The organism is Micromonospora sp. DT62, assembly GCF_049847285.1.
Lineage (GTDB): Bacteria > Actinomycetota > Actinomycetes > Mycobacteriales > Micromonosporaceae > Micromonospora > Micromonospora reichwaldensis.
The window spans coordinates 62635-119673 of the sequence record NZ_JBNCOB010000003.1; the positions used below are offsets into that span (position 1 = coordinate 62635).

General features: G+C 74.8%; 49 protein-coding genes (1 of these 49 only partly in view). 18 read left to right on the forward strand and 31 right to left on the reverse strand.

Annotated elements, in window-relative coordinates; all coding sequences use genetic code 11:
• Positions 1–146 precede the first annotated feature (146 nt).
• Both ACPXCB_RS06230 and ACPXCB_RS06235 read right to left on the reverse strand, forming a co-directional pair.
• Positions 147–1748 (reverse strand): MFS transporter, encoded by a 1602-nt coding sequence (locus tag ACPXCB_RS06230; protein WP_425873000.1) that lies wholly within the window; start codon positions 1746–1748, stop codon positions 147–149.
• A 30-nt stretch (positions 1749–1778) separates the two neighbouring features.
• Positions 1779–2447 (reverse strand): DUF899 domain-containing protein, encoded by a 669-nt coding sequence (locus ACPXCB_RS06235; protein ID WP_425873002.1) that lies wholly within the window; start codon positions 2445–2447, stop codon positions 1779–1781.
• Between the two features lie 389 nt (positions 2448–2836).
• On the opposite strand from ACPXCB_RS06235, the gene ACPXCB_RS06240 reads away from it, so the two are divergent.
• Positions 2837–6253: an AfsR/SARP family transcriptional regulator gene (locus tag ACPXCB_RS06240; RefSeq protein ID WP_425873004.1), complete on the forward strand. Its 3417-nt coding sequence runs from the start codon at positions 2837–2839 to the stop codon at positions 6251–6253.
• A 116-nt stretch (positions 6254–6369) separates the two neighbouring features.
• Here ACPXCB_RS06240 and ACPXCB_RS06245 read toward each other — a convergent pair whose 3' ends face one another.
• The 3 genes from ACPXCB_RS06245 to ACPXCB_RS06255 all read right to left on the reverse strand — a co-directional run bounded on the left by ACPXCB_RS06245 (position 6370) and on the right by ACPXCB_RS06255 (position 10307).
• Entirely contained in the window at positions 6370–6783 is a 414-nt protein-coding gene (locus ACPXCB_RS06245) for an SgcJ/EcaC family oxidoreductase (RefSeq protein WP_132238240.1), read from the reverse strand.
• A gap of 66 nt (positions 6784–6849) precedes the next feature.
• Positions 6850–7242 (reverse strand): hypothetical protein, encoded by a 393-nt coding sequence (locus ACPXCB_RS06250; protein WP_425873006.1) that lies wholly within the window; start codon positions 7240–7242, stop codon positions 6850–6852.
• Positions 7243–7322: 80 nt separating this feature from the next.
• Entirely contained in the window at positions 7323–10307 is a 2985-nt protein-coding gene (locus ACPXCB_RS06255; protein WP_425873008.1) for a hypothetical protein, read from the reverse strand.
• Positions 10308–10677: 370 nt separating this feature from the next.
• Between ACPXCB_RS06255 and ACPXCB_RS06260 the strand changes: the two genes are divergently transcribed.
• Together ACPXCB_RS06260 and ACPXCB_RS06265 are read left to right on the forward strand one after the other, a co-directional pair.
• A complete protein-coding gene (locus ACPXCB_RS06260; protein WP_425873010.1) occupies positions 10678–12027 on the forward strand; it encodes an acyltransferase family protein in 1350 nt (449 codons plus the stop codon).
• Between the two features lie 73 nt (positions 12028–12100).
• Positions 12101–13489 (forward strand): FAD-dependent oxidoreductase, encoded by a 1389-nt coding sequence (locus ACPXCB_RS06265; protein WP_425873012.1) that lies wholly within the window; start codon positions 12101–12103, stop codon positions 13487–13489.
• A 247-nt stretch (positions 13490–13736) separates the two neighbouring features.
• On the opposite strand, the gene tpx is transcribed toward ACPXCB_RS06265, so the two are convergent.
• The 15 genes from tpx to ACPXCB_RS06340 form a co-directional block, all read right to left on the reverse strand.
• On the reverse strand, positions 13737–14264 hold the full coding sequence (gene tpx, locus ACPXCB_RS06270) for a thiol peroxidase (protein ID WP_132238250.1): 528 nt from the start codon (positions 14262–14264) through the stop codon (positions 13737–13739).
• 177 nt (positions 14265–14441) lie between these two features.
• A complete protein-coding gene (locus ACPXCB_RS06275) occupies positions 14442–15677 on the reverse strand; it encodes an MFS transporter (protein WP_425873014.1) in 1236 nt (411 codons plus the stop codon).
• Positions 15674–17995: a malto-oligosyltrehalose synthase gene (treY, locus tag ACPXCB_RS06280; protein ID WP_425873016.1), complete on the reverse strand. Its 2322-nt coding sequence runs from the start codon at positions 17993–17995 to the stop codon at positions 15674–15676. Before treY ends, ACPXCB_RS06275 begins: the two co-directional genes overlap by 4 nt.
• Positions 17995–19497 (reverse strand): 4-alpha-glucanotransferase, encoded by a 1503-nt coding sequence (malQ, locus tag ACPXCB_RS06285; RefSeq protein ID WP_425873018.1) that lies wholly within the window; start codon positions 19495–19497, stop codon positions 17995–17997. The genes treY and malQ overlap by 1 nt, the downstream gene beginning before the upstream one ends.
• A complete protein-coding gene (locus ACPXCB_RS06290; protein WP_425873020.1) occupies positions 19478–20905 on the reverse strand; it encodes a glycogen synthase in 1428 nt (475 codons plus the stop codon). Before ACPXCB_RS06290 ends, malQ begins: the two co-directional genes overlap by 20 nt.
• The gene (locus ACPXCB_RS06295; protein WP_425873022.1) at positions 20902–21636 is read right to left on the reverse strand and encodes an HAD family hydrolase; all 735 of its coding nucleotides are present in this window, start codon (positions 21634–21636) and stop codon (positions 20902–20904) included. The genes ACPXCB_RS06290 and ACPXCB_RS06295 overlap by 4 nt, the downstream gene beginning before the upstream one ends.
• Positions 21636–21911 (reverse strand): MoaD/ThiS family protein, encoded by a 276-nt coding sequence (locus ACPXCB_RS06300; RefSeq protein WP_425873024.1) that lies wholly within the window; start codon positions 21909–21911, stop codon positions 21636–21638. The genes ACPXCB_RS06295 and ACPXCB_RS06300 overlap by 1 nt, the downstream gene beginning before the upstream one ends.
• A 14-nt stretch (positions 21912–21925) precedes the next feature.
• Positions 21926–22699, reverse strand: a complete 774-nt coding sequence (locus ACPXCB_RS06305) for a thiamine biosynthesis protein ThiG (protein WP_425873026.1) — start codon at positions 22697–22699, stop codon at positions 21926–21928.
• Positions 22700–22979: 280 nt separating this feature from the next.
• Positions 22980–23579 (reverse strand): nitroreductase family protein, encoded by a 600-nt coding sequence (locus ACPXCB_RS06310; RefSeq protein WP_425873417.1) that lies wholly within the window; start codon positions 23577–23579, stop codon positions 22980–22982.
• Positions 23580–23760: 181 nt separating this feature from the next.
• Positions 23761–24957: a M20/M25/M40 family metallo-hydrolase gene (locus ACPXCB_RS06315; RefSeq protein ID WP_425873028.1), complete on the reverse strand. Its 1197-nt coding sequence runs from the start codon at positions 24955–24957 to the stop codon at positions 23761–23763.
• Between the two features lie 234 nt (positions 24958–25191).
• Entirely contained in the window at positions 25192–26004 is an 813-nt protein-coding gene (locus tag ACPXCB_RS06320) for a SigB/SigF/SigG family RNA polymerase sigma factor (protein ID WP_425873030.1), read from the reverse strand.
• 180 nt (positions 26005–26184) lie between these two features.
• Positions 26185–26652 (reverse strand): MaoC family dehydratase, encoded by a 468-nt coding sequence (locus ACPXCB_RS06325; protein WP_425873032.1) that lies wholly within the window; start codon positions 26650–26652, stop codon positions 26185–26187.
• On the reverse strand, positions 26649–27821 hold the full coding sequence (locus tag ACPXCB_RS06330) for an acyl-CoA dehydrogenase family protein (protein ID WP_425873034.1): 1173 nt from the start codon (positions 27819–27821) through the stop codon (positions 26649–26651). The genes ACPXCB_RS06325 and ACPXCB_RS06330 overlap by 4 nt, the downstream gene beginning before the upstream one ends.
• 34 nt (positions 27822–27855) lie before the next feature.
• Positions 27856–28614, reverse strand: a complete 759-nt coding sequence (gene fabG / locus ACPXCB_RS06335; RefSeq protein WP_425873036.1) for a 3-oxoacyl-ACP reductase FabG — start codon at positions 28612–28614, stop codon at positions 27856–27858.
• Between the two features lie 14 nt (positions 28615–28628).
• The gene (locus ACPXCB_RS06340; RefSeq protein WP_425873038.1) at positions 28629–29777 is read right to left on the reverse strand and encodes an acyl-CoA dehydrogenase family protein; all 1149 of its coding nucleotides are present in this window, start codon (positions 29775–29777) and stop codon (positions 28629–28631) included.
• 89 nt (positions 29778–29866) lie between these two features.
• Here ACPXCB_RS06340 and ACPXCB_RS06345 point away from each other — a divergent pair, with 89 nt between their 5' ends.
• The 3 genes from ACPXCB_RS06345 to ACPXCB_RS06355 are packed head-to-tail and all read left to right on the forward strand — an operon-like array spanning position 29867 to position 33076.
• Complete coding sequence (locus tag ACPXCB_RS06345; protein WP_425873040.1) at positions 29867–30532, forward strand: TetR/AcrR family transcriptional regulator; 666 nt, start codon at positions 29867–29869, stop codon at positions 30530–30532.
• Between the two features lie 49 nt (positions 30533–30581).
• Positions 30582–32000 (forward strand): aldehyde dehydrogenase family protein, encoded by a 1419-nt coding sequence (locus ACPXCB_RS06350; protein WP_425873042.1) that lies wholly within the window; start codon positions 30582–30584, stop codon positions 31998–32000.
• The gene (locus ACPXCB_RS06355; RefSeq protein ID WP_425873044.1) at positions 31997–33076 is read left to right on the forward strand and encodes a Zn-dependent alcohol dehydrogenase; all 1080 of its coding nucleotides are present in this window, start codon (positions 31997–31999) and stop codon (positions 33074–33076) included. Before ACPXCB_RS06350 ends, ACPXCB_RS06355 begins: the two co-directional genes overlap by 4 nt.
• Positions 33077–33242: 166 nt before the next feature.
• Here the strand turns inward: ACPXCB_RS06355 and ACPXCB_RS06360 are convergent, their stop codons facing one another.
• From ACPXCB_RS06360 to ACPXCB_RS06400, 9 genes are all read right to left on the reverse strand, one after another.
• Positions 33243–36044, reverse strand: a complete 2802-nt coding sequence (locus tag ACPXCB_RS06360) for an AAA family ATPase (RefSeq protein ID WP_425873046.1) — start codon at positions 36042–36044, stop codon at positions 33243–33245.
• An 85-nt stretch (positions 36045–36129) separates the two neighbouring features.
• Positions 36130–36741, reverse strand: a complete 612-nt coding sequence (locus tag ACPXCB_RS06365; RefSeq protein ID WP_425873048.1) for a TetR/AcrR family transcriptional regulator — start codon at positions 36739–36741, stop codon at positions 36130–36132.
• 103 nt (positions 36742–36844) lie between these two features.
• Complete coding sequence (locus ACPXCB_RS06370; protein WP_425873050.1) at positions 36845–37048, reverse strand: hypothetical protein; 204 nt, start codon at positions 37046–37048, stop codon at positions 36845–36847.
• 254 nt (positions 37049–37302) lie between these two features.
• The gene (locus tag ACPXCB_RS06375; RefSeq protein WP_425873051.1) at positions 37303–38583 is read right to left on the reverse strand and encodes an ABC transporter substrate-binding protein; all 1281 of its coding nucleotides are present in this window, start codon (positions 38581–38583) and stop codon (positions 37303–37305) included.
• A 111-nt stretch (positions 38584–38694) separates the two neighbouring features.
• Positions 38695–39858 carry a branched-chain amino acid ABC transporter permease gene (locus ACPXCB_RS06380; protein ID WP_425873053.1) on the reverse strand — a complete coding sequence of 388 codons (1164 nt, stop codon included), beginning with the start codon at positions 39856–39858 and terminating at the stop codon, positions 38695–38697.
• Positions 39855–40733: a branched-chain amino acid ABC transporter permease gene (locus ACPXCB_RS06385; protein ID WP_311410436.1), complete on the reverse strand. Its 879-nt coding sequence runs from the start codon at positions 40731–40733 to the stop codon at positions 39855–39857. The genes ACPXCB_RS06380 and ACPXCB_RS06385 overlap by 4 nt, the downstream gene beginning before the upstream one ends.
• A gap of 27 nt (positions 40734–40760) precedes the next feature.
• Entirely contained in the window at positions 40761–41483 is a 723-nt protein-coding gene (locus tag ACPXCB_RS06390; protein ID WP_425873056.1) for an ABC transporter ATP-binding protein, read from the reverse strand.
• On the reverse strand, positions 41480–42265 hold the full coding sequence (locus ACPXCB_RS06395; RefSeq protein WP_425873058.1) for an ABC transporter ATP-binding protein: 786 nt from the start codon (positions 42263–42265) through the stop codon (positions 41480–41482). The genes ACPXCB_RS06390 and ACPXCB_RS06395 overlap by 4 nt, the downstream gene beginning before the upstream one ends.
• A gap of 194 nt (positions 42266–42459) precedes the next feature.
• Positions 42460–43362, reverse strand: coding sequence for an alpha/beta hydrolase family protein (locus ACPXCB_RS06400; RefSeq protein WP_425873060.1), 903 nt, complete (start codon positions 43360–43362; stop codon positions 42460–42462).
• A 174-nt stretch (positions 43363–43536) separates the two neighbouring features.
• Between ACPXCB_RS06400 and ACPXCB_RS06405 the strand changes: the two genes are divergently transcribed.
• The 10 genes from ACPXCB_RS06405 to ACPXCB_RS06450 all read left to right on the forward strand — a co-directional run bounded on the left by ACPXCB_RS06405 (position 43537) and on the right by ACPXCB_RS06450 (position 53120).
• Complete coding sequence (locus tag ACPXCB_RS06405; protein ID WP_357580772.1) at positions 43537–44751, forward strand: hypothetical protein; 1215 nt, start codon at positions 43537–43539, stop codon at positions 44749–44751.
• Positions 44744–45328: a hemerythrin domain-containing protein gene (locus tag ACPXCB_RS06410; RefSeq protein ID WP_425873062.1), complete on the forward strand. Its 585-nt coding sequence runs from the start codon at positions 44744–44746 to the stop codon at positions 45326–45328. Before ACPXCB_RS06405 ends, ACPXCB_RS06410 begins: the two co-directional genes overlap by 8 nt.
• A gap of 178 nt (positions 45329–45506) precedes the next feature.
• Positions 45507–45980: an aromatic ring-opening dioxygenase LigA gene (locus ACPXCB_RS06415; protein ID WP_425873063.1), complete on the forward strand. Its 474-nt coding sequence runs from the start codon at positions 45507–45509 to the stop codon at positions 45978–45980.
• 147 nt (positions 45981–46127) lie between these two features.
• A complete protein-coding gene (locus ACPXCB_RS06420; RefSeq protein ID WP_425873065.1) occupies positions 46128–46919 on the forward strand; it encodes a shikimate dehydrogenase family protein in 792 nt (263 codons plus the stop codon).
• Positions 46920–47119: 200 nt separating this feature from the next.
• Entirely contained in the window at positions 47120–47992 is an 873-nt protein-coding gene (locus ACPXCB_RS06425; RefSeq protein ID WP_425873067.1) for an STM4015 family protein, read from the forward strand.
• Between the two features lie 6 nt (positions 47993–47998).
• Positions 47999–48949, forward strand: coding sequence for an STM4015 family protein (locus tag ACPXCB_RS06430; RefSeq protein WP_425873069.1), 951 nt, complete (start codon positions 47999–48001; stop codon positions 48947–48949).
• Between the two features lies 1 nt (position 48950).
• Positions 48951–50090, forward strand: coding sequence for an STM4014 family protein (locus ACPXCB_RS06435; protein ID WP_425873070.1), 1140 nt, complete (start codon positions 48951–48953; stop codon positions 50088–50090).
• The gene (locus ACPXCB_RS06440) at positions 50078–50881 is read left to right on the forward strand and encodes an STM4013/SEN3800 family hydrolase (protein WP_425873072.1); all 804 of its coding nucleotides are present in this window, start codon (positions 50078–50080) and stop codon (positions 50879–50881) included. Before ACPXCB_RS06435 ends, ACPXCB_RS06440 begins: the two co-directional genes overlap by 13 nt.
• Positions 50878–52200 (forward strand): STM4012 family radical SAM protein, encoded by a 1323-nt coding sequence (locus ACPXCB_RS06445; RefSeq protein WP_425873074.1) that lies wholly within the window; start codon positions 50878–50880, stop codon positions 52198–52200. The genes ACPXCB_RS06440 and ACPXCB_RS06445 overlap by 4 nt, the downstream gene beginning before the upstream one ends.
• Positions 52197–53120 carry an STM4011 family radical SAM protein gene (locus ACPXCB_RS06450; RefSeq protein ID WP_425873076.1) on the forward strand — a complete coding sequence of 308 codons (924 nt, stop codon included), beginning with the start codon at positions 52197–52199 and terminating at the stop codon, positions 53118–53120. The genes ACPXCB_RS06445 and ACPXCB_RS06450 overlap by 4 nt, the downstream gene beginning before the upstream one ends.
• Positions 53121–53212: 92 nt before the next feature.
• Here the strand turns inward: ACPXCB_RS06450 and ACPXCB_RS06455 are convergent, their stop codons facing one another.
• Together ACPXCB_RS06455 and ACPXCB_RS06460 are read right to left on the reverse strand one after the other, a co-directional pair.
• A complete protein-coding gene (locus ACPXCB_RS06455) occupies positions 53213–54019 on the reverse strand; it encodes a hypothetical protein (RefSeq protein ID WP_425873078.1) in 807 nt (268 codons plus the stop codon).
• A gap of 108 nt (positions 54020–54127) precedes the next feature.
• Positions 54128–55369: an ROK family transcriptional regulator gene (locus ACPXCB_RS06460; RefSeq protein WP_425873079.1), complete on the reverse strand. Its 1242-nt coding sequence runs from the start codon at positions 55367–55369 to the stop codon at positions 54128–54130.
• A 219-nt stretch (positions 55370–55588) separates the two neighbouring features.
• Between ACPXCB_RS06460 and ACPXCB_RS06465 the strand changes: the two genes are divergently transcribed.
• Positions 55589–56887 carry an ABC transporter substrate-binding protein gene (locus tag ACPXCB_RS06465; protein ID WP_425873081.1) on the forward strand — a complete coding sequence of 433 codons (1299 nt, stop codon included), beginning with the start codon at positions 55589–55591 and terminating at the stop codon, positions 56885–56887.
• A 66-nt stretch (positions 56888–56953) separates the two neighbouring features.
• On the forward strand, positions 56954–57039 hold the beginning of the coding sequence (locus tag ACPXCB_RS06470) for a carbohydrate ABC transporter permease (protein ID WP_425873083.1). It continues 901 nt past the right edge of the window; the window shows 86 of its 987 coding nt (coding positions 1–86); the start codon lies at positions 56954–56956; its stop codon lies off the right edge, out of view.

Here is a 57039-nt window from a genome sequence, read left to right on the forward strand (position 1 = left end):
CGGGGCGGCCGGCCCGGCGGGCGGGGCCGGGGGCCCCCGCGGGGCCCCCCGCGCCTGGGGGGGGGGCGGGGGGGGGGGGGGGGGGGGGGGGGGGGGGGGGGGGGGGGCCCCCCCCCGGCCCCCACGGTCGCGCCGCGACCGACCCGTCAGCGCCGGGCCGACGCGGGCGTCTCGTCGGTGCCGCCGGCCGGGACCGCCGGGGCATCGACGACCGGTTCCTCGGCCGCCGGGCGTACTCGGCGCAGCAGCAGCGCCGAGGCCACGGCCAGGATCACCGCGATCACCGCGCTGACCAACCCGGCCATGTTGAACCCGCTGGTGAACGCCGCCCTGGCGGCCTCCAGCAGGGCGGTCCCGGTCTGCTCCGAGAGCTGCCCGGTCACCGCGCTCGCGCCGGCCAGCGAATCGCCGGCCGTCTCCCTGACCTGCGCGGGCAGATCGGCGGAGAGGGCCGGGGCGATCTCGCTGCGGTAGACGGCGGTGCCGACGCTGCCCAGTACGGCGACGCCGAGCGCCACCCCCAGCTCGGTGCTCGTCTCCGACATCGACGACGCCGAGCCGGCCCGTTCGGGCGGCGCCGCCCCGATGATCAGGTCCGTGCCCAGCACGGCACCGGGACCGAAGCCGAGATAGACGATCACCAGACCGGTCACCGCGAGGCCGAGCCCACCGACGGTGCCCACCTGGCTCAGCAGCGCGAAGCCGACCGCGGCGATCGCCATGCCGCCGGCGACCACGTAGCCCGGGGCGAACTTCTGCGCGATCATCGGCGCGAGCATCGAACCGACCAGCATGGACACCGCGTACGGCAGCATCCAGAGCCCGGCCCGCAGCGGGGAGAGGCCCTCGACCAGCTGGGCGTACTGGGCGAAGAGCAGCGCGATGCCACCGATGGTCGACCCACCGAGCAGCATGATGCCCAGGGCCGCGCTGAAGGTCCGGTTGGCGAACAGCTGCACCTCGAGCAGCGGGCTGGTGAGGCGGCGCTGCCGCGCCACGAAGATCACGCCCATCGCCACACCGGCGACCATCGCCAGGACTGGCCGGACGCCGAAGCCGTCCTTCGCCAGCTCCTTGAGGCCGTAGACGAAAGGCAGGATGGTGGCCAGCGACAGCACCACGCTGAACAGGTCGAGCCGCCCGGCCTCCGGGTTGCGGTACTCGGGCAGCAGCAGCGGCGCGGCCACCAGCAGCACGACCATCACCGGTACGCCCAGCAGGAAGACCCCGCCCCACCAGAACGACTCGAGCAGCAGGCCGCCGACCAGCGGTCCGATGATCGCGCCGATCATGAAGCAGCTCATCCAGAGGCCGATGGCCATGGTGCGCTGCTGCGCGTTGCGGAACATGTTGCTGATCAGCGACAGTGTGGAGGGCATCAGGGTCGCCCCGGCCACGCCCAGCAGCGCCCGGGTGGCGATCAACATCTCGGCGCTGGTCGAGTAGGCGGCGATCACCGACGCCACGCCGAAGGCCGCCGCGCCGATCATGAGCAGCCGGCGGCGGCCGATCCGGTCACCGAGGGTCCCCATGGTCACCAGGAATCCGGCGATCATGAAGCCGTAGATGTCCATGATCCAGAGCAGCTGGGCGGCGTCCGGCGCCAGGTCGGCGCTCAGCTGCGGTAGCGCCAGGTAGAGCACGTTGAGATCCAGCGACAGCAGCAGGGTGGGCAGCGTGAGCACGGCCAGGCCGATCCACTCGCGCCGGCCCGCTCTCGGTTCCGCCTCGCTCGCGTTCACATCCATCGTGGTCCTTCCTCCGTATCGGTGCGGCGCCTAGTTGTCGTACTCGTCGTGCAGCCGCCACCAGCCGTACGGCTCCTCCTGCGGGCGTCCGTCCGGGGTGTCCTCCCAGGTCTCCTGGCGGCCGAGCGGGGTGAGGTCGAGCAGCGTCCAGTTGCTGCCGAGCGCCTCGACGCCCCGCTCCGAGGTGAAGTAGGTGCGGTACACCTCGTCGCCGTCGCGCAGGAAGACGCTCAGCCCGAAGGCCTCCCCCGCCTTGGTGGTGAGCCCGAGGTCGGTGTTGAAGTCGGTGCCGTGGGACGAGTACCAGGGCAGCGTCCAGCCCATCCGCTCCTTGAGCGGGGTGATCTCCGTCAGCGGCGCCCGGGAGATGAGCGCCAGGGTGGTGTCCCGGGCGTTCAGGTGGGCGGGGTGGCCGAGGTTGTCGACGAACATCGAGCACCCCTCGCAGTAGTGCGACTCGCCCGGCCTGAGCATGAAGTGGTAGACGATCAGCTGACGCCGGCCGTCGAAGATGTCGGCCAGGTTGGCCTTGCCGCCCGGGCCCTCGAAGACGTATTCCTTGTGGATCCGTGTCATGGGCTGCCTGCGGCGCTCCGCGGCCAGCGCGTCCCGGGCCCGGGTCGCCTCCTTCTCCTTGGCGAGCAGCCGCTCCCGGGCGGTGTCCCATTCCGACTGCGACACGATCGTCGGCAGGTTCATGCTGTCTCTCCATTCGTGGTCACGGACGCCCCCTGCCGGGAGCGGTGGCGACGGGCGCCGGCGCTCCGGCGTACCGGAGGGGGCGCGGGCCGTCGCACGGCACGGACGCCGACCGACGCCCTGGGCACGCTCCCGCGCCGGTGTCGCCCGCCCTCCGGCCGGCTCGTTGGCGGTCGACCTGGATCGGCCGGCCCGGGACGCGCACGCGGTCGCACCATGACATCCGGTGCGCCTCCCTCGCCTCGCCGGGCCGGATCCGTCGCCGGTCCCACTCTGCCGCCCACGGCTCCCGGTCCACTCCCGGTCTTCTCCCGGTGCGCTCCCGGTCGCCGCGCCGCCGCGCCGTGCCGTGACCGCCCGTCGTCGGTGCGCTGCGCTACGGTGACGCCATGCGTTTCGGGCTCCTCGGTCCGTTGGCGGTCTGGACGACGGACGGCGCACCGGTCACCGTGCCCGATCTGAAGGTTCGTGTCCTGCTCGCCGACCTGCTGGCGCACCAGGGCCGCCCCGTGCCCGTCGACCGGCTGGTCGAGGACCTGTGGGGCGAGCGCCGGCCGGCCAATCCCAGCGGTGCGCTACAGACCAAGGTCTGGCAGCTGCGGCGGGCGTTGAACGACGCGGAGGCCGGCGGCAGGGACGCGGTGGTGTCCCGACCGCCCGGATATCTGCTGTGCACCGCACCCGGGCAGACCGACGCCGACCGGTTCGGCGCGCTGGTCGAGCGGGCCACCGGCACGGCCGCCCCACCCGCCCGGGTCGCGCTGCTGGACGAGGCCCTGGCCCTGTGGCGTGGCCCGGTGCTGGCCGACTTCGCCGACGAGCCGTTCACCCGCCCGCTGGCCGCCCGGCTGGAGGAGCAGCGCCTGGTGGCCGTCGAGGAGCGGGCCGAGGCCCGGCTGGTCCTGGGCGAGCACCAGCTGCTGGTCGGGGAGCTCGCCGACCTGGTGGCGCGGCACCCGTTCCGGGAACGGGCCCGCGCCCTCCAGTTGCGGGCCCTCTACCGGGCCGGGCGACAGGGCGAGGCGCTGGAGAGCTACGCCCGCTTCCGCCGGCAGCTCGCCGAGGAGCTGGGCCTGGATCCGGGCCCGGAGCTGGTGGCGCTGCACCGGGCGATCCTGGCGCACGACCCGGCGCTGCTCGCCGACCAGCTTGGCTCGGGCGACCGGAGCGGCGGGAGCGACCAGGGCGGCGGGAACGGCAGGAACGGCCAGGGCGGCGGGAGCGGCGGGAGCGGCCCGAGGGATCGGCGCGGCGCCGAGCCGAACGGCGCCGAGCCGAACGGCGTAGACGATCCGCTGGCCGTGCCGCGCCCCGCGGGTGCGGGACGGGTGATGCCGAGGTCCAACATGCCCGCCCCGCTGACCCCACTGGTCGGGCGCGCGGAGGCCGTGCGGCACGTCCACGAGCTGCTGCGCGTCGAACGGCTGCTCACCCTCGTCGGGCCGGGCGGAGTGGGCAAGACCCGGCTGGCCGTCGAGGCGGCGCACCAGCTCGTCGAGGCGTACCCGGACGGGGTGTGGCTGGTCGAGCTGGCCTCGCTGCGCCCGGACGACCCCGCCGCGCTGGCCGGGTCGCTGCTGGCGGTGCTCGGCATCCGCGAGGCCACCGGGGCCGACCGTGGGCCGACGGGCGCCCCGGCCACCCCCGCCGACCGCCTCGTCGACGTGCTGCGCGGCCGCTCCCTGCTGCTGGTCCTGGACAACTGCGAGCACGTCGTGGAGCCGGTCGCCGAGCTGGCCCAGCGGGTGCTGCCGCACGCCCCGGACGTACGCCTGCTGGCCACCAGCCAGGATCCGCTCGGCGTGGCGGGTGAGCGGGTCTGGCCGGTCCCCCCGTTGGAGCTGCCCGACCCGGAGGTCACCGAGCCCGAGGTGCTCGCCCGTTCCAGCGCGGTGCAGCTCTTCGTCGCCCGGGCCACCGCCGCCGCCCCCGGATTCGCCCTGGACGCGGCCAACGCCCGTGACGTCGCCGAGCTGTGCCGCCGCCTCGACGCGGTGCCGCTCGCGCTGGAACTGGCCGCCACCCGGGTGCGCGCGCTGGGCGTGCACGGGCTGGTCACCCGGCTGGACGACCGGTTCCGGCTGCTCTCCGGCGGCCACCGGGGCGCCCCGCCGCGCCAGCAGACCCTGCGCGCGATGATCGACTGGAGCTGGGAGCTGCTCTCCGACCTGGAGCGGGTGGTGCTGCGGCGGCTCGCCGCGCACGCCGACGGCTGCACCCTGGAGGCCGCGGAGGCGGTCTGCGCCGACCCGGACCTGCCCGCCGACGAGGTGCTCGGGCTGCTCGTCCGGCTGGTGGACCGCTCGCTGGTGGTGATGACCGAGGGCGCCGGGGAGCCGCGCTACCGGCTGCTCGAGTCGGTCGCCGAGTACTGCCTGGCGCGGCTGCGCGAGGCCGACGAGGTGGCGGTGGTGCGCCGCCGCCACCGGCGCCACTACCTCGAGCTGGCGCGGCGGGCCGACGAGGAGTTGCGTGGGTCGGCGCAGCGGCGCTGGCTGGCGCGGCTGGACCAGGAGACGGCCAACCTGCGCCGCGCGCTGGATGGCGCGCTGGCCGACGACGACGCGGCCGGCGCGCTGGAGCTGACGACCGCGCTGGCCTGGTACCGGTACCTGCGCGGCCGGCTGCGCGAGGCGCGCCGGTCGATCGAGGCGGCGCTCGCCGTGCCCGGTTCGGTGCCGGCCTCCGTACGGGCGGCGGCCATCTGTTGGCAGGCCGGGCTCGCCCTGCTGGAGGCCGGTGGCGACCACGCCCCGCTGGTGGCTCCGGCGTTGGCGGGCTGGCCGCCGGACGAGGACCCGGCGGGGCGGGCCCGGGCCACCTGCTTCCTCGGCCTCGCGCTGCTCAACACGGGGGACGTCACGACCAGCCAGGAGCTGGTCGACGACGCGCTGGCGCAGTTCGAGCTGCTCGGCGACCGGTGGGGGGTGGCGACGGCGCTGAGCCTGCGGGCCGGGCACGCGCAGTCCCGGGGCGACCTGGAGGCAGCCAGCCGGGACAGCGCGCGCAGCGTGGCGCTCTTCCGCGAGTTGGGCGACCGGTGGGGCCAGCTCCAGGCGTCCTTCGCGCTGACCACGCGGGCGGAGGCTACCGGCGACTACCCGGAGGCGGCCAGGCTGCACCGGGAGGGCCTGCGGATGGCCGAGGAACTCGGACTGTGGCTGGAGGCCTCCGACCGGCTCTCCGGCCTGGGCCGCATCGCGCTGCTCAGCGGCGACTACGACCGGGCCCGGGAGTTCCACGAGCGGGCGCTGCGGCTGGCCGCCGAACAGAACTTCAAACCCGGGGAGCTGTACGCGCAGATCGGCCTCGGGCTCGGGGCCCGCCGCGAGGGCCGGCTGGACGCCGCCGAGGAGCTGCTGCGCGGCGTCCTGGCGTGGACCCGCCAGCCGGGCCTGGACGCCGACGTGGTGCGGGCACTGCTCCTGGCCGAGCTGGGCTTCGTCGCGGAGCAGCGCGGCACCGCCCGCGACGCGCACGAGTTGCACGCCGAGGCGTTCGAGGTCGCCACCGCCATCGGCGATCCCCGGGCGCAGGCGCTCGCGCTGGAGGGGCTCGCCGGCACGGCGACGCTCGACGGCCGGCACGGCGACGCCGCCCGGCTGCTCGGCGCGGCGGCCATGGCGCGGGCCTCGGTGGGTGCGCCGCTGCCGGCCGGGGAACGGGGCGACGTCGACCGGATCACTCAGGCCGCGCGCGACGCGCTCGGCCCGACCGCGTTCACGGAGGAGTTCGACCGGGGCACCGCGCTGACCCCCGCCGAGGCCTACCGCTCGCTGGTGGCCGGCCTCCCCCGCCCCGCCTGAGCGGGCGGGGCTCAGCCCGGGCGGCGGTCACCCGGACGCACCGACGCACCCCGCACCGCCCGTGGGCGGGCGGGGTGCAGTCGGACGCCGGGCGACCCGCCGCCGCGTACGCGTCGTCAGCGGTTGGCCGTGCCCTTGGAGTTCTGGTAGGCGGCGATGCTCCACCCCCCGTCCACCCGGACCACCGTGGAGGTGGCGAGGAAGGCGCGCTCGGCGACGAACTCGGTCTCCCCTTCCAGGAGCACGCTGCCCTGGGTCACCAGCAGCGCGATGTCGTCGGTCAGGAAGCGGACATCGAGCGGCTCGACGAGGACGTGGGTCCCCCCGTACGGCCCGGCGAACCCGGCGGCCATGTAGGAGCGGATCTCCTCCCGGCCCTTCATGTAGGCGTCACCGATGAGCGTGCCGTCCTCGACGAAGATCGCCGCGAACGCGTCGGCGTCGTTGGCCGCCCAGGCCGTCACGATGCGCCGCGCGACGTCCCGTACGGCCGTCTCGTCGCTCACGACAGCGGCATTGCCTGCGGACATGTCGTTCCTCCTCCTCGTGTCACCGGTACGCCGCGGGCGTCCGGACGTGCGGGCCGCGTGGGCGGGTCAGCAGGTGATGCGGACCTCGGGAGAGGTCAGGTAGGCCATCATGTTCGGGTCCCAGACGACGGACCGGTAGATCCGGGTGCCGCTGGCCCGGCACGGGAAGTCGAGCCGGGTCGTCGACCCGGGGTCCATGTAGCGATCCAGCACCGTCCGCCAGCCGGTGTCGGTGGTTTCGTAGCGCATCAGCCAGATGACCGCGAGGACGACGCAGTCGTTGGTCGCGACGCTACGGACCATCAGGCCGGTGGGGCTCTTCTCCGGGGTGCTCGGCGCGCTTATGCAGCTCCGCGGTTCCGCAGCCGCCGCTGCGGCGGCGGTCGGGCCCGAGCCGACCGCCCCGACGGCGAGGACGACGGCCAGCGTCAGCGACAGCCATCTCGATACCGTTGCCATGTTTCCTCCTGTCCGGCCGGCCGGCCGGCTCCCGCACCTGGGCGCGGGAGCGGCGGCCGGCCTGCCCGTGTCGTACCGGATCACTTCGCGAACCGATACGCGTTGACGATGGTCTGGTCCAGCCGGTTGCCGTGCGAGTCGACCAGGGTGGCGCGCAGCGACACCGTCCGGGTGCCCTTCGGCGCGTGCACCACCGCGCGGTAGCCGCCGTCGCCCGCCGGCACCACCGGGGCCTTGCGCCAGGTGCGGCCCCCGTCGACGGAGACCCGCACGGCCAGCTGCCGGACCCGACCCACGCGGGCCTCCGGCTGGGACATCACCGACACCGGCAGCAGGGTCACCGGCGCCCAGCGGGCGACGTTGTGGTCGTCGACCGTCGGCGCGTACCGGACGACCCACAGCGGGAAGGACTCGCCGGCCTCGCCGGCGGTGTCCGACCGGAACGTCCACGTCGCGTCCACCCGCGTCGACAGGGGGGAGTACGACGGTCGGCTGGTCCGCTTCTCCACGCGGAACGTCGCGGGCCCCGGCGGCACCTCGGCCTCCAGGTTCCCGGCGCCGGAGGCGGCCACCAGCCGGCCGTCGCGGTACATCCGGGTCGTCGCCGCGTCGGTGAGGGAGCCGGCCCGATGCCCGTCCTGGTCGGAGTACATGGGGATGCCGAACCAGACGGTGTCGCCGCGCCGGCCGGCGTGACCGGCGAAGTCGAACATCGGCCCGAGCACCGCCGCGTTCCACCGGTCGCTGTACCGCTGTCCGGCCTGGTACGACTGGTTCGCCTGGCCGAAAGCCGTGATCTCGACCGGTAGCCCGTCCCCGCCCGGGACGTTCTCGCCGAAGGCGGCGCTCCACAGGGTGGCACCGCCCTCCAGCAGGTGCGTCGTGCGCGCCGGCAGTCTGTACGGCAGCAGCGGGGTCAGCGTGCCGATGACGCCGGGCGCGTTGGGGAACAAGGCCTTGGTCGCCGCGCGGCCGGTCACCTGGGCGACCAGCCGGCTGTCCACCGTCGCCAGGTCCCGATCGGCCACCTTCCGGTCGAAGCCGGTGAAGAAGCCGCCCGGGCGGGTGTCGAGCAGCCCGTAGGTGTAGGGGGTGTCGCGGAAGTCGCCAGCCGGGCCGGGCACCGCCCAGGTGGAGTGGAGGTAACCGGTCATCCGCTCGGCGGGCAGGTCGGGGCCGAGCTGCCCGGAGCGCAGACCCTCGAAGCCGTCGAGGGCCAGGGCGAGGCCGAACCCGGTGCCGTCCTCGGCGCGCCGGTTGAAGCCGAGGTCGACCAAGGCGGTCCGCGCGTCCGGGCGGGGCACGGTGGTGCGTACCGGGGCGGTCCGTCGGGCGTCCATGGTCACCGTGGCGTCGGCGTCGAGGGCCAGCTCCGGCTGGACCAGGCGGTGCCAGGTCGAATCGGTGTCGCCGAAGTCGACCACGTCGCCGACGAGGACGTAGCTGCCCTTGGGCAGCCGGGTGGTGGCGGTGCCGTCCTCGCCGTACAGCAACGCCCTCAGCTCGCCGGTGAGGTCCAGCACCATCGTCTCGGCCCGGCCGGTGGGCCGCCCGTCCGACCCGAGGTGCCGGACGGTGAGCGGGTGGCTCTCGACCTCCTTCTCCACCTCGACGCGCGAGCGCACGGCCAGGTCGGGCGCGCCCGCCGGGGTGGCGGTGACGGTGCCCGTGTAGCGGCCGTCGGGCCCGTCGTGGCGGGTGTCGGCGGTGACGGTGACGCCGGCCGACCCGCCCGCCGGCACGGTCACCGTGGTCGCGTCGAGCCGCAGCGCCCCGGCGGGGGCGGGCGTGCCGTCGGGGCCGGTCAGCGCGACGTCGAGCCGCAGCGCGACGGGCCGGTCGCCGTGGTTGTGCCAGGTGAGCGTCCGCTGTTGCGGGCGGTCGTCGGCGTGCGGCCACTGCTGCACCCCGAAGGCGAGCGAGGCCGTGGCCGGGAGCACGTTCCGCCGGGCCAGCGCCGCCGCGTCGAGCGCACCGTCCACCGCGGAGGCGGCGAGGGCGGCGCGGAGCTGGTCCACGGACCAGTCCGGGTGACGCTGGGCGAGCAGTGCCGCGCCCGTCACCATGCCGGCCGGCAGCCCGGTCGCACGCCCGTCGGGCCTGTCGTGGGTGGCGGTCGCTCCGGCAGCCCCGTCCGCTGCGGGGGTCAGCACGAGGGCCCCGGTGCGGTCGCCGATCCGTTCGACCGCCCGGCCGAGCGGACCGGTGCCGAACTGCTCCGCGTCACCGACGCCGAGGTCGACGACGTCGGCCCGGCCAGCGGCCCACTCCAGGCCGGCCAGGATCGCCGACTCCGGGCACCGGCCGTCGTCGTCACAGACCTTGCCGTCGAGCAGCGTCGCGCCGGGCACGGCGGCGGCGGTGCGGGTGCCGTGTCCGTGCCGGTCACCGGTGCTCGCGCCGGCGAAGACCTGCCGGCGCGCCACCCGGGCGGCCGGCCTGGCCCGCTCGGCGTCGACGCCGGTGCTCAGCACGGCCACGGTCGGCGCGGTGCCACCCGCCGACAGAGCCGGGGGCAGGTCGGTGGGCGGCGCCGGCACGGGCGCCGGGGTCAACGGCCTGTCCAGCCAGATCCGCTCGATGCCTGCCCGCTGCTCGCGAATCGCCGACCAGGCCGAGGCGGCGTCCGTCTTGGCCACGGTCACCGCGCTCATCCCGGCCACGGCGAACCGGCCGGTCGTGCGCAGCCCCGGCCCGGTCAGACCGGCCGCGGGATCGGCGCCGCGTCGCGACACGATCAGCGGCAGCCCGGGGCTGCGGGCGTCGTCGTAACCGGCCCGGACCAGCGCCGTGACGTCGAACAGGCGCCGGTCCAGCAGCCCGGCGGCGACCAGCGGGCGGGCGTCCTCCGGGAGGACCGTGCGGTGCCCGCCGGCGCGGTGGCTGGTGAAACGGGTGCCTGCGCGGCCCGGGGCGGCGGTCACGGTGACCCGCGCGCCGTCCGGGGAGACGGTGACCCGGTCACCGGTGATCAGGGTGACCCGATGGTCGGACTGGCCGGCGGGCGCCGACGCGGGGTCCGCGGCTCCGCCCGCGACCGCGGGGATCTGCTGCCCGGTGATCACCAGTACTGCCGCCAGGGCCGCGGCGCCCCCGACCGCGATGGCCCTTCGGCCGCGCCCTCCGCTACTGGTTGCCGCACGTTTCTCGCCCACCCTGTGTCCCCTCCGCCGCTTCGGTCCGCCGCACGTGCGGCGGTCATCGGTGGTGCCTGGTCATCAGGGATCGTCGTCCGGCCCCTCTGGGCCCCGCATCTCCCGTCGTGCGCTCATCCCGTCGCCGGGCGCGGGGTTGCGCACGGTGGAAGGTGCGCCGGGTCCGGCGGAGCAGCACGATCCGACAGTGGAGCGGACGGACGCGCCGGGGCGCCCGGTTCTGCCGAGGCAAGGCTCAACAGATCCTTTTCGGACAGTACGGGCGCGTGAGGAGCGGACCATGACATCAGTGCGAGGGCATGCCCCGGGGGCGACATCCGCCACCGGCGAGCGGGCCCGACAGAGGATCTTCTTCCCCGAGCTGGAGGGCATGCGCGGGGTCGCCGCCGTGATGGTCATGCTGACCCACATCGCGCTGACCACGGGCATGATCGCCTCCGACATGTACGGCGCGGCCGGCAACCCGGTCGCCGGACCGATTTTCAACACCATGGACGTCAGCCTGCCGATCTTCTTCGTCCTCTCCGGGCTGGTGCTCTACCGGCCCTTCGCGCTGGCCACCCTCACCGACCGGCCGCCGATGGCGCTGAAGCCGTACTTCTGGCGGCGGGCCCTGCGGATCCTGCCGGCGTACTGGGTGCTGGCCGTGACGGCGCTGCTCGTGCTCAACGCCGACGCCGTCACCGGGCTGTGGCACGTGCTGCGCCCGCTGCTCGTGCTGCACGTCTACCAGCCGAACGCGATGCCCACGGGCATGGAGCAGACGTGGAGCCTCGCGACCGAGGTCGCGTTCTACGTCACCCTGCCGCTGCTGGCCTGGGCGTTGCGCCGCTGGGCGGTACGCGTCGCCGACCCGGGGACCCGCGCGAGGCGGCTGCTGGTGCCGCTGGGGGCACTGGTGCTGACCGGCGCCGGCTTCGCCGCGTACCACCACCTGCCCTCGATGGGCGCCTTCCCGGTGCAGCACCTCTGGCCGACCGAGTACATGGGCTACCTGGCCGTCGGCATGATCCTGGCGACCCTCTCCGCCGTCGCCGAGGTGGCGCCCGAGCGGACACCGGCCGCGTACCGGTTCCTCATCCGGCACCCGGGCGCCGCGTGGATCGGCGCGGCGCTGGCGTACGCGGCGGCCTGCTCCCCCCTGGGCGGCCCGAACGACATGAACTACCCGCCGCTGGGCTCGGCGATGGTCGACCACACCCTCTACCTGGCCATCTCCCTGCTGCTGGTGGCGCCGCTGACCCTGCCGGCGGGCCGTCCCGGCTACATGCGGGCGGCCCTGTCCAACCCCGTGCTGCGCTTCCTCGGCCGGGTCTCCTACGGGGTCTTCCTCTGGCACGTCTTCTACCTGTGGGTCTACTACGGAACGACCGGCACGCCGCTGGGCACCGGCAACTTCTGGCTCGTCACCGCGGCGGTGGCCGGTGCCAGCGTGGTGACGGCGACGCTGAGCTTCTACCTGGTGGAGCGCCCGGCGATGGGGCTACGGCCGTGGTTGGGCCGGGCACCCGTGGACCCGGGGGCCCAGGCGCCTAGCACGGTCCGCGAGCAGCCCCCGGCCGGCCGCGAGGCGGCGCAGTGGGAGCCGCGCAGCACCGAGCCCGCCGCTTCCGCCGTACCCGCCGAATGAGCGCGGCCCGCAGACCGGCACCCCTGTACCGGGCGGGAGGTCCGCCCGGCGGCGAACCGAGAGGAACCACACGATGAGCGACACCGCGAGAGGCCGGGCCGTCGTCCTCGGCGCGAGCATGGCCGGGCTGTTCGCCGCCAAGGTGCTCGCCGAGGCGTACCGGGAGGTGGTCCTGGTGGACCGGGACCGGCTCGCCGACGCGACCGAGGTGCGCCGCGGCGCACCGCAGGGGCGGCACCTGCACGGCCTGCTCGCCCGGGGTCAGCAGGCCATCGAGGAGCTGCTGCCCGGCTTCACCGACGAGGCGACCGCGGCCGGCCTGCGCTCGGGCGACCTCGGCACCCGGATCCGCTGGTACTTCAACGGCCACCGGCTGAAGCCGGCGGAGACCGGCCTGCTGGTGGTCGGGGGCTACCGGCCGGGCATCGAGGCGCTGGTGCGGCGCAGGGTGCTGGCCCTGTCGGGGGTGCGGCTCGTCGAGGACGCCGACGTCGTCGCCCCGGTCGCCACCGCCGACGGCAACCGGATCACCGGCGTACGGATCTACCACCGCGGCGCCGAACTCGCCGAGGTGATCGACGCCGACCTGGTGGTGGACGCCACCGGCCGCGGCTCCCGGACGCCCACCTGGCTGGCCGAGCTCGGATACGGCCCGGTGCCGGAGGAGCGGATCAAGATCGGGCTCACCTACACCAGCGCGCGCTTCCGCTTCTCCCACGACCCGTTCCACGGCGACGTCTCGATCAACCCGGTGGCCACCCCCGCCCATCCCCGCGGCGCGTTCCTCGCCACGCTGGGCGGCGACACCGGGCTGCTCTCGCTCACCGGCATCCTCGGTGACGAGCCCCCGACCGACCGGGAGGGCTTCCTGGCGTACGCGGCCTCGCTGCCCGTGCCCGACATCATCGACGCCATCCGGGACGCCGAGTTCCTCGACGAGCCGGGCTCGTTCCGGTTCCCGGCCAGCGTCCGGCGCCGCTACGAGCGGGTGTCCCGGCTGCCGGAGGGGCTGCTCGTGGTCGGCGACGCGGTCTGCACGTTCAACCCGGTGTACGGCCAGGGCATGACCGTCGCCGCCCTGGAGGCGCTGATCCTGCGCCGGCACCTCGCCGGCGGTGGGGCGCCCCGGCCGCGGGCCTTCTTCGCCGACATCTCCCGGCAGCTCGACGCGCCGTGGGAGGTCGCCGCCGGCGGCGACCTGGCGCACCCGCGGGTGGAGGGACCGCGCCCGTTCAAGGTGCGGATGGCCAACGCCTACATCGCCCGGGTGCACGCCGCCGCCACCCGGGACAGCCGGGTCACGGACGCCTTCCTGCGGGTGGCCGGGCTGATCGATCCGCCGCAGGCGATCATGCGTCCCTCGGTGATGCTGCGCGTGCTGCGGGCGGGCAGGCAGCCGGCCGGCTCCGTCGCCACGCCGTCCGGCCCGGTGGCCCGTCCCCCGGCCCGCGACCGCGGCTGAGGCGGTTCCGCGCCCGCGGAGGCCGCGCCCCCACACGAGCTACGGCCCGTCGTGCCGCGCACGACGGGCCGCACTCCATGGGCCGTACTCCATGGGCCGTACTCCACGGGCCGCACTCCACGGATCGCACGCCACCGGCGGTACTCGACACGCAGGCCCGGTGGCGGACAGGGTCACGCGGTGACCACGACGCATCGACGTCGTGGTCACCGCGTGCGCGCACGGGCGGGTGGCGACCCGGGGCGGGTCAGCGGGACGACGCCGACCTCGCGGCGGCGATCGCCTCCTCGTAGCGCGGGTGCTCGCCGACCTCGCGCACGTACTCGACGTGCACGACGCGGTCCTCGGCGTCGACCACGAAGACCGCCCGGGCGAGCAGCCGGAACTCCGCGATCACCACGCCGTAGGCGAGCCCGAAGGACAGGTCGCGGTGGTCCGAGGCCGTCCGGACCCCCTCGATGCCGGCGTCGCCGCACCACCTGGCCTGCGCGAAGGGCAGGTCCACGGAGATGGTCAGCACGCTCACCCCCGGCAGGGCGGCGGCCTCCTCGTTGAACCGCCGCGTCTGCTGGTCGCAGACGCCGGTGTCGAGCGACGGCACCACGGACAGGATCCGCACCGTACCGGCCGACGAGGCCAGGTCGACCGGCGAGAAGTCGTTGGCCAGCGCGGTGAAGGCCGGCGCGGGATCGCCCACGCGCACCTCCGGCCCGAGCAGCGTGACCGGGCGGCCCCGGAACGTCGTGACGCCGGCACGTTCCAACGCGACTGTCATCAGGTTCTCCTAGCGTCCAGCGGGAGGTGGCGGGTCGGCCGGCGCCGGCGGGACCCAGCGGGCACCGGCGGCCCCAGGGGCGCGGCCGGTACCGGGCGGTACGCCGGCCCGCGCCGCACCCAGCATCGTCCGCCGCGCCCGACGGCCGCACCTTCGCACGTGCCGCCTCGCGCCGGGTCAGCGCACCGCGTCGGCGTGCTCGGGGGCGCTCGCCGACTCTTCGGCCGGCGGCCGGCGGCGCAGCAGCGGCACCGGGATCAGCGAGACGACCCCGGCGGCGACCGACAGCACCACGTAGTTGGTGGTCGCCAGCACCACCCCCGCCACCACGCTGGCCACGGCCGAGGCGGCCCACACGAGGGCGTCCACCCGGCCCTGCACCGCCCGCCGGGCGGCCGGGGTCAGCGCCTGGGTGAGCAGGGCGCTACCACCGACGAAGGTGAGGTTCCAGCCCCAGCCGAGCAGGAAGAGCGAGACCACCAGGCGGGTGAGGCCGCTGCTGTGGGCCGCCGGCCACGACGCCACCACGACGGAGGTGACCAGCAGACCGATGCCCATCAGGATCGCGGCCCGACCGCCGAAACGGTCCGAGAGGTAGCCGGAGAGCGGCGCCAGGGCGAACATGCCGATCATGTGGCCGCTGAGCACCACGCCCACCGCCGTGAGGCCGTGGTGGTTGCTGCTCATGTGCAGCGGCGTCATGGTCATCAGGGCGACCATGGCCAACTGCCCGGCGATCATGGACACCAACGCGACGGACACCACCGGGTGCCGCCACACCTGCGCCGGGGTCGGATCGTTGGCGCCCCGTCGGGCCGCCGTTCGCGACCGGGGCATGGCGGCGGAGGCGAGCACGCAGATGCCGGCCGCCAGCAGGGCCACGAGGAACGGCCCGGCCAGGTCCGGCAGACCCAGCCGGCTGGCGACGTCGGCGCTCGGATCCATCAGGTTGGGCCCGAAGACCGCCCCGACGGTGCCCGCCCAGACGATGACCCCGACGGCCAGCCCCTGCCGGCGGGGCGGGTACAGGTCCGCCGCGCAGTAGCGCGACAGCTGCGCCCCGCCGTTGCCCACCCCGAGCAGCACCATGCCGAAGATCAGCAGCAACACCTGCCCGGAGGCCACGGCGGCGCCGGCCACCGCCGCGCCCACGATCGCGACCAGGTAGCCCAGCGACAGCGCGGAACGGGTGCCCCGACGCGCCATCAGCGCGGCCAGCCAGAGCGTGCCGGCGGCGGTGCCCAGCACGCCGGCCGCGTTCGGCACGCCGCTCCAGAGCTCGGTCAGTTCCTCCGCGCCGATCAGCGTGGATGCCGTGCTGGCTCCCACCATGGAGGTGTTGGTGGCGGCCACCCCACCGAGCAGGGCCGCCATCGACCGTCGCCGGCCGGTGGTTTCCACGTCGACGCTCATGATCCTCTTTTCTTGACGAGCAGTGCCACCGGCAGGCGGCCGAACAGGTCCTCGACGCGGGGCGCCGGCGAACGGACCGGCGCGCCGGTGAGCACGTCCACCCAGCCGTCGGCGTCACCGGGCAGGGGCACCACGGTGTCGGCCCAGCCGCCCCGTTCGGCGAGCCCCACCGGCAGCCGGGTGGCCAGCGCCACGACGCCGTCGTCACCGCCGCGCGAGAAGCCGATGAGGTGCTCCGCCGCGCCGCCCTCCGCCCGGACCGGGCGGTAGCCGCGGAACAGCCGCGGACTGTCGCGGCGCAGCCGCAGCACCCGGGAGGTGACCAGCAGCTTGGCCGCCCCCGTGGCGTCGACCGGCGGCGTCCGTCCCGCGTCGATCTCCGCCAGCAGCCGCCGGCGGGCCGCGAAGTCGACCGGACGGCGGTTGTCCGGGTCGACCAGCGAGTAGTCCCACAGCTCGGTGCCCTGGTAGACGTCGGGCACCCCGGGACCGGCGAGCTGGAGCAGCTTCTGGCCCAGCGAGTTCGACCAGCCGGGTGCGGCGATCCGGTCGACGAAGGCACGGACCTCCGCCGCGAGGACCGCGTCGGCGAGCACCCGGGCGGGCCAGCTCGTGACGCCGTCCTCGTAGTCGGCGTCGGGATCGTGCCAGTTCGTGCGCACCCGCGTCTCGCGGGCGACCTTGAGCAGGTAGGCGGAGAGCCGCTCGGGGCCGATCGGCCAGGCGCCGAGCAGGGTCTGCCACGCCAGCGGCTCGAGCAGGGGGTCGCCCAACGGCTGCCGGACGGACCAGCGGCGGAAGCGCTCGGCGTACGCCTCCGGCAGCTCGCTGAGCACCGCCAGGCGGGCCCGTACGTCCTCCGAGCGCTTGGTGTCGTGGGTGGACAGCGTGGTCATGGTGGTGGGCCAGCCGGCCTCCCGGGCCGCGTTCGCCGCGTGCAGCTCACCCGGCGACACCCCGAAGCGGCCCGGGTCGACGCCCACCTCGTTGACCGCGACCAGGCTGTTGTGCCGGTAGATCGCGGTGTCCTCGACGCCCTTGGCCATCACCGGGCCGGTCGCCTGCTGCACCCGCACCGCGAGCGGGCCGGTCGGCCGGGCGACCATCTCGTCCCGGACGGCGCTGAGGATCTCGCGCAGCGCCGGCCGGCGCCGGGTGGCCCGCTCGACCGCCTCGTCCAGCGCCCAGCGGTGCTGCGGGAGATAGGACCGGTAGACGGGAAACTCCACCAGCAGGGCCCGGACGGCGTCCGCCCGCTCGGCCGCCGGGCAGCGGGGCAGCAGCGCGGCGACGAGCGCCTCCACCCGTCGCGCCTCGGCGACCAGCATCGTCGCGACGACCTGCTCGCGCGCCTCGCGCACGACGTCGGCCAGCGCGGTGCCGGTCAGGCCGGCCGCCTCGGTCAGCCGCTGCCGGCCCGCCGGGGCCACGAATACGCCCGAGATCTCGGCCAGCGCGTCGTAGCCCGTGGTGCCGTCCACCGGCCAGCCCGCCGGCAGCTCCTCGCCGACGCCCAGCACTTTCTCCACGACGATCCACGCTCCGGGGGCCGCGGCCCGCAGCCGTCGCAGGTATCCCGAGGGGTCCGCCAGGCCGTCCGGATGGTCGACGCGCAGCCCGGTGACCTGCCCCTCCCGTACCCAGCGCAGCGTCTCGGCGTGCAGCGCCTCGAACACCTCCGGGTCCTCCGTGCGCAGGCAGGCCAGCGTGTCGATGTTGAAGAACCGGCGGTACGTCAGCTCGGCCGCCCCCCGGCGCCAGGACACCAGCCGGTAGTGCTGCCGGCCGTGCACCTGCGCCACCGTGCCGTGCCCGGTGCCGGGCGCCAGCGGGAACCGGTGCTCGTGGTAGACCAGCGAGTCGTCGGCGAGCTTCAGCTCCCCCTCGGCCGCCGCGCCGCCGTCGCCGTCGTCGCCCAGCACCGGCAGCAACAGCGGCCCCGCCGACCAGTCGACGTCGAAGAACCGGGCGTAGCGGGACTCCGGCCCGTGCCGCAGCACGTCCCACCACCACGGGTTGGCCGCCGCGTCGGCGACGCCCATGTGGTTGCAGACCACGTCGACCACGAAGCCGAGCCCGGCCTCGGCGAGCCGGCGGGCGAGCGCGAGGCGCGCCCGCTCGCCGCCCCGGCCCGGGTCGGCGCGCGTGGGGTCGACCAGGTCGTAGCCGTGCGTCGAGCCCGGCGCCGCGGCGAGCAGCGGGGAGGCGTAGAGCGCGCCGACACCGAGGTCGACCAGGTAGTCGGTCAGCGCGACGGCGTCGGCGAGACCGAGGTGGGGGCCGAACTGGAGCCGGTACGTGGAGGTCGGTGCCGCCATCAGCCGGTGAACCCCCTGGCCCGTCGCGTGGACGCCCGCCGGTCCCGGCCGTACGTCTCGGTCAGGCGACGCAGCCGGAACTCCAGTCCCGGGGTCAGCGCCTCCGCCCGGAACCGCCACCGCCAACTCCCCTCGGCCTGCCCCGGGACGTTCATCCGGGCCGCCGGGCCCAGCTCCAGCACGTCCTGCAACGGCAGGACGGCGAGCTCGGCCACTGACGCGAAGACCGCCCGCGCCATCGACCAGCAGATGCCGTCCGGCACGCCCCCGAGGTAGCGCTCCACCCGCAGCCGCTGGTCGGCGCTCGACTCCTCCCACCAGCCCAGTGTGGTGTCGTTGTCGTGGGTCCCCGTGTAGGCCACGCAGTCGGTCGGGTAGTGGTGCGGCAGATGCTGGTTCTCGTCGCCGGCGAAGGCGAACTGGAGCAGCCGCATGCCCGGGATGCCGGCGTCGATGCGCAGCTGCTGCACCTCCGCCGAGGCGGGTCCCAGGTCCTCGGCCAGCATCACCACCTCGCCGAGTTCCTTGCGGATGGCCTGGAACAGCGACGGGCCCGGCCCGTCGCGCCAGCGCCCCGCACTCGCCGGCCGGCCCACCGGCACGGCCCAGTAGCGCAGGAAGCCCCGGAAGTGGTCGAGCCGGATCATGTCGTACAGCTGGGTCATCCGGCGGATCCGGTCGACCCACCAGGCGTACTGGTCCTGCGCCATCAACTCCCAGCGGTACAGCGCGTTGCCCCAGACCTGGCCGTCGGCGCTGAACTCGTCGGGTGGGAACCCGGCCACGGCGGTCGGGCGACCCGCCCCGTCCAACTGGAACAGCTCCGGCGCCGCCCACGTCTCGCAGCTGTCCGTGCCGGCGAACATGGCCACGTCGCCGATCAGCTCGATGCCGAGCCGGTGGGCGTGGTCGCGGACGGCGGTGAAGTGCGAGGCGAACAGGTACTGCTCGAACCGGTAGTAGTCGAGGCGGTCCCGCTCGGTGTCGTCGAGCCGGGCCAGCGCGTCCGGGTCCCGCCGGGCCAGCGGCGCCGGCCAGCTCGTCCACGGCCCGCCGTGCCGCTCCCGCAGGGTCATGTAGCGGGCGTAGTCGTCCAGCCACCACGCCTGTTCCCGGGCGAACGCCTCGCTGTCGGCGGTCGGCGTGAAGGCGGCGTACGCCCGGGCCAGCAGGTCGGCCTTGACGGCGCCCGCCGCCGGGTAGTCCACGATGTCCGGCGGCAGCGCCGGCACGTCCGCCAGGTCGGCGGCGGTGAGCAGACCCGCGTCGCGCAGCCGGTCGACGCTGACGTAGAGCGGGCTGCCGGCCAGCGTGGAGCTGGCCTGGTACGGGCAGCCGTCCGCGCCGACGGGGTTGAGCGGCAGCATCTGCCACACGCTCTGCTCGGCGGCCGCGAGGAAGTCCAGCCACTCGATCGCGGCCGGCCCGAACTCACCCACCCCGAACCGGCCCGGTAGTGAGCTGGGATGCAGCAGGATCCCGCTACGTCGGTTGACCGGCACCCGAGTCGTCCTCCCGTCCTGTCCCGTGCGCGGGGGCGCCGGCGGCGGCCGGCGTGCGCACGTACAACTGCTCGTACCGCTCGGCGGCCTCGTCCCACGAGAACCGGGCCCGCATGCCGCGCTCCCGCAACCGCGCCCACGCCTGCCGGTCGGCCCAGCGCGCGACCACCTGCGCGATCAGGTCGACCAGGTCCGGCGCGCGGTAGCCGTCGAACGAGAAACCGAGCCCCGTCGCGGCGACCGTCTCCGCCATGCCGCCGACCCGCCGCACCACGGGCACCGACCCGTAGCGCAGCGCGATCAGCGGCGCCAGCCCGCACGGCTCGAACCGGGAGGGCGCCAGGAAGGCGTCCGAGCCGGCGTACGCCAGCCGGGCGATCGCCTCACCGCTGTCCGGGTGGTAGGCGACGTGCGGGTAGTAGCGGGCGGCGCGGCGGAACGACCGCTCGTACTCGGCCCCGACGCCGACGACGACGAGTTGCAGGCCGAGGGCGGCGATCTCGTCGATGCCCTCCAGCAGCAGGTCGACGCCCTTCTGGTCGACCAACCGGCCGACGAAGGCGAACAGCGGCACCTCCGGATCCGTCGCCAGGCCGCTGCGCTGCTGGAGCGCGCGCTTCGCCACCGCCTTGCCGGCGAGGTCGTGCACGTCGAAGCGGGCCGGCAGGTGCGGGTCCGTGGCGGGGTCGAAGTCGTCGTAGTCGACCCCGTTGCGGATCCCGTGGTAGTCCTCGCCCCGGGCCCGCAGCAGCCCTTGCAGCCCGACCCCGTGCGCGGGGGCGAGGGTCTCGTCCCGGTAGCGGGCGCTGACGGTGGTGACCGCGTCGGCGTACCGGATGCCCTGGGCCAGCAGGTTGCCGGTGCCGTAGCGGGTCAGGTCCAGCTCGTCGGCCTTGTCGTGCGGGAACAACCCCTGGTAGGCGAGGTTGTGGATGGTCATCACGGTCCGCGGCGCCGCGCCGAAGGCGCGCAGGTACGCCGGGACGTGCCCGACGTGCCAGTCGTTGCAGTGCACCACGTCGGGCGGGCTCACCGACCGGGCGGCCAGCTCGGCGACCGCCCGGGAGAACAGCACGAAGGACGACAGGTGCTTCTCCACGTACCCCTCGGGCCGCTGCCAGTCGGGATGCTGCGGCGTCCGCAGGGTGAGGTACCGGACGCCGTCGTGGTCGCCCAGGTCGTCGACGGTGAACTCGGCGCGCGCCGAGCCCGCCGCGACCGCCACCGTGCCGACCCGGCGGCCGTCCGGCAGCCCCGCGTAGCCGGGCAGGAACAGCCGGACGTCGTGCCCCCGTCCGGCCAGCGCCCGGGGCAGGGCCCGGGCGACGTCCCCGAGACCGCCCACCTTGACCAGGGGCGCCACCTCGGAGGTGGCGAAGAAGACCCGCAGCGGGCGGCCGGCGCTCACGTCCGCGTCCCCGACAGCGTGGCCGGCCCGGCGACCGTGGACAGGCCCGCGATCGGGGTACCGGCCAGGCGCAGCTCGACCGCGCCGGCGGCCCGGGCGACGCTCAGCGCGGCGAGGTCCGGCGCGGTCCAGGTCGCCCCGGCGGCCCGCAGGGTCGGCGCGTCGCCGACGCCGACGGTCACCGCCCCGGCGGACGAGGCGGCGCGGACGCCGCTGGGGGCGTCCTCGACGACCAGGCAGCCCGCCGGGGCCAGCCCGAGCCGGCGCGCCGCGAGCAGGTAGCAGTCCGGCGCCGGCTTGCCGCGCGCCGTCTCGCCCCAGGTGACCATGGCGTCGAAGGCCGCGGCGACGCCCAGGTGCGCCACCACCCGACGGGCCCGGCGCGCGGAGGCGCCGGTGACCAGCGCCAGCCGGACACCGCCGCCGCCGAGCGCCGTCAGGATCTCCCGGGCGCCCGGCACCTCGACGAACGCGAGGTCGGTCTCGGCGACCCGCACCCGGCGCAGGATCTCCGCCCGCGTGTCGGGGTCGAGGTCGCCGAAGAGCGCCGAGACCGAGTGTTCCGGGGAACAGCCGAGCACGTCGTCGCGGATCGCCGACGCGGACAGCGCCCGATCGTGCTCGGTGGCGAGGCCCCGCCAGAGCGACAGGATGGCCTCGGTCGAGTCGATCAGGACGCCGTCCAGGTCGAACAGCACACCGGCGAAGACAGGGACCGGTCCGGACGCCATCAGCCCCCCGCCACGGCGGGCAGGATGGTCAGCGAGTCGCCGTCGCGCAGGCGGGAGTCGAGCATCCCGCTGGTGCGCACGTCGATGTCGTTGATGTAGAGGTTGACGAAGCGGCGCAGCTGCCCGTCCTCCCCCATCACGCGGCTGCCCAGTCCCGGGTGCCGGGCCTCGAGGTCGGCCAGCACCTCGGCGACGGTCGAGCCGTCCGCGGTCACGTACTTGCTGCCACTGGTGTAGTTGCGGAACACGGTCGGGATGCACACCTCGACGGCCATGGTCGGCTCCTCGGTCAGTAGGGGATCTCGTCGCCGGGCATGGCGCCGGCCAGGTACGACAGCCGACCGGCCGCCACGGCGTGCTTCATCGCCTGCGCCATCAGCATCGGCTCCCGGGCCTTCACCAGGGCGGTGTTGACCAGTACCGCCGCCGCCCCGAGCTCCATCGCCAGGGTGGCGTGCCGGGCGCTGCCCAGGCCGCCCTCGACGACCACCGGAATGTCGACCGTGTCGATGATCTGGCGGATCGGGCCGGGGTTGGGGATGCCGTGGCCGGAGGCCACGGGGGCGCTCATCACGCGCAGCGCCGAGCAGCCGAGCGCGGCCAGCTCCTTGGCGGTCGCGAGGTCGGGCAGGATGAACGGCATGACCTCCCAGCCCTGCTCGCGCAGCTGGGCGGCGACCTCGACGGTGGCCCGGTTGTCCGGCTCGTTGGTCCGGCCGCGGACGTCCAGCTTGAACACGGTGATGCCGTAGGCGTCGTGCAGGATGTTGACGGTCTTCCAGGCGCTCTCGGCCGACCGGGCGAACGAGGTCGTGCCGATCCACAGGTACTGCTCGATGGGAATCTCGTCGGCCAGGTCGGACAACAGGAGACTCGAACGGTTGTTGTCGGGGTCCACGGTGGTGATGAAGACCTGCGAACCGGTCGCCTCGAGCACCTGGCGGATCACCGACGGCGACGTGTACTGCTCGATACCGACGAGCAGGCGCGAGGTCAGCTCCGTGTCGCCGAGCCTGACCCATGCGTCCCGGAGGCCAGCGGCCTCCATCGAATCCACGGACATGTACACCCTTTCTGGTCGAGCCGGGCACGACCGGCGGCGGGAGCGTCAGCCCGGGCCAGGGTGGGGCGGGGGCGGGGCCCCCGAAGCCCGCCAAGACCCGGACGCACCGCCGGCCGGCGAATCACCGATCGGTCCGTCACAGGAGTTGCGAAAAGAATCTTGGTTGCCACGGCGCAGCGCGGCATCTTCCAACGTGCGGCACTTCATTACGCGCGGATCATTGATTGTTTACGACAACGGTGATATTCGGCCGGCCCGCGTCGGCCCGGAGAAGGGGCCGTCACCGCCGGATCAGGACCTCCGGCAGCGGCTTGCGGACCAGGTCCGGCACCGTCGCGTCCGGCGCCGGATAGCCGACCGGCATGACCAGGTACGGGCGCTCCTCCGGCGGCCGTTCGCACACCTCGTTGAGGAAGCGCATCGGGCTCGGCGTGTGCGTCAGGGTGGCCAGGCCGGCGTGGTGCAGCGCCGTGATCAGCACGCCGACCGCGATGCCCACGGATTCCTTGACGTAGTAGGGCTTCGGGGACCGGGGACCCTGGTGCACCTCGAACACCACGATCACGACCGGCGCCACCTCCAGGAAGGGCTTGTGCCAGTCCGTACCGATCGGGGCGATCGCCTCCAGCCACTGCGCCGACGCGCGCCGGGCGTAGAACTCGCGCTCCTCGGCCTCGGCGGCCTCCCGCAGCCGGCGCTTGCGGGCCGCGTCGGTGATCACGACGAACCGCCACGGTTGCAAATTCGCGCCGCTCGGCGCGGTCGCCGCCGCGCGGATCGCCTCCTCGATCACCTCCATCGGCACCGGCTGCGGCGAGAAGTGCCGGATGGAGCGTCTGGCGGCCATCCGGTCGGCGAAGGTACGCGCGTTGTGCACCATGTCCCCCGCCGTCGCCAGCGGCGAATCGGGTCCGAGGTCACCGGTCATTCCAGCCATGAACGCCTCCCGCGTGATCGACGGATCCAGCATCGCCCAACGGCGCCGGGCGCGTTTACGCAACCGTGCGGAACTTCGGCCGCCGCCCGGGGCGGGTGGGCGCGACGCCGCGCGGGCGGGTGGCTCACCCGTCCGTCGACGAGCCCTGCCCGGCGGGTACCGCGCCGAGCGGTCGGTGCTCCTCGGCGGCTTCGGCCGGGCCGGTCGTGGCGAGGAGGCGGGCCGTCATGGCGGCCAGCAGCGCGGTGCGCTCCGGCATCCGCGCGACGTCGACGTACTCGCCACGCGCGTGCGGCAGGCCCCCCACCCCACCCAGGCCGTCCAGGGTCGGTACGCCGAGGGCGCCGGTGAAGTTGGCGTCGGAGGCGCCCGGGGCGGCGACGCCGCGTACGGCCGGCAGCCCGAGGTCCGCCGCCACCGACTGCGCGACCCGCAGCAGCGGCGTCGACACGGAGGCCGGCAGCGGGTACCGGTTGATCCCGCCGCTGATGGCCAACCGCGCGTCGGGCAGTCGGGGGGTCAGCTCGCGGACCAGCCGGTCCACCCGGTGCAGCTCCTCGCGGGTCCAGGCGCGTACGTCGACGCAGAGGACCGCGGACTCCGGCACCACGTTCGTCATCGTGCCGGCGGTGAGGGCCGTCGGGGTCACGCTCGTCTCCCCCGCGGCGAAGGCCTGCACCGCGAGGACGTGGTGCGCGAGTTCGACCCCGGCGTTGACGCCCCGGTGCGGTTCGACGCCGGCGTGCGCCGCCCGGCCCCGCACCGTGATCCGGTAGACGGAGCCGCCCTTGCGCGCGACCTTCAGGTCGCCGCCCTCGGTGCTCGGCTCGCCGACCAGCACCGCCCCGGTGCGGCGGGCCTGCTCCTCGATCAGCGGCCGGGAGGTGGCCGACCCGCTCTCCTCGTCGCAGGTGAGCAGCAGCCCCACCCGCGAGGTGTCCGGCAGCAGTTCCAGCGCGGTGAGCATCTGCACGATCCCGGCCTTCATGTCGCAGACGCCGGGCCCCGTCGCGGTGCTTCCGGTGATCGTGAACGGCCAGTCCCGGATGGTGCCCGCCGGCCAGACCGTGTCGTAGTGGCCCAGCAGCAGCACGCGTTGGTCGGGGGCCGCCCAGAGCAGGTGCGGCAGTCCGTCGAGGACGACACGACGCCCCCGCCGGCCCAGCGCGGCATCGCCCCACGCCTCGAGCAGGTCGGCGCAGGCGGCCAGTTCCCGGCCCCTCCCCGGCGGCGACTCGCAGGTCACCAACCGGCGCAACCGCGCCGTCATCACCGCTGCCCGGGCCTGCGCCCCACGCCGAAATACATCGACATCCACCATGGTCTGATGGTGGCACCGCCACCCGTGGCGGCCACAGGGCCCGACGCCGACACCGCACGGATGCGGTGCTGCGGCGCGCAACACGGCAACCTGGAAGACAAGGCCACGAGGCGGGCCGGCCGCCCGTGCCGGGAACGCACTCGTCCGCCCCGCCGGGCAATGGCGGGGCGGACGAGGACGGTACGTCGAGGCGGGTGTCGGACGGCTACGTGGCCGCCCGCCGCGGGGGTGTCGTCAGCGGCTGCCCTCGAGCTGGCCGCGCAGCTTGCCCAGCGCGCGGGCGAGCAGGCGGGAGACGTGCATCTGGGAGACGCCGACCTGCGTGGCGATCTCGCTCTGGGTGAGGTTGCCGTAGAAGCGGAGGGTGAGGATCTTCTGCTCCCGCTCGTCGAGGGTGGCGAGCGCCGGGCCGAGGGCGACCCGCAGCTCGGCCAGCTCGAACTCGCTGTCCTCGGCGCCCAGGGTGTCGCCCAACTCGGTGGCGCTGTCGCCGTCGCCGATGGGGGTGGAGAGGGAGACCGCGTTGTAGGCGCGGGCGCCTTCGAGCCCCTCCAGGACCTCTTCCTCGGTGACGCCGAGGTGGACGGCGATGTCGGCGACCGTCGGCGCGCGGTTGAGCGTCTGGGTGAGGGTGCCGTTGGCCTCGGAGATGCGCAGCCGCAGCTCCTGCAGGCGGCGCGGCACGCGGATGTTCCAGGTGCGGTCGCGGAAGTGACGCTTGATCTCACCGAGGATCGTCGGGATGGCGAAGCCGGCGAAGTCCACGCCCCGGGAGGCGTCGAAGCGGTCCACGGCCTTGATCAGCCCGAGGGCGGCGGTCTGGGCCAGGTCCCCGTTGGGCTCGCCGCGCCCGCTGTAGCGGAAGGCGAGGTGGTGGGCCAGCGGCAGCCACGCCTCGATCACCCGCGCCCGCAGCGCCGGCCGGTCGGGGTGCCCCTCCGGCAGGGCGGCGAGGGCGGCGGTCAGCTCACTCGCGCGGGTCTCGTCACCGGAGGCCGTGGTGGTGGCGTCGGTGGTGGTGGTCGGCGCGGTCGTCGTGGTGATCATGCTGCCCTTCCTGTCCTACCGATGCGGCGACGCCGGGTACCGGCGACCGCAGTGCCACCACCCTAGACCAACGGCCGTCGCCATATCAACCGAACGGCCGATGGATAAAAGCGACAGAAACTCCCGAACGAGGCGCCAAACGTGTGGTCCCCGCCACGCGCGGCTGGTGCCACCCGCGGTTCAGGAGGCCGCCGGCCCCACGTAAAGCCGGCTCACCGTCTCGGCGACGCAGACCGGCTTGCCGCCGGCGTCGCACTCCACCGTCGCGGCGGTTACCAGCTGCACCCCGCCGGCCACCGGCGACACCTCGGCGATGGTGGCGACGGCCCGGACCGCCGTGCCGACCCGCAGCGGGGCGGGGAACCGCACCCGGTTCAGCCCGTAGTTGACCCCCATCCGCACGCCCCGCACCCGGTAGAGCCGCCCCACCAACGCCGGCAGCAGCGACAGGGTGAGGAAGCCGTGCGCGATCGTGCCCCCGTACGGGCCGGCGGCGGCCCGCTCCGGGTCGAGGTGGATCCACTGGTGGTCGTCGGTGGCGTCGGCGAACAGGTCGACGCGGCCCTGGTCGATCCGCTGCCACGGCCCCGGGCCGAGGGTCTCCCCGACCGCGGCGGCCAGCTCGTCGACGGAGTCGAAGGTCCTCATGCCAGGTGCCCTCCCAGTCGGGTGTAGCCGCGCAGCAGGTCCCGGGCGATGATGAGCCGCTGCATCTCGTCGGTACCCTCGAAGATCCGGTAGAGCCGGACCTGCCGGTACCACCGCTCGACGGGCAGCTCCCGGGTGTAGCCCATGCCGCCGTGGATCTGCAGCACCCGGTCCACCACCCGGTTGACCATGCCGGCGCCGTAGAGCTTCGCCATCGAGGAGGCGTGCCGGGGATCCATGCCCTGGTCCACCGTCCAGGCCGCCCGCAGGATGAGCCAGCGGGCCGCCTCCAGCTCGGTCTCGGAGTCGGCGATCATCCACTGGATGGCCTGGTTGTCGCCGATCGGCCGGCCGAAGGTCTGGCGGGTCGTCGCGTGGTCGATCGCCATCCGCAGCGCCCGCTCGGCGATGCCGACGGCGTGCGAGGGGATGGTGTAGCGGCCCTTGCCGATCCACTCCATCGCGAGGGCGAAGCCCTGACCGGGCTCGCCGAGGATGTTGCGCTGCGGCACCCGTACGTCGTCGAAGACCAGCGCGGCCGGCCCGCCCTCGCCCATGGTCTGGATGAATTCCGAGCGCCAGCCCATCGCCCGGTCCACCAGGAAGGCCGTGGCGCCGCCGTTGCGGGCGCCCTTCTCCCGGTCGGTGACCGCGATGACGATGGCGTAGTCGGCCTCGTTGCCGCCGGTGATGAAGGTCTTCTCGCCGTTGAGCACCCAGTCGCCGCCGTCGCGGCGGGCGCTGAGCCGGATGTTGGCCGCGTCGCTCCCGGCGCCCGGCTCGGTGATCGCGAAGCAGCTGCGCCGCTCCCCCTCGATCGTCGGGATCAGGAACTCCCGCTGCTGCTCCTCGTTGGCCCGGAACAGGATGTTGTCGGCCTCGCCGCCGAAGCGGAACGGCACGTACGAGCGGCCGATCTCGGTCCAGATCAGCGACTGGGTGACGGCCGGCAGGTCCATGCCGCCGTACGCCTCGGGGGTGGCCAGCCCCCAGAAGCCGAACGCCCGCGCCTTGAGCTGCAACTCGCGCAGCTCGTCGGGCTCCAGCCCGGGCCGGTGGGCGCGTTCGCGCCGCAGCAGCTCCGGCTCCAGCGGCATGACCTCCCTGGTGATGAAGTCGCGGGCCGTGTCGCGGATGGCCCGTTCGGTGTCCGAGAGCGCGAAGTCCATGTCCCCTCCGGGTCGGTGCGGTGCTACGCGCGGCTCAGCGCGCGCCGCCGTTGACGTACAGGGTCTGGCCGCTGACGTACGAGGCGTCGTCGCTGGCCAGGAAGGCGATCACCGAGGCGATCTCGGCCGGCTGGGCGACCCGGCGCAGCGGGGTGTGCTCGGCGACCGCCCGCTGGTGCTCCTCGGGGCTGCTGCCCACCCGCTCGGCGGTGGCCGCGGTCATCGCGGTCGCCACGTAGCCGGGCGCGACAGCGTTCACGGTCACGTTGAACGGGCCCAGCTCGGCGGCCAGGGTGGCGGTCAGGCCCTGCACGCCGGCCTTGGCCGCCGCGTAGTTGACCTGACCCCGGTTGCCCAACGCGGAACGGCTGCTGAGGTTGACGATCCGGCCGTAGCGGGCGGCCACCATGTGCTGCTGCGCCGCCTGGCAGCAGAGGAACATACTCGTCAGGTTGGTGGTCAGCACCGCCTCCCACTCGGGCAGCGGCATCCTGAACAGCAGGTTGTCGCGGGTGATGCCGGCGTTGTTGACGAGCACGTGCAGCCCCCCGTACGCCTGGACCACCTGGTCGGTCATGGCGGCGACCGCTCCGGCGTCGGTCACGTCGCAGCCGATGCCGACGGCCCGACCACCGGCGGCGGCGATCTCGTCGGCGACGGCCCCGGCGCGCGCGGCGTCGAGGTCCACCACCGCGACCGCCGCGCCCTCGGCGGCGAGTCGGTGCGCGGTGGCCGCGCCGATGCCCTGCGCGGCGCCGGTGACGACGGCGACCCGGTCGGCGAATCTGGTCACGGTTCCTCCTGGCTCTAGAAGGCGTTGACGCCGGTGAGCGCGCGTCCGATGAGCAGCTGCTGGATCTGGCTGGTGCCCTCGTAGAGGGTGGCGACGCGGGCGTCGCGCAGGTACTTGCCGACGGGGTACTCGTCGATGTAGCCGTAGCCGCCGAAGACCTGCACCGCGTTGTTGGCCGCGCGCACGGCGGCCTCGCTGGCGAAGAGCTTGGCCATCGACGCCTCGGTGGCGAACGGCTCGCCCCGGTCGATCAGGTCGGCCACCCGCCACACCAGCAGGCGCGCGGCGTCGGTGTCGACGGCGATGGCGGCGAGCAGCTGCTGCACGAGCTGGTGACCGGCGATGGGCTTGCCGAACTGGGTGCGCTGCCCGGCGTAGCCGACGGCCGCGTCCAGGCAGCCCTGGGCGATGCCGACGCAGCCCGCCGCCACGGACATCCGGCCCTTGGCCAGGGTGGCGAGGGCGAGCCGGAAGCCGGCGCCCTCCTCGCCGAGGAGCGCGGATTCCGGCACCCGTACGCCGTCGAAGCGCAGCTCCCCGGTGGCCTGCCCGCGCAGGCCCAGCTTGCCGTGGATCTCCCGCCGGGTCAGGCCCGGCGCGTCGGTGGGCACCAGGAACGCGCTGATGCCCCGGTGTCCCGGGCCGCCGGTGCGGGCGAAGACCAGCGCGACGTCGGCCGTGGTGCCGTTGGTGATGAACATCTTCGCGCCGGTGATCAGCCAGTCGGTGCCGTCGCGGACCGCCCGGGTGGTCAGGGCGGCGGCGTCGGAGCCGCTGTCCGGCTCGGTCAGCGCGAAGCAGCCGAGGGCGGTGCCGGAGCAGAGCCGGGGCAGCCACTGCTCCCGTTGGGCCGGGGTCCCGTGCGCGGCGATCGACTTGGCGACCAGGCCGAGGGAGACCGAGACGATGCCGCGCACGGCGGAGTCGCCCCGGCCGAGTTCCTCCAGCACGAGGCAGTAGGAGAGGTGGTCGCCGCCCGAACCGCCGTCGTCCTCGCCGATGGTCAGTCCCAGGAAGCCCAGCTCGCCGAGCTTGCCGACGATGTCGGGGTCGACGGACTCGCGGCGGTCCCAGGTGGCCGCGTGCGGCACCACCTCACGGTCGACGAAGTCCGCGGCGAGCCGGCGGACCGCCGCCTGCTCGGCGGAGAGCTCCAGATCCATGAGGCTTAAACTAGCGGTGCAAGTTTAATTCCGTCCAGACCCGGTTGTGGCAGAGTCTGCGACGGACCACCCCGAGCGAAGGAGGACGGATGCCCCGGCCGCGGCAGGCGCTGCTCAGCCGGCAGCGGATCGTCGAGACCGCCGCCGCGCTGATCGACGCCGAAGGGCTGGAGGGCTTCTCCACCCGCCGGCTCGCCGCCGAACTCGGGGTACGCGGGCCGTCGCTCTACAACCACTTCGCCACCAAGGACGAGATCCTCGACGCGGTCGCCGACAGCGTCACCGGCCAGGTGGACGTGTCGTTCTTCGGCAGCGTCGACTGGCGGGAGGCGCTGCGCCGGTGGGGACACTCCTACCGGGCGGCGCTGGCCGCGCACCCGAACATCGTGCCGTACCTGGCCCGGGGGCCGGGGCGCCGGCCGGCGGCGCTGGCCATGGCCGACGCCGTCTACGGCGGACTGGTCGCCGCCGGGTGGCCACCGGCCCGGGCGACCCACGTCGGCGCGCTCATGCGCTACTTCGTGGCCGGCTCGGCGCTGGGCTCGTTCGCGCGCGGTTTCGTCGAGGACCCCGGGCTGTACGCGGAGCAGTACCCGCACCTGACCCAGGCCCACCGGCTGGCCGAGCACCAGCAGCAGGTGGACGAGGGCGCCTTCGCGCTGGGCCTCGACGCGCTGATCCACGGGCTGTCGCGCACCTATGAGGAGCACATCGGGCCGCTGCCGCCCCTCCCGCCGGCCGGCCGGGCGTACTAGAGTCCGAAACTTGCGCTGCTAGTTTCGGCCGACGTAGGTGAGGGGCGCGATGGATCTCGCACGTACCGACTTCTACCTCGACGGGCAATGGTCCGCCGCCGACTCCCGGGACACCGTCGCGGTGCGCAACCCGGCGACCGAGGACGTCATCGCGACCGTGCCGGCGGGCACCGCGGCCGACGTGGACCGCGCCGTCGCGGCGGCCCGGGCCGCCTTCCCCGGCTGGGCCGACGCCGCGCCCGCCGAGCGGGCCGCCCGCCTGGACCGGCTGCACGCCGCGCTCTCCGCCCGGGCCGACGAGATCGCCCGCACCGTCGCCCTGGAACTCGGCACCCCGCTGAAGGTCGCCGGCCGGGTCCAGACCGGCCTGCCGCTGACGGTCCTGCACAGCTACGTCGAACTGGCCGCCCGTCCCCCGGCCGACGAGACCGTCGGCAACTCGCTGGTGGTCCGGGAACCGGTCGGCGTGGTCGGGGCGATCACCCCGTGGAACTACCCGCTGCACCAGGTCGTCGCGAAACTGGCCCCCGCGCTGGCCGCCGGGTGCACGGTGGTGCTCAAGCCGAGCGAGCTGACCCCGCTGACGGCGTACCTGCTCTTCGACGCCATCCACGAGGCCGGCTTCCCGCCCGGGGTGGTCAACCTGGTCACCGGCACCGGCCCGGTCGTCGGCGAGGCCATCGCCGCGCACCCGGACGTCGACATGGTCTCCTTCACCGGCTCGACGGCCACCGGCCGGCGGATCTCCCACCTCGCCGCCGACCGGATCGCCCGGGTCGCCCTGGAACTCGGCGGCAAGTCGGCCAACATCGTCCTCGACGACGCCGACCTGCCCACGGCCGTCAAGGTGGGGGTCGGCAACGCCTTCCTCAACTCCGGCCAGACCTGCGCCGCCTGGACCCGCCTGCTCGTGCACCGCGACCGCTACGACGAGGCCCTCGACCTGGCCGCCAAAGCCGCGGCGGGCTACCGGCTCGGCGACCCGTTCGACCCGGCCACCCGGCTCGGCCCGCTGGTCTCCGCCGCGCAGCGGGAACGGGTCCGCGAGCACGTCGCCCGGGGGCTGGCCGACGGGGGCCGACTGGTCGCCGGCGGGCCGGACGCGCCGCTGCCCGAGCGGGGCTACTTCGTCGCCCCGACGGTGATCGCCGACGTCGACCCCGACAGCGCCCTGGCCCAGGAGGAGGTCTTCGGCCCGGTGCTCGCGGTCATCGCGTTCGACGACGAGGACGAGGCGGTACGCATCGCCAACAACTCCCGCTACGGGCTGGCCGGCGCGGTCTGGTCGGGCGACGAGGAGCGGGCGCTGCGGGTGGCCCGGCGGCTGCGCACCGGCGCCGTCGACGTCAACGGGGCCCCGTTCAACCCGCTCGCCCCGTTCGGCGGCTACAAGCAGTCCGGCCTCGGCCGGGAACTGGGCCGGCACGGGCTCGAGGAGTTCCTCCAGGTCAAGGCCATCCAGCGATGAGGGCCCTGGTCGTACGGGCCGTCGACGCCCCGCTGCGGGTGGAGGAGATCGAGCTGCCGGCCCCCGGCCCGGACGAGGTACGGGTGAGCGTCCGGGCGGCGGGGGTCTGCCACTCCGATCTGTCCATGGTCGACGGGACGCTGGCACCGCCGTACCCGCTGGTGTTGGGGCACGAGGCGGCCGGGGTGGTGCTCGCGGTCGGCGACGCCGTCACGCGGGTCGCGCCCGGCGCGCACGTGGTGCTGAACTGGGCCCCGCCGTGCCGCAGCTGCTGGTACTGCGGGCGGGACGAGCCGTGGCTGTGCGAGCGCACCGGGTCGCCCTCGGCCCCCCGGGGACGCACTTCGGCCGGCGAAGCGCTGCACGTCACGCTCGGCCTCGGCGCGCTCGCCGAGGAGGTGGTGGTGCCGCAGGCCGCCGTCATCGGAGTCCCCGCGGAGCTGCCCTTCGAGGCGGCGGCACTGCTGGGCTGCGCCGTGCTCACCGGCGTCGGCGCGGTCCGCCGCACGGCGGGGGTGGCCCCCGGCGAGTCGGTGGCCGTGATCGGCCTCGGCGGGGTGGGGCTGTCGGTGGTCGCCGCCGCGCGGGCCGCCGGCGCCGACCAGGTGCTCGCCGTCGACGTCTCCCCCGCCAAGGCGGAGCTGGCCGTCGCGGCCGGCGCCACCGACTTCCTGCTCGCCGACGAGACGCTCAGCCGGGCGGTCCGGGAGCGGACGGCAGGTCGGGGCGTCGACCACGCGCTGGAGTGCGTCGGGCGGTCGGCCACGATCCGCACCGCCTGGCGCGCCACCCGCCGGGGCGGTCAGGTGACGGTCGTCGGCATGGGGGCCAAGGACGACATCGTCGGGCTGGGCGCGCTGGACATCTTCCACTCGGCCCGGACCCTGCGCTCCTCGGTCTACGGCTCCTCCGACCCGGACCGGGACGTGCCCGAGCTCGCCCGGGCCGTGCTGGACGGCACCCTCGACCTCGGCTACCTGATCACCGACCGGACCACCCTCGACGGCGCCCCCGAGGCCTTCGCCCGCATGTCCCGCGGCGAGGGCGCCCGCACCGTGATCCTCCCCGCCCCCTGACACTCCCTACCCTTCCCCCACCCCGTCGCGCCCCGCCCGCCCCGCCTCGTGCCGCGTCGATCATGGACTTGTGGCGGGCGGTAGATGCCACTTCGCGGCTTTCGCGGGGCACCACAACTGCATGATCGACGCCGGTGAGGGCGGCGGGGAGGCGGGAGGGAGGGGGCTAGGAGAGGGCGCGGGCCAGCTCCGTGCGGGAGCGGATGTTGAGGCGGTGGAAGATGTTGCGGAGGTGATGGTCGACCGTACGGGTGGAGAGGAACATCCGGGCGGCGATCTCCCGGTTGGTGGCGCCCTCGGCGACCAGCCGCGCGATCCGGAGCTGCTGGCCGGTCAGCAGTCGCGCCGCCGACTCCTCCGGCGGGCCGACCGACTCCCCGGCCGCCCGCAGCTCCGTGGTGGCCTGTTCCGCCCAGGTGGCCGCCCCGAGCAGGGTGAATGTCTCCCGGGCGGCGTGCAGGTGTTCGCGCGCCGCGCGCGGTCGGCGGCTGCGGCGCAGTTCCCGGCCCAGGAGAAGCTCGGTGCGGGCCCGCTCGAACGCGCCGGCGTCCGTCGGGTGCAGCCGCAGGGCGGTGCGGAACTCCCGCTCCGCCTCGGCGCTGCCCCGCGGCGCGAGCAGCCCGTGGCAGCGCGCGGAGAGGGCCCGGCGCGACGGGCTCGCCGTACTGCTGGCCCACCGGTCGAAGACGGCGAGGGCGGCGCTTGCCGCCGGCCGGTCCGCGACGGTGGCGGCCGCCTCCACCAGGTACGGGGTGGCCATCACCAGGACCAGCACCTGCCCCCGGCCCGTGCCCGGGCAGGCCAGCGCGGCCAGTCGCGCGGCGGCGGCGGCCGGCCGGTTGTCGACCAGGTCGAGCACCGCCAGGGCCCACTGCGCGAGGGCGCGGGGCCGGCTGTGCGCGCCCGGGTCCTCGCCGATCTCCCGGATCCGGCGCAGGGCGGTGTCGCGGTCGGCCCGCACGGCGGCCAGCACCGCCAGCATGCCCAGGTGTACGCCGGCCCAGTTCTCCTGGCCGACGTCCCGGGCGATCCGCAGCCCCTCCCGGGAGCTGTCCGTCGCGGCGTCGTGCCGGCCCAGCCAGTACTCGGCGGCTGCCCGCAGCTCCAGGGCGCGTGGCAGGGCGGACAGCTCGCCCCGCTCGCGGGCCAGCTCGACGGCGCGCTCGGCGAGCCGGTGCGCCGCGCCGTCCACGGCCACCAGCAGCCCGGCCGCCGCCGCGCAGGTCAGCGCCGCGGGGGTCAGCGCCGGCCCGGTCAGCTGCCCGCCGAGGACGACGGCCCGGCGCAGGGCGGGCCCGGCTTGTTCGTGGTGGCCGCGCAGGGTCGCCGCGGTTCCGGCGACGTAGGCGCTCAGCAGCTCGGTGGCGGGCGGGTCACCGGGGCGGCGCAACAGCTCCGCCCGCCGGGCCACGCCGGCGTAGCGGTACTGGTCGCCGGTGAAGCAGGCGGCCTCGCCCGCCCGCACCAGCGCGCCGAGGGCCAGCGCGCGATCGTCGGCGCCACCCGTGCCGGTGGACGCACGATCGGCGGCGGACAGGGTGCCGGCGGCCGCACGATCGGCGGCGGCCAGGGTGTCGGCGGCGGACAGGAGCGCGGTGAGCGCGGACCGGGGCCGGCCGGTGCGCAGTTCCAGTTCCCCGCGCAGCAGGTCGGCCCGGCCCGCCACGGCGGCTTCCGCGCCCGGGGGCAGCTCGCCCAGCAGCAGTCGGGCCCGGTGCGCCCGGCCGGCCGACCAGGCGTACCGGGCGGCGGCCACCAGCCGGGCGGCGGCGCGTGCCGGGTCGTCGGTGAGTTCGGCGGCCCGTTGCAGCGCGGCCGAGGCCGCCATGCCCGCGCCCTCGCACTCGGTCACGGCCTGCTCCAGCTCGGCGGCCAGGGCCGGATCGGGGCCCTGGGCGGCGGCGGCGAGGTGTCCCGCCCGGCGCAGCCGGTGCCCGGCCCCGTCGAGCACGCCGGCGAGCAACAGGTGCGCCGCGCGCCGCTCGGCCAGCGGCGCGGCGGCCCGGACCACGGTCCGGACGAGAGGCTGCGGGAACGTGACCCGTCGCGGCTCGACGCGGACCAGGCCGGCGAGTTCGGCCGGCGCGAGCGCCTCGACCGCCGTGCCGGCGACCCGGGCGGCCCGGAGCAGGGTGGCCGGCTCCCCGTCCTCGTCGAGCGCGGCGAGCAGCAGGACCCGGCGGGTGTCGGCCGGCAACCGGTCCAGCCGGGCCCGGTAGGCGCGGCCCAGCCCGCCGTCGGGCGGGGGCGTCTCGGGCACCGGCTCCTCCCCCCGGCACTGGCCCGGGGTGAGCACCTCGGCCAGGTCGACGAGGGCCTGCGGGTTGCCCCCGGCCGCCGCGGCGAGCGCGGCGGCCACGGGCGGCGCGGGTGGCCGGCCGGCCAGCCGGTCGGCGAGCAGCGCGGCGCTGTCCCGGTCGTCGAGCGGGCGGAGCCGGTGCCGGGCTATCCCGCCGAGGGGGACGTCCGCAGCCGTGGTGAGCAGGACGGCCACCGACGACCGGCCCAGGCGGCGGGCGACGAACGCCAGCGCGTCGGCGGTGGGCTGGTCGCCCCGGTCCACGTCGTCCATCGTGCACAGCAGCGGGCGGTCCCGCGCGGCGGCGGCGAGCAGACCGAGCACGGCCAGGAACAGCGCCAGGCGCCCGTCGGCGGGGCAGCCCGCGCCGGTCAGCGCCCGCAGCAGCACCCGCCGCTGTTGTCCGGGAAGCGCGCCGGCCCGGTCCAGCACCGGGTCCAGCAGCCGTTGCAGTCCCGCGTACGGCAGGCCCGCTTCCTCGGGCAGCCCGGTGCCGGCCAGGACGGTGCAGCCCCCGGCGTGCCGGTGGGCGTAGTCGACGAGCGCGCTGCGGCCGGATCCGGGCTCGCCCTGGACCAGCAGCGCTCCCCCGCCGGCAGGCAGGTCACCCAGCAGGCGCCGGATCGCGGCGCACTCGTCGGCCCGGCCGCGCAACACGGTTAATTGCACTGACGATGCAGTAACCATGCAATCGAGTGTCACCTATCGGCAGCCCGATGGAAAGACCGGCGGCGCCGCCTTCCCACGTCGCGCGTCAGCGCGGGCCGACGTCGGCCAGCAGGGCGGCGACCGTCCGGGTCATCACCGCACGGGCCTGGTCCACGCCCAGCCCCAGCCCGTCGCGCAGCATCGACCAGGCCTGCCACATGCTCGCGGCCACCAGGGCGTGCACCAGCTGGTCGCGTTCGGGACCGGCCTGTTCGAGCTCGGCGGCGAAGAGGTGCTCGACCTCGTCGCGGACGCGCGCGATGTGCTTGAGGCGGTTGCGGCGCAGCTGCCCGGAGACCGGCTCGCGCATCTGGGCGGCCCGGGCCGACGGGGCGATGAGCTGGAGCAGCCGGGCCCGCTGCCGGCAGTACGCGTCGACCCGCCGGGCCAGCGGCAGCGCCGGCGAGATCGGCCGGTGGGCGGCGTCCTGCTGCCGGAGCAGCTCCGCGCCGCTGGCCTCGAACAGCGTCTCCATGTCCTTGAAGTTGGTCCAGAGCGTCCGCAGCGAGATTCCGGCCCGCTCGGCGATGCGCTCGCCGGTCGGCCGCAGGTCACCCTCGGAGATGAGCGCCAGGTGCGCCTCGACGATCGCCGCCCGGGTGCGTTCGGCCCGGGCGGTCCGGCCGTCGACCCGGACCGGCGCCTCGGCACCGCCCATCCGCGTCCGCCTCCTCATCGCCGTCACGTCCCCCGTACCGCCGCGCCGAGTCTAGCCGCGGGCGGCACGGCGCCCGTCCGGCCCCGGCCCGGGCTCGGCGCGGTCATCCGGCGGGCCGGTCGGCGAGGCCGGCCCCGCCGTCGGGGACGTGGGTCCGCCCGGCGATCCGGGCCGCGCCGCCGGAGGCGAGGAAGGCGACCGCGCCGACCCCGTCCCGCGGCGCCCCGAGGCGCCCCAGCGGGTACGCCCGGGCGAAGGGCCCTTTCCGGCCCTCGCGCCACGCCGCCGCGAAGCGGGTCCTCACCACGGCCGTCGCCCGACCCGAGGGTCGCCCCGAATATGCATTCACGGTGCAAATAGTAGGAGGGCGGTCGAGACCCGTCAACGACATCACGTCGGCGGACAGGTCTCATCCCGCCGACAGCCCTTCGGCGTAACAGCACTGTCGATGCGGACAGTTCGCGCTCCGGGAGAGGGCCCGGAGCCTGAGCGCCCTCTGCCCGAGAACAGGACCGGGCGTGGCGGGCCGGAAAGCCGACGCGCCACGCCCGGTGCGCCCGGTCAGGAGGCGGTGGGCACCCCGTTGGCCGGCGGCGCGACCGGCGCGACGGTGTGCTCGCGTACCGGCCCGTCGCCCTCGTCCGTCTCGTACGTCGGCCCGAAGTAGGCCTGCGTCCCCCCGCTCACCCGGGTCAGCCGCTGCCCGCCGTAGCCGGAGTGGTCGGTGTCGGAGTAGCGCAGCGGGGCCAGGCCGGGCCCCTGGTAGCCGCCCTTGGCGACGGCCTCGGTCACCGCCTCGCGGGTGAGGTCCTTGCCGGCGGCGAGGAGCACCTGCACGAAGAGGTAGCCGACCGCCATCCCGTAGACGGTGTTGCCGTCGAACGGGGCGTCCCCGTTGTACTCCTTGTTGACCTTGGTGAAGAGCTGGATCCACGGGTCGGCGGCGTCGTTCTGCATCGGCAGGTAGTTGGCGCCGACCATGCCCTCCAGCAGCCCGGCGTTGGCGCCGAGCTGCTTGGCCAGCGTCGGGTGGTCGGCGCCGACGTTGGAGACGAGCCACTGCGGCGTGAAGTTCAGCCGGGCGGCGGTGCCGACGGCGAGGGCGGTGAAGCCGGGCACGGTGGCGAGGACGACCACCTGGCAGCCGGCCGCCTTGAACGCGCCGATCTGGGGTGCCACGTTGGTGTTGCTGGTGACGTACGTCTGCTTCGCCGCCACCGCGCCGGCGCCGAGCACCTTCTCCACGCCGACCAGGCTGTCCCGGCCGAAGTCGTCGTCCTGGCCGAGGAAGCAGACCTTGCGTCCCGGCAGGCTGGTCTTCACGTGCTGGGCCAGGATCTTGCCCTCGACCGTGTAGTCGGGGTTGAAGCCGAACGTGCCCGGATACCGGTCGGGCTGGTCCCAGCTGCGGCTTCCGGAGGCGACGAAGAGGTCGGGCACCCGGTTGCTCTTGAGGAAGTCGAGCACGCCGGTGTGGGTCGGCGTGCCGAGCCCGTTGAGGATGGCGAAGACCTTGTCCTGCAGGACGAGCTGGCGGACCACCTGCTGGGTGTTCGCCGGGTTGTAACCGTCGTCCATGATCTTGTAGGTGATCTTCCGGCCGTGCACGCCACCGTTGGCGTTGACGTGGTCGAAGTACGCCTTCGTGGCGGGCGCGATCTTGGAGTAGCCGGCGGAGGCCGGACCGGTGAGCGGCATGTGCGTGCCGACCACGATCTCGGTGTCGGTGACGCCGGGGACCGCCCCCCGGCCGCCGCCGTCGTCCCCGGCGCAGCCGGCGGAGGTGACGAGCAGGGTGATGGCGGTGGCGAGCGCGAGGCCGCGCCGTGCCGTTCGTGTCATGTCAGACACCGACCTTTCCTCGGTCCGGTTGGTGGTGGGGTGGGGTGGTGGTGGGGTGCGGGCGGGTGCTCGGGTGGGACGGGTGCGGTTTGCCGGGCGGACCGGGCCGGCTCAGGGCGTCCGTCCCCCGCCGAGGCGGGAGTCGGCCGGCCGTCGGCGCGGCGGCCGTCGGCGGCCCGCCGGACGCGCGGAGAAGGCCCGGGCCAGCCGGGACAGCAGGCCCTGCACGCCGCCGGGAGCGGCGATCATGACGACGACCAGGGTGAGCCCGAAGATCGCCAGCGGGAGGTTACCCTCGACCCGCTGCGCGACCGCCGGCGACAGGGTGAGTTGCTCGGTGACGGCGTGCGTCAGGTCGGGCAGGGCCACCAGCAGGACGGCGCCCCACGCCGCACCGGCGAGGCTGCCCAGCCCGCCGATGACGACCGCCATCAGCAGGAACAGCGACAGCGTCAGCGAGAACGCCCCGGGCGACACGCTCTGCGCGAGCACCGCGAGCAGGGCCCCGCCGAGCCCGGCGCCGGCCGCGCTGACCACGAAGGCGAGGACCTGGGTGCGGGCGACGTGGATGCCGGCGAGCCGGGCGGCGACCTCGTCGTCGCGGACCGCCCGGAAGGTGCGGCCGTACCGGCTGCGGACCACGTTGGCCAGCAGCAGCAGGGCCAGCAGGGTGGCCGCCGCGGTCACCCAGAGCTGCCAGCGCTCGTACGGGAAGTGGACGCCGAGGGCCGCTGGCGGGGGCTCGACCGGCACCGCCAGCCCCTGCTCGCCGTTGAACACGCCGTCGAAGGTGACGGTCAGCGCCGGCACCACGACCGCCACGGCCAGGGTGACGCCGGCCAGGTATGGCCCGCGCAGCCGGGCGGCGGCCACCCCGACCACGGCGCCCACCGCGAGGGCGGCCAGGACGGCCGCGCCCAGCGAGACCGGGAGCAGCCAGCCGCCGGTCATCCCGGAGTCGGCGAACGCGTTCTGGCACAAGGCCACGGTGTACGCGCCGGTCGCCATCAGCGCGCCGTGCCCCAGCGAGAGCTGACCGTTGAGCCCGGTGAGGACGGTCAGCCCGGCGGTGGCGCACAGGTAGGCGGCCACGGTGGCGAGCTGGAAGTTGCGGAACGGCTCCAGCCCGTAGCTGGCGGCCACCAGCAGCAGCGCGGCGACGGCCGCGAGGCCGAGGTGGCGCAGCAGGGTCGAGCCGCGGCGGGGATCGGCGGGGCCGGTGCGGCCGACCCGGGCCTGCGTGTCCGGCGGGGTCACCGCCCGGGTGGCGCTCACACCCGCCTCGCCGCGACCGGGGCGAACAGCCCGGCGGGACGGACCAGCAGCACGGTCAGCAGCAGCACCAGCACCGCGAGCGGCGTGACGTCGCTGCCGGCGTAGCCGCTGACATAGGAGAGCAGCAGCCCGACCGCGAGGCCGCCGACCACCGCCCCCGGTGGACTGTCCAGCCCGCCCACCACGGCGGCGGTGAACGCCGAGACGAAGACCAGGTCCATCGCGTGCGGGTGCAGGCCCAACTCGGTGGGGATGACCAGCATGCCGGCCAGCGCGCCGACCCCGGAGGCCAGCGCCCAGCCGAGGGTGAGCATGCCGCCGACGTTCACCCCGAGCAGCCGGGACACCTCGGGCGCGAACGCCGCCGCGCGCATCCGCAGGCCCACCGCCGTGCGGGTGAAGGTCCAGGCGAGCCCCACGACCACCACCGCGACCGCCGCGAAGACGAACAGGTCGTACGGCGACAGGACGGCGACGCCGCCCACGGTCAGCGGGTTGCGGGAGAAGGGCGTCCCGGCGGGCAGGAACTCGCTGCCGTACGCCATGCCGAGGACGGCCTGGATCAGCAGCACCAGCCCGAGCGCGACGATCACCGGGTTGAGCGGCGAGGCGTGGTCGACGAAGCGCATGACGACCAGGTCGACCGCCGCGCCGAGGAGCAGCCCGGCGCCGAGCGCGGCCAGGAAGCCCAGCCAGTACGAGCCGGTCGCGGCGGAGACGCTGTAGGCGACGTACGCGGTGGCGACGGCCATCGCGCCCTGGGCGAAGTTGACGATCCGGGCCGCCCGCCAGATGAGCACCAGGGCCAGGGCGAACGCGGCGAGGACCGCGCCCCTGGACAGTCCGTCGAGGGTGAGGAAGACGAAGCGGTCCAACGGTCCTCCCTTGCGGGGACGAGGGGGTCAGAAGCCGAGGTAGGCGTGGCGCAGGTCGGCGTCGTCGCGCAGCCGGGCGGCCGGGGCGGTGGTGACGATCCGGCCCAGGGACATCACCACGCCCTGGTCGGCGATCCAGAGCGCGCTGCGCACGTTCTGCTCGACCAGCAGCACGGTCAGCCCGGTGTCGTCGCGCAGCCTGCGCAGCAGGGCCATGGTCTGGGCGACCACCCGCGGCGCCAGGCCGAGCGACGGCTCGTCGAGCAGCAGCAGGCGGGGCCGGCCGACCAGTGCCCGGCCGAGGGCGAGCATCTGCCGCTCGCCGCCGGAGAGCTGGTGCCCGAGGTGTCGCCGCCGCCGGGCCAGCGGCTCGAAGAGCTGGTAGACCTCGTCGAGGGCGCGGGCGGCGTCGGCCCGGTCGCGCCGCCACAGCCCGCCGAGGCGCAGGTTCTCGTCGACCGTCAGCTCGCCGACCACCCCGCGGCCCTCCGGCACGTGGGCCATGCCGCGGCGCACGAGCTGCTCGACCGCGACGCCGCGCAGGTCTTCCCCGGCCAGCACGACCCGGCCGGCCGCCGGGCGGAGCATGCCGGACAGGGCGCGCAGCAGCGTGGTCTTGCCGGCGCCGTTGGCGCCGACCACCGCCGCGATGGTGCCCCGTGCGACGGCGAGGTTGATCCCGTGCAGCACCGGCGCGCCGCCGTAGCCGGCCACCAGGCCACGCACCTCGAGCAGGTCCTCGCCGGTCATGCGGCGGCCTCGTCGACCTCGGCGCCGAGGTAGGCGTCGGCGACCGCCGGGTCGTCGCGCACCTCGTCGGGGGTGCCGGCGGCGATCACCCGCCCGAAGTCGAGCACCACGATCTCGTCGCAGACGGACATCACCAGGTCCATGTGGTGTTCCACCAGCAGCACCGCGCAGGGGTCGGTGTCGCGTCGGGGCAGCCCCCGGATCAGCTCCGCCAGCTCGGCGATGTCGTCGGCGCCCAGGCCCCCGGCGGGTTCGTCGAGCAGGAGCAGCCGGGGACGCGCGGCCAGCGCGCGGGCCAGGGCGACCCGCTGGCGTACGGCGAAGGGCAGCGTGCCCGGCGCGGCGTCGGCGTGCCCGGCGATGCCCAGGGTGTCGAGGACGTCGAGGGCGTCCCGGCGCAGCCGGCGCTCGTCGCGGTCGCTGCGGGGCAGGCCGAGCAGGGCGGCGAGGAAGCCGGCGCGGGCCGTGTGGGTGGCCCCGGTCATCACGTTCTCCAGCACGGTGAGCCCGGCGAAGAGCCCGGTGCCCTGCAACGTGCGGGCGACGCCCAGCCGGGTGAGCCGGTGCGGGCGCGGGCGCAGCGGCCGGCCGTCGAGGGTCAGGGAGCCCTCGTCCGGCGGGACGAAGCCGCAGACCACGTTGAACAGCGTGGTCTTGCCGGCCCCGTTGGGACCGATCACGCCGACCACCCGGCCGGGCGGCACCCGCAGCGAGACGTCGTCGAGGGCGGTGAGGCCGCCGAAGCGGACCCCGATGTGGTGCAGTGCGAGCCCTTGCTCCATCACCCGTCCCCCCGGCAGCCGCCAGTATTTACACTGGGAGTGTACGTTTCTGACGGGGGCCGTCAATACCTCCGACGCTCGCGGGCACGCTCGTCGGCCGCCGCCCAAACCTGGGCGGCGGCCGACGGTTTCTGCACCGACCGGGCAGCCATGCGCCGCGGGGCGGCCGGGGGTGACGGCCACCCCGGAGAGCGTCAGGCGCTCGGGCAGGTGTTGCGGTACTCCTGGATGGCGGAGCCGCTCGGGCCGGGGCAGAGGAACTGCTCGTAGCGGGTGTCGTCGTCGACGAACCGCTTCAACCAGGCGACCGCCTGCCGGGCGGTGGGCGTGTTGACGGTCTGCGGGAAGAAGTGGCTGGCCCCGTTGAGCTCCAGGTACGCCTTCTCGGACGAGGCCGGGATGCTGTTGTAGAACGGCTCCGAGTGCGACGAGACCGGCGCGACGCTGTCGCTCTCCCCGCCGATGATCAGGGTCGGCACCCGGACGTCGGACCAGGACTTGTCCAGGTTCCACGGCGCGAGCGGCACCGCGGCCTGCAACGACGGTCGGGAGACCGCGGCCTCCAGGCTGCCGCCGCCACCCATCGAGTGGCCGGAGACGGCGAGCCGGCTGGCGTCGACCCGGCTGCGTACGGAGCTGCGCTGCGTCAGGTAGTCGAGCGCCGCGAGCAGTTGCCGACCGCGGCTGTCCGGCTGGTCGAGGCGCGTGTTGGTCTCGATGCCGATCACCACGAAGCCGTGCGAGGCGATCCGCGGCCCGAGCCAGTCGATGCTGGACCAGGAGGCCGTGTAGCCGGGCGAGATGGCGACGGCGCCGAAGGTGCCCTCGGCGGTGCTGGTCGGGTAGTAGATGACGCCCCCGCCGAAGCCGGTGACGCTGAGCGAGGAGACGTTCTGCGACGAGGTGGCGAACGGGCCGCGGCTGGCCTCCAGCAGGGCGACGCTCGGGGCCGGACCGCGCTCGTACGGGTTGGCGGCGGCCTGGGCGGCCGGCGGGGCGGCCAGCGCGCCCGCCGTGGCCAGGACGGCGGCCACGGCCAGGCCGGCGAGGCGGGTGGCGGGACGGGGACGGGCGGCGGTGGTGGTTGGTGATGACACGTCGGGCACTCCCTACGGGACGGGGCATATCGACATGCATCAGTCTTCGACGGCGCCGGCGGCGCCGCATCGGTGAAATCACCAGTCCGCCGGCCGAGGAACAACCGGGCTCGCCGTTTTCGCCCGGACTGTCGGGGTAGGGCATTTGATACCCCGGCCGAAGAAGGAGACGCCGTGTTCAACCCGTTGGAGCACAAAGGAATCCCGCTGGAGAGCCAGATCCGCAACTGGCGCGAACTCAACGTGGAGCCGATCGACCCGGAGGCGGTCGACCCGTACACCCGCTGCCGCATCATCACCATGAACGGCATCGAGGTCGAGGCGATCAACTTCCAGCACCAGTTCGCCCGCAACTGCCCCGACCAGGAGGTCCGCCGGCAGCTGGCGTACGTGCGCTACCTGGAGAGCCAGCAGCAGCGGGTGGTGAACTGGCTGCTGCCCGGCGCCGCGAGCGTGCTGGAGACGACGCTCGGCTACGAGCAGGTGGCCGTCGACCTGACCGCGTGGGTGGCCCGGCACGAGCCCGACCCCTACCTGAAGCAGAGCTACGAGTTCGGCGTGCTGGAGGACTTCGACCACCTCTACCGCTACGCCAACCTCTACGAGATGGTGGAACGCCGCAAGGCGGACAAGATCGTGCAGGGCCTGACCGAGGTCATGCCCGGCCGGCCCACCGTCGCCGAGCACCGGCACCCGTTCGACGAGGTGCGCACCCCGTACGACCGCAACAGCGTCGACCCCCGCTCCAAGCTGCACGCGCTGACCATCCTGTCGGCCGAGCAGCAGGTCATGTTCTATTACATGAACGTCGGGCCGCAGTACATGGAGCCGATCGCGCGGCAGCTCTACCAGGAGATCAGCCTCATCGAGCAGGAGCACGTCACGCACTACGAGTCGCTGCTCGACCCGGGCGAGAACTGGTGGGAGCGGCTGCTCACCCACGAGTACAACGAGTGCTGGCTCTACTACTCCTTCATGCAGCAGGAGAGCGACCCCCGCATCAAGGCGGTGTGGGAGCTGCACCTGCAGATGGAGCTGGCGCACCTTCAGCAGGCCGCCGACCTGCTGCGCCGCCACGACGGCCGCGAGCCGGAGGAGATCGTGGGCGGCGCCGGCCTGCCCGAGCCGCTGACCTTCGAGCCGAACAAGGAGTACCTGCGCCACCTGCTCGCCACCCAGGTCGACCTGAACAAGATCGGCGAGGGGTACGTGCGGGAGGCGCACGAGCGCTTCGAGTCGATGCAGCAGCAGCTGCACGACGGGCAGAAGCCGCCGAGCGAGCAGGTGATCGACATGCACCGGGAGCGCTTCGGCGACGAGTACCGCGTCGAGACCGAGGGGCCCCACCCGGTGGAGTCGCTGCGCGCGCGGGGAGGCAGCCATGCCTGACACCGGCGCCCCGGCCACGCGCGGCCCCGAGGACGACGTCGTCGACCTGCTGCTGGCCCAGCACGCCCGGATCGAGGAGCTGTTCCTGCTGGTCATCGGCAGCACCGGGGAGACCCGCCGGGACGCCTTCGACGACCTGGTGAAGCTGCTCGCCGCGCACGAGACCGCCGAGGAGGAGGTCGTCCACCCGCTGGCCCGGACGCTGCCGGGCGGGGGCGGCGACGCCATGGTCGACGAACGCCTCGCCGAGGAGCGTCAGGCCAAGGAGACGCTGAAGACCCTGATCGCCGGCGGTGTCGACGCCGAGGGCTTCGACACCGGCATCATCCTGCTGCGCGACGCGGTGCTCACGCACGCCCGCTACGAGGAACGCCAGGAGTTCCCGCTGCTGCGCCAGCACGTGCCCGCCGACCGGCTGCGCACGATGGCCGGCGCCGTACGGATGGCGGAGGCGACCGCGCCGACGCGCCCGCACCCGAGCGCCCAGTCCGCGAAGGGCAACCTCGCGGTCGGACCGGCGCTGGCGGTCATCGACCGCGTCCGCGACGCGATCCGCAGGCCGTCGTCCAGCGGCTGAGCACCCGCGGCCACCAGCGCACCGCGCCCACCCGACCGATTCCGGCGGGTGGGCGCGGCGCGTCTGCCGTCGGTACGACGGATGCGGCACGCCTGCGATTGCCGATACCGTGTCGCATTTCAACATAGACACATCCGCACCCCGGGGCACCCGCCCCGGGCGCGGGAGAGGAGACACCATGACCGACACCACCGCGAAGTCCCAGGCGGTCGGCTCCACCGTCCGGCTGCTGTCCGTCCTGGTCATCGTCGCCGGCCTGATCATGCTGGTCGGCGGGGCCGCCACCTGGTTCACCGTGCAGAGCCAGCTCGCCGACGAACGCATCACCGTCTCCGACGACGCGGACTGGTTCGCGGGCGAGAAGATCGACGGCCCGCTGACCGCGTACGCGGAGGCCGAGGTCATCGAGAAGCACTCGCTGGAGGCCAGCGGCGGCAAGACGTACGCCGAACTCGGCCGGGAGGACCCCACCCGGCAGACCGTCATGACCGGCTCGTTCCTGCGCTCCTCCCTGTTCACCTCGGTCGTCTCCTTCGGCATCGCCGCGCTGGCGATGGGCCTCGGGGCGGTGCTCGCCCTCGTCGGGTACTCGCTGCTCTCCCTCTCCCGCCGCCTCGACGCCCTCCCCTCGGCGGCCGCCACCTCCTCCTGACCGGTGCCGGCGGCCCGGCCACGCCCCGTACCGTGTGGCCGGGCCGCCGGCTCGACGGGCCGCGCCGGGGCGGGCACACCCGTCGCGTAGGGTCGGCACCGCCCCCGGTCCGGCCGCGCCGGACGACCCCTGCCCGCGGAGACGCCCATGACCGAGATAGGCGGCGCCACGAGGGTGTACGCGCTGCTCGGCGACCCGATCGCCCAGGTGCGCGCCCCCGGGCTGCTCAACCCGGTGCTGGCCCGGCGCGGCACCGACGCGGTGCTCGTCCCGGTCCACGCGGCGCCGGCCGACCTCACCCAGGTGGTGCGGGGGCTGCAACGGGTGGCGAACCTGGACGGGATGCTGGTCACCGTGCCGCACAAGGCCGCCGTGCTGGAACTCGTCGACCGGGCCAGCGACCGCGCCCGCCTGGCCGGCAGCGCCAACGCGCTGCGGCGCGAGCCCGACGGGACGTGGACCGCGGACACCTTCGACGGCGACGGGTTCGTCCGCGGGCTGGCCGGGGCCGGACACCATCCCCGGGGCCGCCGGGCGTGCGTGGTGGGCGCGGGCGGCGCGGGCAGCGCGATCGCGGTGGCGCTGCTCGACGCCGGGGTGGCGGAACTTCGACTCAGCGACACCGACCCGGGCCGGCTGGAGACGCTGCGGCGGCGGCTGTCCGCCGCGTACCCCGGCCGGGTCGGCGCGACCGCGCGACCGCGACTGGCCGACGCCGACCTGGCGGTCAACGCCACGCCCCTGGGGCTGGGCCCCGACGACCCGCCGCCGTTCGCGGTGGCGGACCTGCCGGCGCACGCGGTGGTCGCCGACATCATCATGACGCCGGCCGAGACGCTCCTGCTGGCCCAGGCGGGGGCCCGGGGCCTGCGGGCGCACCCGGGAGAGCCGATGCTCGCCCACCAGATCGACGCCTACCTCGACTTCTTCGGGCTGTGACCGACCGGCGGGCGGCGCCGGGAACCCCGGCGGCTCCCGGCGACCGCGGTCCGGCCCCCGCCGCCCGGCGCACTGATCATCCTGTCGGGCGGACCTGTTACCGTCGCGCCGCCGCTGCACCAGTCGGACCGGAGGTAGGCGTGATCAGCTCGCACGTGTCGTCGTTCGTCGGGTTACCGACAGTGCCCTTCACCCCGGGGATGACACTCCCCGACGATCCGTCGGCGGTCGCCTGGCGGCTGGAGGTCGAGGACTTCGACGCGGATCCCGAGGAGTTCCTCGGTCTCGTCCGGGCGCTGCGGGAGCAGGTGCCGGCCGACGCGGTGCGCGCCCTGGTGATCGGCGAGTGGGGCGAGGCCTACGAGCGGCCCCTGCCGATCGAGGCGCTGGTCGAGGCCGCCGGGGAGTGGACCGGCCTGCGGGCGCTCTTCCTCGCCGACCTGACCTACGAGCAGTGCGAGATCTCCTGGCTCATGCACGGCGACATCACGCCGCTGCTCGCGGCGTACCCGTCGCTGGAGGTGCTCGGGGTGCGCGGGGCGCAGGGCCTGCGGCTGGAGCCGGTCCGGCACACCGGGCTGCGCGAGCTGCGCTTCGAGTCCGGCGGGCTGCCGGCCGAGGTGGTCCGGGCCGTCGGCGCGTGCGAGCTGCCGGCCCTGCACCGGCTGGACCTGTGGCTCGGCCGCAGAGACTACGGCGGCGACGCGAGCGTCGAGGACCTGGCGGGGGTGCTCTCCGGCGCCGGCCTGCCCGCCCTGCGGCACCTCGGGCTCTGCAACGCGGAGATCGCCGATGCCGTGGCGGCGGCCGTCGCGACCGCACCGGTCGTCCCCCGGCTGGAGGCGCTCGACCTGTCGATGGGCACGCTGACCGACGAGGGCGCGAAGGCGCTGCTGGCCGGGCAGCCGCTGACCCACCTGACGCAACTCGCCCTGGAGCACCACTTCCTCTCCGAGGAAGCGGCCGCGGCGGTGGTCGCCGCACTGCCGGGCGCACGGGTGGACCTCTCCGACCCGCAGGTCGCCGAGGACTTCGACGGCACCCTCCACCGCTTCACCGCGGTCGGGGAGTGAGCGGCGATGGCCTTCGGTTCCCACGCGCGCCACTTCGCCGGCCGTCCGGTGGTGGACGTTCCCGCCGACGGGCCGTTGCCCACGGTGGACGGCCCGGTCTCGTGGCGGATCGCCCACTGGCACTTCGACCACGAGACCACGGAGAACTCGCTCTCGGCGGAGTTCCGCGACGCGTTCGACCGGTTCGTCGCGCAGGCCGGGCCGTCCGTGGAGTCCCTGGTCGTCGGCTCCTGGGGCTACGCGGCGTTCCATCCCGCCCCGATCGCGCAACTCTGCGCGGCGGCGCCGCGCCTGCCCGCCCTGCGGGCGCTCTTCCTCGGTGACATCACCTCCGAGGAGTGCGAGGTCTCCTGGATGAGGGTGGGCGACGTCAGCGCGCTGCTGACGGCGTACCCGGCGATGGAGGTGCTGCGGGTGCGCGGCGGCGAGAACTTCGCGTTCTCCCCCGTACGGCACGCGCGGCTGCGGGAGCTGGCGGTGGAGAGCGGCGGGCTGTCCCGGGCGTTCGTCGGCGCGGTGCTCGACTCCGCCCTGCCCGCACTGACCGACCTGGAGCTGTGGCTCGGCACCGCCGACTACGGCGGCGACGCGCAGGTCACCGACCTCGCCCCGCTGCTGGCCGGGGAACGGTTCCCGCAGCTGCGCCGGCTCGCCCTGTGCAACTCGGAGATCGCCGACGACCTCGCCCGGGCGCTGGCGTCCGCGCCGGTGGTGCCCCGACTGGAACGGCTGGACCTGTCGATGGGCACGCTCGGCGACGAGGGCGCGGCAGCCCTGCTGGCCGGGCAGCCGCTGACCCACCTGGCGGAGCTGGACCTGTCGCACCACTACCTGACGGAGGAGACGGCCGCGTCGCTGGTCGCCGCGCTGCCGGGCGTCGCGGTGGACGTGTCCGACCCGCAGGAGCCCGAGGAGTACGACGGCGAGAGCTACCGCTACACGGCGGTGTCGGAGTGACATGCGCCTGACCGTCGTCGGCAACCCCGGCAACCGTCGGGTCGGCCTGTTCACCCGGGCGGTCCTCGCCGCCGGCCTGCCCCGGCCGCAGGTGCTGCCCTGGGTCGACGTGCTGACTAGCGCGGCGCCGCCCGGGGCCGGCACGCTGGTACGGGTCGACTCGCCCGGCGAGGACGCCGAGGTGGACCGGCTGCTGCGCCGGTCCGCCTCGCCGGCGCGGCACGGCGAGCTGATCGGGCTGGCCGACACGTACGCCGGGCTGCTGCGGGGCCTGGACCGGGTCGCCGCCGGCGGCGCGGAACTGCTCAACGACCCGGCGGACGTCGCGGTGCTGTGCGACAAGCGGCGCTGCCACGCCCGGCTGTCGGCCGCCGGGGTGCCGGTGCCGGCCGCGCTGCCCCCGGTGCACGGGTGGGCGCAGCTGCGGGCGGCGATGGCGGCGGCCCGCTGGAGCCGCGTGTTCGTCAAGCCCGCAAACGGTTCGTCGGCCGCCGGGGTGGTGGCGCTGGCCGTGGCCCGGGGGCGGGTGCAGGCGGTCACCACGATCGAGGTGACCCCGGACGGGCTGTTCAACTCGCTGCGCCCCCGCCGCTACACCGACGAGGCCGAGGTCGCCGCCATGGTCGACCGGATCGCCCCCGACGGTCTGCACGTGGAGCGGTGGCTGCCCAAGGCGGGGCTCGGCGACCGGGTGGTCGACCTGCGGGTGGTGGCGGTCGCGGGGCGGCCCACCCACGCCGTGGTGCGCGCCGCCCGGGGGCCGCTGACCAACCTGCACCTGGGCAACGCGCGCGGGGACCTCGCCGAGCTGCGCGCGGCGGCCGGGCCGGCGGCGTGGGCGGCGGCGATGGAGACGTGCGAGCGGGTGGCCGCGTGTTTCCCCCGCACCCTCCAGGTCGGCATCGACCTGATGTTCCTGCTCGGCTGGCGGCGCCACGCGGTGGCCGAGGTCAACGCCTTCGGCGACCTGCTGCCGGGGGTCCTCACCGACGGCCGGGACACCTACGCCGAGCAGGTGCGCGCCCTGACCGACGGCCGGTGGGACCGCTGGCGGTCGGCTGCCGGCCGGACGCCACCGGGCGACGACGCGGCGCGGCCCGCCGGCGCGGTCGGCCGGGAGGTGCTCGCGTGCGCAGTCTGATCGGCAGCCACGACCTGCTCCTGCTCACCCTCGACACGCTGCGCCACGACGTCGCCGCCGACCTGGCCGCGCGGGGGCGCACGCCGCATTTGGCGCGGGCCCTGCCCGGCGGGCGGTGGGAGCGACGGCACTCCCCCGCCAGCTTCACCTACGCCGCGCACCACGCGTTCTTTTCCGGTTTCCTGCCCACCCCGGTGACCCCGGGCCGGCACGAGCGGCTGTACGCGGCGGCGTTCCCCGGCAGCGAGACGTCCGGCGCCGACACCTGGGTGTTCGACGCGCCCGACCTGCCCACGGCGCTCGCCGACGTCGGCTACCACACGCTCTGCCTGGGCGGGGTCGGCTTCTTCAACCGGCGCAGCCCGCTCGGGGCGGTGCTGCCGGGCCTGTTCGCCGAGGCGCACTGGGAGCCCGGGTTCGGGGTCACCTCCCCCACCTGCCTGGACGCGCAGCTCGACCGGCTGGCCGAGGTGCTGCCGCGGGTGCCGGCGCGGCAGCCGCTGTTCACGTTCCTCAACGTCGCCGCCCTGCACCAGCCCAACCGGCACCACCTGCCCGGGGCGCAGGTCGACGACCTGGCCAGCCACGCCGCCGCCCTGGAGTACGTCGACGGCCGGATCGACCGGCTGTTCGCCCTGCTCACCGGCCGGGGTCGGCCGGTGTTCGCGATCGTCTGCTCCGACCACGGCACCGCCTACGGGGAGGACGGCCACACCGGCCACCGGATCGGCCACGACGTGGTGTGGACGGTCCCGTACGCCCACTTCGTCCTGCGACCGGGGGAATGGTGACCAGCACCGACACGGGCCTCGACGGCTCGCCGTACCAGCAGTACCTCTACGCGTACCCGCACAAGACCTCCTACCGGCCGCTGCGACCGCGCCCGCTGCTGGCGGACGTGTGGCGGGCCGAGGCGCGCGAGGCGCTCTTCCTCTACGTGCACCTGCCGTTCTGCGAGATGCGCTGCGGCTTCTGCAACCTGTTCACCCGCGCCAACGCGCCCGCCGAGCAGGTGACCGACTACCTGCGGCAGCTGCGCCGGCAGGCGGGACGGGTCGCCGACGCGCTGGGCGGCGACGCCGGCTACGCCCGCGTGGCGCTCGGCGGCGGCACCCCCACCTACCTGACCGCCGACGAGCTGACCGAACTGTTCGGCATCGCCACCGCGATGGGGGCCCGGCTGCCCGGCGTACCGCTGTCGGTGGAGACCTCGCCCGCGACCGCGACGCCGGACCGGCTCGCGGTGCTCGCCGCGCACGGCACCACCCGGGTGAGCATCGGCGTGCAGAGCTTCCTCGACGCCGAGGCCCGCGCCGCCGGCCGGCCGCAGCGCCGCGCGGAGGTGGAGGCGGCCCTGGCCACGATCCGCGACGCCCGGATCCCCGTGCTCAACATCGACCTGATCTACGGCATCGACGGGCAGACCGCCGACACCTGGCGGGAGAGCCTCGACGCGGCCCTGGCGTGGCGGCCCGAGGAGCTGTACCTCTACCCGCTGTACGTGCGACCGCTGACGGGGCTCGGGCGGCGGGCGCACGGCCGCGCGGACTGGGACGCCCAACGGCTCGCCCTCTACGAGCAGGCGGTGGCGACGCTGGGCGCGGCCGGCTACCGGCAGGAGTCGATGCGGCAGTTCCGCCGGGCCGACGCGCCCACCCCGGACGGGCCGGACTACTGCTGCCAGGACGACGGCATGGTGGGCCTGGGCTGCGGCGCCCGCTCCTACACGACGTCCCTGCACTACTCGTTCGACTACGCGGTCGGCGTGTCGCAGGTGCGCGCGGTGCTCGACGACTACCTGGCCCGCCCGGCCGACGACTTCCGCTTGGCCGAGTTCGGGTTCGCCCTCGACGGCGCCGAGCAGCGCCGCCGGTGGCTGCTCAAGTCGCTGCTGCGCGCCGAGGGGGTCGACGCGGCGGCCTACCGGACCCGCTTCGGCGCGCTCCCGGGCGACGACTTCCCGGAGCTGGGCCGGCTGGTCGAGCGGGGGTGGGCCGGCGATGGCGGGCTGCGGCTGACGCCGGCCGGGCTGGCCCGCTCCGACGCGATCGGCCCGTGGCTGACCTCGGCCCGGGTCCGCGACGCGATGACCGGGTACGTGCCGAGGTGAACCTCGCGATCCTCTACCGGGGTCCCCTGGCGAGCTGCAACTACGACTGCCCGTACTGCCCGTTCGCCAAGCGGCGGGACCCGCCGGAGCTGCTGCGCGCCGACCGGGCGGCGCTGGACCGGTTCGCCGCCTGGGTGGCGGCCACCTCCGACGTGCGGCTGTCGGTGCTGTTCACCCCGTGGGGCGAGGGGCTGACCCGCCGCTGGTACCGCGACGCGATGGTGTCGCTGTCGCACCTGCCGCACGTCGAGCGGGTGGTCATCCAGACCAACCTGGCCGCCCGGGTGGACTGGCTGGCCGACGCCGACCCGCGCGCCGCCGCGCTCTGGACCACCTACCACCCCGGCCAGGTGGACCGGGACCGCTTCCTGGGCCGCTGCGCCCGGCTGACCGAGCTGGGCATCCGCTACTCCGTCGGGGTGGTCGGCCTGCCGGAGCACCTCGCCGAGGCGCGGGCGCTGCGGGCCGCCCTGCCCGCCGAGGTCTACCTGTGGGTGAACGCCGCCGAGGGCCGGCGCTACGACGCGGCCGAGGAGGCGACCTGGACGGAGCTGGATCCGCTGTTCGGCTGGAGCGTCCGCCCGCACGTCTCGCTCGACCGTCCGTGCCACGCGGGAGAGACGGCCATCTCGGTACGCGGCGACGGCACCGTGCGCCGCTGCCACTTCATCGACGAGCCGATCGGCAACCTCTACGACGGGTCGTGGCGCTCGGCGCTGCGCCCCCGGCCGTGCGGCAACGCGGTCTGCGACTGCCACATCGGGTACGTCCATCTCAAGCCGCTCGGCCTGCGGGACGTCTTCGCCGGCGGGGTCCTGGAACGCATCCCGGCGGCCTGGCCGTCGGTACGCCGGCCGGTGCCGCTGGCCGCGCCGGTGCACGGGACGGTGGCCGTTGCCGCGCCGCCTCCGCTGGCGTAGCGCGGAGCGGGCCGGCGAGCCGGCGCACGCACGCCGCCGGGCGTGGCGCAGGGGCGGCCCGGCGCAGGGCGGACCGCCCCTGGGCGGGTGGCTCAGCGATCTTGCAGGTAATGCAACGTTCTATTGGTGAACCGGACGTTCGGGCTGGTCGGCGCCTCGATGGCGCGATCGGCGACGACCGCGGGGTTGACGTTGAAGTAGCAGTAGCTGCCCAACCCCCACGCCTGGTGGCTGCTCACCCCGTCGGCCACCTTGTACGCCGCGTAGCCACGGGTGGCCCCGTTCATCCAGGCGGCCTGGTTCGGCGGGTCGTACGGCATCTCGTTCTGGTAGAAGTACGTCCGGCCGCCGTTGCCGTTCCAGACGGTCTGGTACCGCTGGTAGTGCTCGACGAAGAGGCCGTACATGGTCACGTCGTCGCCGTTGACCGTCAGGCCGGTGTCGGCGGTGTTCACCGCCCAGCCGACGCCGTCGCCGTGGTCGGCGCGCCACAGCCACATGTGGTCGCCGATCACGTGGTCGCTGTTGATGGTCAACGTGTTGGTGGCCCGGCCGACGCCCGGCCCGCCGATGCGGAAGAAGACGTCGTGCAGCGAGGTCGGGTTGGCCGCGTGGCTGGCCGCCGAGCCGGGCGGCCCGACCTCCATCAGCACCGGCGAGTTGACCTGGCCGGCCTCGAACATGATGCCCGCCACCTTCACGCCGTCCACGTCGGCGACCCGCATCGCGACGGTGCCGTTGTCGGCCTGGATGGTCGCCAGGCCGAGGCCGAGGACCACCGTGTCGGGGCGGTCCACCCGGATCGGCTCGGTGACGTGGTGCACGCCGGGGGTGAACAGCAGGTGCCGGCCCTGGGCGAGCGCGGCGTTGATGGTGGCCGCGCCGGTGCCCGGGCGCACGACGTAGAACTGGCTGAGCGAGATGGAGGAGCCGGCCGGGGTCCTGCCGTACCAGCTGGTGCCGGACGAGTCGTCGCGCAGCCGTCAAGGCATCGATAAATAACGCTGTTATTTATCCGTGAAGTTCGATTGTTCGGTAACCCGCCGATTCGCCGACCGCACCCCGCCGGCCGTGAGCAGCCGGGCGATCGGGAGCGTCGCCGCACCGAGCGCCACCGCGTCGACGCCCAGCAGACCCAGCTCGATCGAGGCCTGTTCGTACGGCTGGCGCAGCGCCTGGCGGCCGGCGGCCTCCCGCACGGCCGGCAGCAGGCCGCCCAGCGCCATGCCGGCCCAGCCCCCGAGCACGACCCGCTCCGGGTTGAACAGGTTGATCAGGTTGGCCACCCCGGCGCCGAGGTACTCGGCCGTCTCGTCCAGCACCCGCCGGGCGGCGGCCGAGGTGCCGGCCGCGTCGATCAGGGCCGCCAGCTGGGACTCCTCGTCGTCGCCCGGGACCGGGTGGCCGCCCCGGGCCTCGCGGTAGCGGTCGATGACGGCCTCCGCGCCGACGTACGCCTCCAGGCAGCCACGGGCCCCGCAGCGACAGGGCCGCCCGCCGTAGACCAGGGTGGTGTGCCCCCACTCCCCCGCGCTGCTGGAGGCGCCCCGGTAGGTCACCCCGTTGGTCACCACCGCGGCGCCGACCCCCGAACCGACGAGCGCGAAGACGGCGTGCCGGGCCCCCCGGCCCGCGCCGAACCACATCTCCGCCTGGCCGAGCGTCTTCGCCCCGTTGTCGACGTGCAGCGGCAGGTCGGTGCCCGCGGCGATCAGCCGCTCCAACGGCACCCGGTCCCAGCCGAGCGACTGGGCGTGCACCACGGCCTCCCGGCCCTGCTCGACCACCCCGGAGACGCCGATGCCGACGCCGAGCACCTGGTCGACGGCCACCCCGGCCCGGGCGGTGACCGCGTCGATGCCGGCCAGCACGTGCCCGCCCACCTCCGCCGGCTCCGTCCGCCGCGGATCGAGCGGGTACGCGACACTGGCCAGCTGGGCCATCGCGAAGTCGAACAGCTCCACCCGGACCCGGGTCTCCCCGACGTCCACCCCGATGACGAACGCGAACCGCGGCGCGACCCGCAGCATCATGCTGGGCCGGCCGCCGTCGGACTCGGCGGCGCCCGCCTCGGCGATCAGCCCCTCGTCGATCAGGTCGGCGACCACGTTGCTGACCGCCGGCTGGCTCAGCCCCGTGCTGCGGACCAGGGCCTGCCGGGTGAGCGGGCCGTCCAGGAATACCTTCGACAGCAGGGCGGACCGGTTTCGCAGTCGGACGCCCCGGTTGGTCGCGCGCGCCAACTCCACCTGCCACCTCGATCCCCTCGGCCCTCGGGAGCGACTGTACGACCCCGTGCTTGACGACCCCTCGGCCAACCACTTTAATGACCACATTCATTAAGTCGTGATGGAACTGTCGACCGTCGGCCCCGCCGGCGCGCACCGCCCACCGTCCGCCGGCGCCCCTCGCCCCCGTCCCCGACGCGACGCCGGCGACCCCCACCACGTGCAACGGAAGGGCCGAACGTGTCGAGACGACACCTCGCGATACTCACAGCGGCCGTGCTGGCCGCCACCACGCTCACCGCCTGCGGCGACTCCGGGGACTCCTCCGGCGCGGCCGGGAAGACCCTCACCTACTGGGCCAGCAACCAGGGCGCCAGCCTGGAGGCCGACAAGCAGACCCTCCAGCCGGAACTGGACAGGTTCGAGCAGCAGACCGGCATCAAGGTCAACGTCGAGGTGGTGCCCTGGTCGGACCTGCTCAACCGGCTGCTCACCGCCGCCACCTCCGGCCAGGGCCCGGACGTGGTCAACATCGGCAACACCTGGTCGGCGTCGTTGCAGGCCACCGGCGCGCTTGTCGAGTTCGACGACGCCACCCTCGCCAAGGTCGGCGGGAAGGACCGGTTCGTGCCCGCGGCACTGGCCGCCGCGGGCGCGCCCGGCAAGCCGCCGGCCGCGGTGCCGCTCTACAGCCTCGCCTACGCCCTCTACTACAACAAGAAGGCGTTCGCCGACGCCGGCGTCACCAGCCCGCCCACCACCTGGGAGCAGGTCGCCGAGGTCGGCCGCAAGCTGACCGGCGGTGACCGCTGGGGCCTCGCCGTCGAGGGCGCCAACCCGTCGGAGAACGCCCACCACGCCTTCACCTTCAGCCAGCAGTACGGCGGCGAGTGGTTCGACTCCGCCGGCAAGCCGACCTTCGACACCCCGCAGAACGTCACCGCCGTCAAGCGGTACGTCGACCTGATGGCCGTCGACAGGATCGTCAACCCGAGCAACGCCGAGTACGCGCAGAACCAGTCCGTCTCCGACTTCGCCAACGGCAAGGCCGCCATGCTGCTCTGGCAGGCCGCCGGGTCCAACCTGAAGTCGCAGAACATGGCCCCCGACGCGTACGGGATCGCCCCGGTGCCGTTCCCGGCCGCCCCGCCGCCGGGCGGCAGGAAGGTCAACAACATGGTCGCGGGGATCAACCTCGCGGTCTTCAAGCACACGAAGAACACCGACGCCGCGCTGGAGTTCGTCAAGTTCATGACCAGCGACGCCGAGCAGGTGGCGCTGAACAGGACGTACGGCTCGCTGCCCGCCGTCGCCACCGTGGCGGACGACCCGGCGTTCGCCGCCCCGGAGCAGAAGGTGCTCCAGCAGACCCTCGCCACCACGGCGGCGCCGCTGCCGCAGGTGCCCGACGAGAGCACCTTCGAGACCCTCGTCGGCACCGCCATCAAGGAACTCTTCGCCGACGCCGCCAGCGGCAGACCGGTCACCGAGGAGAGCGTCCGGCAGAAGCTGACCCGGGCCCAGCAGCAGATGCGCTGACCCGCCGGACCGGTGGCCGTGGGAGGGACGCCGACCCTCCCACGGCCACCCAGCGAGAGGACCCCGATGGCCACCACCACGCCCGCCCGGGATGTCGCCGCACCGGAGCGGCCCGCCCGCCGCGCGGCCCCGGCGAGGCGCCGGTCACCCGG

Excerpts from the sequence above, each read along its gene's own strand:
- ACPXCB_RS06230 (WP_425873000.1), bottom strand. The coding sequence starts at position 1,748 with ATGGATGTGAACGCGAGCGAGGCGGAACCGAGAGCGGGCCGGCGCGAG.
- ACPXCB_RS06235 (WP_425873002.1), bottom strand. The coding sequence starts at position 2,447 with ATGAACCTGCCGACGATCGTGTCGCAGTCGGAATGGGACACCGCCCGG.
- ACPXCB_RS06240 (WP_425873004.1), top strand. The coding sequence starts at position 2,837 with ATGCGTTTCGGGCTCCTCGGTCCGTTGGCGGTCTGGACGACGGACGGC.
- ACPXCB_RS06245 (WP_132238240.1), bottom strand. The coding sequence starts at position 6,783 with ATGTCCGCAGGCAATGCCGCTGTCGTGAGCGACGAGACGGCCGTACGG.
- ACPXCB_RS06250 (WP_425873006.1), bottom strand. The coding sequence starts at position 7,242 with ATGGCAACGGTATCGAGATGGCTGTCGCTGACGCTGGCCGTCGTCCTC.
- ACPXCB_RS06260 (WP_425873010.1), top strand. The coding sequence starts at position 10,678 with ATGACATCAGTGCGAGGGCATGCCCCGGGGGCGACATCCGCCACCGGC.
- ACPXCB_RS06265 (WP_425873012.1), top strand. The coding sequence starts at position 12,101 with ATGAGCGACACCGCGAGAGGCCGGGCCGTCGTCCTCGGCGCGAGCATG.
- tpx (WP_132238250.1), bottom strand. The coding sequence starts at position 14,264 with ATGACAGTCGCGTTGGAACGTGCCGGCGTCACGACGTTCCGGGGCCGC.
- ACPXCB_RS06275 (WP_425873014.1), bottom strand. The coding sequence starts at position 15,677 with ATGAGCGTCGACGTGGAAACCACCGGCCGGCGACGGTCGATGGCGGCC.
- treY (WP_425873016.1), bottom strand. The coding sequence starts at position 17,995 with ATGGCGGCACCGACCTCCACGTACCGGCTCCAGTTCGGCCCCCACCTC.
- ACPXCB_RS06295 (WP_425873022.1), bottom strand. The coding sequence starts at position 21,636 with ATGGCGTCCGGACCGGTCCCTGTCTTCGCCGGTGTGCTGTTCGACCTG.
- ACPXCB_RS06300 (WP_425873024.1), bottom strand. The coding sequence starts at position 21,911 with ATGGCCGTCGAGGTGTGCATCCCGACCGTGTTCCGCAACTACACCAGT.
- ACPXCB_RS06305 (WP_425873026.1), bottom strand. The coding sequence starts at position 22,699 with ATGTCCGTGGATTCGATGGAGGCCGCTGGCCTCCGGGACGCATGGGTC.
- ACPXCB_RS06310 (WP_425873417.1), bottom strand. The coding sequence starts at position 23,579 with ATGGTGCACAACGCGCGTACCTTCGCCGACCGGATGGCCGCCAGACGC.
- ACPXCB_RS06315 (WP_425873028.1), bottom strand. The coding sequence starts at position 24,957 with ATGGTGGATGTCGATGTATTTCGGCGTGGGGCGCAGGCCCGGGCAGCG.
- ACPXCB_RS06320 (WP_425873030.1), bottom strand. The coding sequence starts at position 26,004 with ATGATCACCACGACGACCGCGCCGACCACCACCACCGACGCCACCACC.
- ACPXCB_RS06325 (WP_425873032.1), bottom strand. The coding sequence starts at position 26,652 with ATGAGGACCTTCGACTCCGTCGACGAGCTGGCCGCCGCGGTCGGGGAG.
- ACPXCB_RS06330 (WP_425873034.1), bottom strand. The coding sequence starts at position 27,821 with ATGGACTTCGCGCTCTCGGACACCGAACGGGCCATCCGCGACACGGCC.
- ACPXCB_RS06340 (WP_425873038.1), bottom strand. The coding sequence starts at position 29,777 with ATGGATCTGGAGCTCTCCGCCGAGCAGGCGGCGGTCCGCCGGCTCGCC.
- ACPXCB_RS06345 (WP_425873040.1), top strand. The coding sequence starts at position 29,867 with ATGCCCCGGCCGCGGCAGGCGCTGCTCAGCCGGCAGCGGATCGTCGAG.
- ACPXCB_RS06350 (WP_425873042.1), top strand. The coding sequence starts at position 30,582 with ATGGATCTCGCACGTACCGACTTCTACCTCGACGGGCAATGGTCCGCC.
- ACPXCB_RS06355 (WP_425873044.1), top strand. The coding sequence starts at position 31,997 with ATGAGGGCCCTGGTCGTACGGGCCGTCGACGCCCCGCTGCGGGTGGAG.
- ACPXCB_RS06365 (WP_425873048.1), bottom strand. The coding sequence starts at position 36,741 with ATGGGCGGTGCCGAGGCGCCGGTCCGGGTCGACGGCCGGACCGCCCGG.
- ACPXCB_RS06375 (WP_425873051.1), bottom strand. The coding sequence starts at position 38,583 with ATGACACGAACGGCACGGCGCGGCCTCGCGCTCGCCACCGCCATCACC.
- ACPXCB_RS06390 (WP_425873056.1), bottom strand. The coding sequence starts at position 41,483 with ATGACCGGCGAGGACCTGCTCGAGGTGCGTGGCCTGGTGGCCGGCTAC.
- ACPXCB_RS06395 (WP_425873058.1), bottom strand. The coding sequence starts at position 42,265 with ATGGAGCAAGGGCTCGCACTGCACCACATCGGGGTCCGCTTCGGCGGC.
- ACPXCB_RS06410 (WP_425873062.1), top strand. The coding sequence starts at position 44,744 with ATGCCTGACACCGGCGCCCCGGCCACGCGCGGCCCCGAGGACGACGTC.
- ACPXCB_RS06415 (WP_425873063.1), top strand. The coding sequence starts at position 45,507 with ATGACCGACACCACCGCGAAGTCCCAGGCGGTCGGCTCCACCGTCCGG.
- ACPXCB_RS06420 (WP_425873065.1), top strand. The coding sequence starts at position 46,128 with ATGACCGAGATAGGCGGCGCCACGAGGGTGTACGCGCTGCTCGGCGAC.
- ACPXCB_RS06425 (WP_425873067.1), top strand. The coding sequence starts at position 47,120 with ATGACACTCCCCGACGATCCGTCGGCGGTCGCCTGGCGGCTGGAGGTC.
- ACPXCB_RS06430 (WP_425873069.1), top strand. The coding sequence starts at position 47,999 with ATGGCCTTCGGTTCCCACGCGCGCCACTTCGCCGGCCGTCCGGTGGTG.
- ACPXCB_RS06435 (WP_425873070.1), top strand. The coding sequence starts at position 48,951 with ATGCGCCTGACCGTCGTCGGCAACCCCGGCAACCGTCGGGTCGGCCTG.